The sequence below is a fragment of the Brevibacterium sp. R8603A2 genome (genome assembly GCF_023072605.1).
In the GTDB taxonomy this organism is placed as follows: Bacteria; Actinomycetota; Actinomycetes; order Actinomycetales; family Brevibacteriaceae; genus Brevibacterium; species Brevibacterium pityocampae.
In genome coordinates, this window is record NZ_JALLGN010000001.1 from 451,863 (window position 1) to 506,189 (window position 54,327).

Consider the following 54,327-nt stretch of genomic DNA (forward strand, 5'->3'; position numbering starts at 1 on the left):
CCTCCAGGCCTATGCGGAGCACCGCGGATTCCCGCTCGTCATGCGTCCGGACGGCACCCTGCGGGTCCTCGCCGCCGACGGCTGGGCCGACGTCACCGTCGACGAGCAGCGCCGCATCACCAACTGCCAGGTCCACTCCCCGCTCGAGGGCGAGGCCGCCGAGGAGTTCGCCGCCGCACGGTCCGCCGTCTCCGGGGAGCCCGGAGCGACCTCCGAAGGCACTGTCCCGGCACCCGCCCCGACCCCGGCCGAGGCGCCGGCCGAGACCTCCGCCCCGGTCGAGTCCCCTGTCGAGGAATCTGCCGAAGCACCGGCCGCACCCGAACCGGTCGAACCCGCTCCGGCACCCACCGCGCCCGAACCCGTCGAACCGGCACCGGACGTCGAGCAGCCGGCCGAGGACACCGCGCCCGCTCCGGAATCCCCGGCTGCGGAGACCGCCCCGGCGCCCGAGCCGTCCACCGCCGCCGAGGCGCCCGCCCCGGAGCCGCAGCCGGAACCGCGCCCGGCCCCGGTCGAGCCCTCCGCACCGGAACCCGCTCCGGAACCGGCCGACAGCGCACCCCGCCCCGCTCCCGAACCGACCGCGGATCGCCCCGCGGATGCCCCGGCCGAGGACGCGGAGCCGCGCAAGAAGGGCTTCTTCCGCAAGCTGTTCGGCCGCTGAGGCGAGCGTGTCCGCGCGGGTCGTCCAGCACTCCCGGTCGAGCGGCCCGGCCGCGCGTTGCCGCCCCGGACCGGGATCGGTATCCTGAGTCATGGAGCCCGGCACCAGGGCTCGCGGACGAGGGAGCAGTACCCGCACCACGACAAGACTGACTCATAGGAGAGTTCGTCATGGCGTGGTTCGTCCTCATCGTCTCCGGCATGCTCGAGGCCGTCTGGGCCTCCGCGCTGTCGGCCTCGCACGGCTTCAGACGCTGGAAGCCCACTCTCCTCTTCATCGTCTCCGTCATCGTGAGCCTCGCGGGCCTGTCCTGGGCGATGACCTCGCTGCCCACCGGGACCGCGTACGCGGTGTGGGTGGGGATCGGCGCCTCGCTCACGGTGCTCTGGGGATTCGTCACCGGGCAGGAGCGCGCGACCGTCGCACGCGTGCTGCTCCTCGTCCTCCTCATCGGTTCCGTCGCCGGCCTCAAGGCGGTGAGCTGAATGCCGTGGCTCGTCCTGCTCCTCAGCGCTGTCTTCGAAGCCGTCTGGGCCACCGCGCTCGGCATGTCCGACGGCTTCCGCGCACTTCTGCCCACCGTCGTGTTCGCCGTCGCCGCCGTCATCAGCATGCTCGGCCTCGGCTGGGCGGCCAAGCACATCCCGATCGGCACCGCCTACGCCGTGTGGACAGGAGTGGGCGCCGCACTCACCGTGGGCTGGGCGATGGCCACCGGCACCGAGGCGATCTCAACCGGGAAGATCGTCTTCATGTGCGGGATCATCGGCGCGGTGATCGGGCTCAAGCTCGTCCCGAGTCCCCGGGCCGCGCCCGCTCCGGGAGCGTCGGACGAGGCACCGACCGCCGACGGTCCGGCGCAGAGCGGCTGAGCCGCTGAACGCGCTGGCCGCTGCGTGACCGAGCCGCTCAGCGTGCGCCGCCCGCACCGATAGACTGTCAAGATGACTTGTCCCGAATCCTCCTGGGCCGAGGTGCAGGGACGCTGGTGGTCGACGGACGTCCTCCGCATCCTCGCGGTCCTCAGCGTGCCGCTGGCCTGGTGGTACGCCGGGGTCGCCTCGGGCGCGTGCCTGTTCCTCGTGCTCGGTGGGGTGACGCTGCTGCGCTTCCTCGTGCTGCCCCGGCTGGTCGATGCCCTGTGCCAGCTGACCTTCCTCGCCGCCGCCTGGGCCGCGGTGACCGGCCTCTACCAGAACTTCTCCTGGCTCGACATCCCGGCGCACGCCCTCGCCACCGCCGCCGCCGTGCTCATCGCGTGGCGGCTCGTCATGCTCCGCGACCCGGCCCACCGGGTGCGCCCCGATCGCTCCGGCGCGCCTGCAGAATCCGCCCCTCCGGCCGCGCATGGGCCGAGAGACGGCGCTGTCCGCCCTCCCCTGCCATGGTGGTCGCTCCTCTGGCACCTGCTCGCCCTGTCCGCGCTGCTGAGCGTGCTGTGGGAGTTCGGCGAGTGGGCTGGATTCGTCTTCATCTCCGAGGAGATCGGCGTCGGCTACCACGACACGATCGGCGACCTCGCCGCCGGGACGCTCGGCGGCGGGCTCCTCGCACTGCCCCTCGCCCTCGGGCTCGAGCGCGAGGCCGCCTCGCACGCGGGGGCCGACGAATGAGCCCGTCCGACCCGCCGCGCGGCACCGCCCCGCCGTCGCCCCGTGGCGGCGCCGCTCCGGCGCCGAGCACAGACGACTCCGGGGTCTCCGTCGTCATCCCGGTGCTCGACGACGCCGAGACGCTCGCCGGCTGCCTCGCCGCCCTCACCTCCCAGACGCGGCCGCCGCTCGAGATCATCGTCGTCGACAACTCCCCGCCCGGGCCCGCGGATCCCGCGATCTCGGCGGTGGCCCGGAGCGTCGGCGCGCGCGTGGTGCGGGAGGTCAGGCCGGGGGTCGCGGCCGCCTCGGCAGCCGGCTACGACGCTGCGCACGGGACGATCCTCGCCCGCCTCGACGCCGATTCCCGTCCTGCCCCGGACTGGGTGGCGACGGTCGTCGCGGAGATCGAGGGGCGCAACCTCCACGCGGTGACGGGCCCCGGCTGCTTCTACGACATCCCCGGGCTGCGCGGGCGGATCGCCTCGGCGGCGTACCACTCCTCGCTCCAGCTCGGGGTCGGCGCGGCGATGGGCAACGTCCCGCTGTGGGGTTCGACGATGGCGGTGCGCCGCGGGGTGTGGCTGCACGTCCGCCACCGGACCCATTCGACGGATCCCGCGGTGCACGACGACCTCGATCTCGCGTTCGCGCTCGGCCCGCTCGCGCGGATCGGCTGGAGCCGGGGCATGGCGGTCGGGGTCGAGGGCCGGACCTTCGGCTCGGCCCGGGCGCTCGCCTCGCGCGTGCGGCGGACCCTCTACACGTGCCGGCTGCACTGGGACCGGCAGAGCGCGGGCGAGCGCCTGCTCTGCGGTCTCACCCGCGGGCGCCTCTTCCGGAAGCCGGAGATCGCCCTCCTGTCATGAGTCTGCGCCCCGTGCGGTGAGTACGCCTGCCGGGGATCGAACACTGCCAGCACGCCGGACCACTCTGCCGAACCGCGGAGTATCCGATTCCGAGCGCGCAATTGCGCGCCGCCCCTCGGATACCCCGCAGTACGGCGAGGTGCGTCCGGCCGCTCAGCGCGAGGGCGCCTCGGCGCCGGTGATCGCCGATCCCGCGGCACCGGCGGGCACGCACTCTCCGCAGTGCGGGTGAAGTCCCGACTCCGTACACGCGCCGCAGCGAAGGAAGAGCTTGCGGCACTCCTCGTTCGCGCAGTTGACGAACAGCGGCGTGGGCTCCGCGCATTCGGCGCAGCGCCCCAGCGACTCCGCGCCCTCGCCGAACTCCATGTGCATGCGCTTGTCGAATACGTAGAGCGATCCGTCCCACAGGCCGGAGTTGCCGAACGATTCGCCGTAGCGGACGATCCCGCCCTCGAGCTGGTACACCTCGGAGAAGCCCCGGTTCTTCATGAGCACGCTGAGCACCTCGCACCGGATCCCGCCGGTGCAGTAGGTCACCACGGGCCGGTCCTTGAGCTCGTCGTACCGGCCGGACTCGATCTCCGCGATGAAATCGCGGGTGGTGTCCGTGTCGGGCACGATCGCACCCTTGAACCGTCCGATCTGCGCTTCCATCGCATTGCGTCCGTCGAAGAACACGACCTCGTCGCCGCGCTCCTCGATGAGACGGTGCAGCCGTCCGGGCGTCAGGTGCTCGCCGCCGCCCTGCACCCCGTCTGCGGTGACGGTGATCTCGTCCGGGGCGTGGAAGGTCACGAGCTCGGGGCGCACCTTGACGCTGAGCCGGGGGAAGTCGTCGCCGGTCCCGGTAGACCACTTGATGTCGGCGTCCCGGAAGGGTGCGTAGCTGCGGGTGGACCGCACATAGCGCTTGACGTCGTCGATCTCGCCGCCGAGCGTGGCGTTGATGCCCTGGTGGGAGACGATGACCCGCCCCTTGAGCCCGCAGCCCTCGGCGAGCGCGTGCTGCCACAGGCGGACCGCCTCCGGGTCGGACAGCGGGGTGAAGACGTAGAAGAGCACGATCTTGGTCAGCGACATAGGCACATTCTAGGGAGGGTGCGCGGATCGGATCCCCCGGCTCCCGCCTGCCCCTCAGCTCCGAGCGGCGGCCATGCGCTCCTCGGCGATCTCCTCGGCCACCTCGGTGGTGGTCCGGTCCTCCCGGTCGGCCTGCGCGAGCACCGCGCGCACCCGGTCGAAGAGCGTGAGGACGGTCTCCCGCGAGGACTCGAGCGTGGGATCGGAGTAGATCATCGTCGCCGCCGCCATCACCCCGCCGGCGTTGGCGAGGAAGTCCGGCACGACGGTGATGCCGTGCTCCCGCAGGATCCGGCCGTGCTCCGGGGCGGCGAGCTGGTTGTTCGCGATCCCGCTGACGAGCCGGGCGGAGATCTCCCCCACCGTCGCGTCGTTGATCACCGCGCCGAGCGCGCAGGGAGCGAACACGTCGACGTCCTGGGAGTGGATGACTTCCGGGTCGACCGCCATGGCGCCGTAGGCCTCGACCACGGCGGCGACGGCGTCCGGGGAGACGTCGGCGACGACGAGCTCCGCCCCGGCCTCGTAGAGCAGCCGGGAGAGCTCCCGGCCGGTGCCGCCGAGCCCCTGCACCGCGACCCGCAGCCCCACGAGGTCGGTCCGGTCCCACACGTGGGCGGCCCCGGCGCGCAGCGCGGTGAACGCCCCGAGCGCAGTGAACTGGGAGGCGGTGACGCCGGCGGGGAACTGGCTGGCCCGGGCGAAGATGTAGTCGCACTCCTCGGCGAGGACATCGGCGTCCTCCGGCCCGACACCGACGTCGATCGCGGTCCAGAAGCGCCCGCCGAGCGTCTGCACGTGCCGGGAGAAGGCGCGCAGCACCTCGGCCTTGTCGGGCCGGCGCGGGTCGGCGATGATCACGCACTTGCCGCCGCCGAGCGGGAGGCCGGCGATCGCGTTCTTGTAGCTCATCCCGCGCGACAGGCGCAGGACGTCGGTGAGCGCATCCTCCTCCGTGGCGTAGGGGTGCATCCGGCAGCCGCCGGCGGCCGGGCCGAGCGCGGTGTCGTGGATGGCGATGATCGCGCGGAGGTCGGTGGCCGGGTCGTGGCAGAACACGACCTGCTCGTGGTGGTCGAACTCGGGGTGGGTGAAGATGTTCACGGCGGCTCCTTCGCAGCGGGCGGGACGGCGGCCGGATCGACGTCCCGGGCCGCAGGCGGGCGATGCGTCCGACGTTACCGCCCACCGGCGCGTGCCACGATCCCGCGCACCGGGGTCGTCGGGCCCACGACGGCCGGGTACCGGGGCGCTCCGACGGGCGATGTCCGAGGCGCGGTCGACCGGCGCCCCCGCGCCCGGCGGCGGTACGATGGACACGGCGCTGTCTTCACGAAAGGACCACCCCAGGATCATGACGAACACGCACTCGGCACCGGCGGACAAGAAGGTCAAGGAGACGGTCGACTTCGCCGCCGCGAACCCCGATGTCGAGCAGCCGTTCGCGGAGCTCGGGCTCAAGGAGAACGAGTACGCGAGCATCAGGGAGATCCTCGGCCGGCGCCCCACCTCGGCGGAGCTCGCGATGTACTCCGTCATGTGGTCCGAGCACTGCTCCTACAAGTCCTCCAAGGTCCACCTGCGCAAGTTCGGCGACTACGTCACCGACGACATGAAGAAGAACCTGCTCGTGGGCATCGGCGAGAACGCCGGCGTCGTCGACATCGGCGACGACTGGGCGGTGACCTTCAAGGTCGAGAGCCACAACCACCCCTCCTACGTCGAGCCCTACCAGGGCGCGGCCACCGGCGTGGGCGGCATCGTGCGCGACATCATCTCCATGGGGGCGCGCCCCGTCGCGGTCATGGACCAGCTGCGCTTCGGCGCGATCGGCCACCCGGACACCGCCCGCGTGGTCCACGGCGTCGTCGCCGGGGTGGGCGGCTACGGCAACTGCCTGGGCCTGCCGAACATCGGCGGCGAGGTCGTCTTCGACTCCGTCTACCAGGGCAACCCGCTCGTCAACGCGCTCGCCGTGGGAGTGCTGCGCCACGACGACATCCGGCTGGCCAACGCCTCGGGCGTGGGCAACAAGGTCGTGCTGTTCGGGGCGCGCACCGGTGGCGACGGGATCGGCGGCGCCTCGATCCTCGCCTCGGAGTCCTTCGACGACACCAAGCCGTCCAAGCGCCCGGCAGTGCAGGTGGGCGACCCGTTCGCGGAGAAGGTCCTCATCGAGTGCTGCCTCGAGCTGTTCGCCGCCGAGGTCGTCGAGGGCATCCAGGATCTCGGCGCCGCCGGCATCTCCTGCGCCACCTCCGAGCTCGCCTCCAACGGCGAGGGCGGCATGCACATCGCGCTCGACGACGTGCTGCTGCGCGACCCCTCGCTCACGCCGGAGGAGATCCTCATGAGCGAATCCCAGGAGCGGATGATGGCGGTCGTCACCCCCGAGAAGCTCGAGGAGTTCCTCGCGATCACCGCCAAGTGGGATGTCGAGACGAGCGTGCTCGGCGAGGTCACCGACACCGGCCGGCTCGTCATCGAATGGCACGGCGACATCATCGTCGACGTGCCGCCGCGCTCCGTGGCCCACGACGGCCCGGTCTACGAGCGCCCCTACCACGAGCCCTCGTGGACGGAGGCCACCCGCGCGGACTCCGTCGCCGCCGCCGGCCTCACCCGCCCGGAGTCGGACGAGGAGCTGCGCGCCACGCTGCTGAGACTCCTCGGCTCCCCCAACCTCGCCTCGAAGTCCTGGGTGACGAACCAGTACGACCGCTATGTGCAGGGCAACACCGCACTCGCGTTCCCCGACGACGCCGGCGTCATCCGGGTCGACGAGGAGACCGGGCTCGGCGTGGCGATCGCGACCGACGCCAACGGCCGCTACTGCTACCTCGACCCCGCACGCGGGGCGCAGCTCGCGCTCGCCGAGGCACACCGCAACGTCGCCACCTCCGGCGCCCGGCCGCTCGCCGTCACCGACTGCCTCAACTTCGGCTCGCCGGAGGACCCGGAGATCATGTGGCAGTTCGCGCAGGCCGTCGAGGGTCTGGCCGCCGGCTGCCAGGAGCTCGGCATCCCCGTCACCGGCGGCAACGTGTCGCTGTACAACCAGACCGGCGGCGTCGCCATCCACCCGACCCCGGTGGTCGGCGTGCTCGGCGTGTTCGACGACGTCACCCGCGCCACCCCGGCGGGCTGGAAGGACGCCGGCCAGACGATCTACCTGCTCGGCACCACCGCCGAGGAGCTCGACGGCTCGGCGTGGGCCGATGTCGTCCACGGCCACCTCGGCGGCGTGCCCCCGGAGTTCCGGCCGGACACGGAGAAGGAGCTCGCCGACATCCTCATCAACGCCTCGCGCGACGGCATGATCGACGCCGCGCACGACCTCTCCGAGGGCGGGCTCGCACAGGCCCTGGCCGAGGCGTGCCTGCGCCGCGGCACGGGTGCGCGGGTATGGCTCGACGAGGTCGCCCAGCGCGACGGCGTCGACCTCTTCACGCTCCTGTTCTCGGAGTCGACGGCACGTGCGATCGTCGCCGTCCCCCGCTCCGAGGAAGTGCGCTTCAAGGACATGTGCACCGCACGCGCCTTCCCGTTCGCGCGGATCGGCATGACCGACGCCGGTGAGGGCAACACCGGTGCGGTGCTCGAGCTCGTCGACCGCTTCGCCATCCCGGTCACCGAGCTCCGCACCGCCCACGAGGCCACGCTGCCGCAGCACTTCGGCTGAGAGGCCGGCGCGGCTGAAGCTGCTGCTCTCGAGCTCGAAACGCCCATCGACCTGCCGCTTTTGCTCGGAACGCCCATCGACCTGTCACCTGTGCTCGAATCCGGACGTGGATATCGAGCACGAGTGACAGGTCGATGCAGGTGCAGCGTTCCTGAGCTGTGCTGCGGCTCGGCCGGGGTGGTCAGTCCTCGGCGCGGCCGTAGGTGATCTTGGCGCTGCCGGTCCGGGACGAGATCGTGCCCTCGGGCAGCCGGCGCCTCCGCCCCATGTCTTGGGCACCGCTCGCGTCCACCTCGTCGACGTAGGGGTCGGCCATGACCGGCACTTCGTCTGCGGCCTCGGGATCGACCACCGTGTCCGAGGTGTCGTGCTCGTCCTCGTCCTGCCGGCGCGCGTACTCCTCGGGCGGGAGGACCTTCTTCCAGCGCCGGGTGCGCATGGGCGGCAGCTCGCCGGCGTCCTCACGCAGCGCGCGGTACAGGGCGTACATCTGGAAGTAGCCCATGATGAAGAACGGGAGCCCGACGAGGATGATCGTCTTCTCGAGCGCCTCGAGCCCGCCGGTGCCGGAGAACACGAGCAGGGTGGCGGTGATGATGCCGATCGACAGGGCCCAGAAGATGCGCTGACCGAGCGGGTTGAAGTCCTCGTGGCCGTTGGCCATGGTGTCGGTGATGAGCGCTGCGGAGTCGACCGAGGTGACGAAGAAGACGACGACGAGCACGATCGCGACGATGGATACGAAGAACGGCAGCGGGTAGTGCTCGAGGAACGCGAACAGGGCTCCCGGGATGTCGCCGTCGGTGACCACGCGGTCGACGAGGCCGCCCTCGCCGTTGAGCTCGATGTCGAACGACGCGAAGCCGAAGATCCCGAACCAGATCACCGAGAAGCCGGCGGGCACCGCGAGCACACCGGACACGAACTGGCGGATGGTGCGGCCCTTGGAGATCCGGGCGATGAAGATCCCGACGAACGGCGACCAGGTGATGGTCCACGCCCAGTAGAAGACGGTCCAGCCGCTCTGCCAGCCGGTGTCGGCGAAGGTGTCGTTCCACAGGGCGAGCTCGGGCAGGTTGACGAGGTAGCTGCCGAACGCCTCGATCGTGCCCTTGAGGAGGAACAGGGTGGGGCCGGCGATGACGATGAAGATCAGCAGGCAGATGGCGACGATGATGTTCGCGTTCGACAGCACCTTGATGCCCTTGTCGAGACCGAGCGACACGGAGATCAGCGCGACGCCCGTGACGACGCCGATGATGATGAGCTGCCAGCCGGCGTTCTCCGGGATGCCGAACAGCTGCGACAGACCGCCGTTGATCTGCAGGGTGCCCAGGCCGATCGACACGGCGATGCCGAACACCGTGCCGACGATCGCGACGATGTCGATGGTCTTGCCGATCGGGCCGTGGATGCGCTCGCCGAGGATGGGCTGGAAGATCGAGCTCACGCGCGGCGGCAGGTTGCGCTTGTGGATGAAGTAGGCGAAGCACAGGGCCGGCAGCGTGAAGATCGTCCAGGTGTGGAGCGTGAAGTGGTAGAGCGTGAAGTTCATCGCGTCGACGGCCGCGGCCGGGGTGCCGGCCTCGATCCCGAGCGAGGCTCCGCGCGGCGGCTCCCCGAAGTGGCTGATCGGCTCGGCGACACCCCAGAACATGAGGATCGTGCCGATGCCGGCGGCGAACAGCATCGAGAACCAGGCGAGGCCGCTGTGCTCGGGCGGCTCGTCGTCGGGCCCGAGCTTGACCCGTCCGAACCGGCCGACGGCGATGAAGATCAGGAAGGCGAGGAAGATCGTGACCCCGAGGATGTAGAACCACCCGAACTGCGCGAGCAGCCAGTCGGAGGCGGAGGTGACCGCGGCGTCGAGCGGTTCGGTGAAGGCGATCGTCGCGATGACGAAGAGGACGATAACCCCCGCGGCGCCGAAGAAGATCGCCGGCGAGGTGCGCAGGCGCAGGGTGTCGTGCAGTCGGGTCAGCATCGGGCTCGTCTCCTTGAGTCTGGTGCGGGGACTGCCGAGGCGTGCTGCGACGCCCACCCCGGGGACGGCCCGGGCCCCGGACCGCGCATTCAAGGCTACTGAATGGTCACGGCGATGCAAGCGCACAAGGGCACCTGCCGAACCCAGCGGGCGGAACCCGCGCCGCGCTGCCGACCCGGTGCAGCACGGCAGTTCTCCGATGCAGCTCTTTCTGCCCAGACCCATGGATTCTCACCTGGTTCCCCTTCGTTGCGAGTGAATTCAGCTGTTGATCCGCGAAACTGCTGCATCCCGCCAGGAGGCCATCCGCAGGGCAGGGGGTGCGCCGGAGAGCCCCGGTCGATACGGAGTGCGGTTGTCATCTGCGCCGATGTCCGGGATGCACGCCCGGTCACAGGAGAGCGCACCTCGGGTCACAGGGCGCACGCACCGGGCGGCCTCGTCCACAGGACGCCGCGCGGGATTCCCGGGCAGGGGATCCGACGTCACCCTCGACCCATGACTCTCATCGCCTCCACCCGCTGGCTCCGCTCGATCGGGATCCGTGACGCCGCGCTCGGATCCGCGCGGAAGTGCTGCTTCTCGGTCGTCCTCACCGGTGTCGGAATCATCACCCGTGACTGCCCCGCTCACCCCTCGATCTCCCGGCTCCTCACCGCCGCGGACCACGAGGTGCACCGCGTCCTGCGCACCGTTCCCGCCTACGAGGTCGAAGCGCTCAAGCGCCGGATCCTCCTCGAGGCCTTCGACCTCACCGCCCACGGGCTCGCGGCCTCGGCCGCCGGAGTGCCGGTGCTGTCGCACACCTCGGCGGCGCAGGTGCTCGGCCTCGCGTTCGCGGTGCCCGCCGAGCCGGTCGTCGAAGCACAGCGGGAGGGCCGACGATTCACCAATCGGCGCCTCCGGCTCCATCCGCTCGCCGCACCGGAGCTCCATCGGGTCCGCGCACCCGCCCGTGGGCTGCTCCGCCCCGGCGCGCTCTCCGGAGCGGAGTCGGACGAACCGGATGTCCATCTGCCCGAGGGGTTCATCCCGCTTCCCGGTTCGGCTCCCGGCACCGTGCGGCCGGCGCGGTCCCGAGCGGTAACGAGCGTCCCGTGGACAGTGCTCGACGTCGCGCTCGAGCACGGACTCGACCTCGGATTCCCGATGGCCGAGGACGCGCTCCACCGTGGCCTGCTCACCCCGGCCGAGCTGCGGGAGGCGCAGGTACTGCATCCCCACGGTCACCGACGACGCGCGCTGCGCCTCCTCGTCGAGCTCGCCTCTGCAGTCTCGGAGAGCGCCGGCGAATCGCTGACGAAGCTGCGGCTCCACCAGATCGGGCACCTGGCCCGCTTCGAGCAGCAGGTCGAGGTGTACGACGAGGAGGGGTTCATCGACCGTCTCGACTTCGCCGACTCCGCGTCACGGACGGCCGTCGAGTTCGACGGACACGAGAAGTACCACCTCGCCGGGGACCCGCACGCGGCGCTGAGGCGTCAGTGGCGCAAGGAGCAGCGGCTGCGGAAGCTCCGGTGGTCGGTGCACCGCGTCGAATGGGCCGAGCTGTTCGACCTCGACCGCTTCATCGCCGCAGTCCTCTGAGCGCCGGCACCCCGCCCCGCACATTCCGCCTCGATGCAGCTCATCCTGCAAGCGACAATCGAATATCCGCCCGCAGAGGCCGGCCGGGCGGATATTCGGTCGGCTCCCGCAGAAACAATCGCATCCACCCGGAGGTCCCCGGGTGGGCCGGCGTTCGTCAGCGGGCGGCGATGTGGGCGAAGATGCGCGCCATCGCGATGATGAAGACCTCGATGGCGAGGCCGACGAGGCCCACCGCGAAGCCCACCATCGCACCGCCCCAGAGCGTGCCGGCGATCCCGCCGAGCACGACGAGCACCATGATCACCGGCATCGCGCGGACGTAGATCATCGCCGCCTGGTGTCCGAGCTGCCAGGCCTCCGGAGAGCGCAGGGTCGCCGAGGTGCGGATCCCGCCGCCGTCCTCGGGCCCGAGGCGACCGTCGGCGGCGGCCTTGATGGGCCGGTGGACCACGACGCCCAGGGCCACCACGGCAACGAACAGCACGAGGAGCCCGGCCAGCGCCCCGAGCCCGAGCCCCGGGGCCTCGGGGACACCGAGGGCGAGCGGTGCGGCTGCGGCGCTCACTGCGGACGCACTCGCGTCGGGTGGCCCGGTCACCGCTCGCCCTCTGCGCCGGTGGCGCTGTCAGTGGACGACTCGACGTGCGCGCCGTCCGTCGAGGTGCTGCCCGCACCATCACCCTCCGCGTCGCGAGCCGGGGATGCACCACCCTCCGCATTTCCGGCGGGAGCCGAACCCCCCTCGGCGAGTCCGAGCACGTCGAGTGTCCAGGCGAAGTCGAAGGCGGTCTCGCGCCACGCGTCGTAGCGGCCCGAGGCGCCGCCGTGCCCGGCGGCCATCTCCGTCTTGAGGAGGGCGTCCGCCCCGACCTCGCGCAGCCGGGCCACCCACTTGGCCGGCTCGACGTAGAGGACGCGGGTGTCGTTGAGCGAGGTGATCGCGAGGATCCGCGGGTACTTCTGCTCGGTGACGTTCTCGTACGGCGAGTAGTCCCGCATGTACGCGTAGACCTCCGGATCGTGGAGCGGGTCGCCCCATTCGTCCCACTCGATGACGGTGAGCGGCAGCTCCGGCATGAGGATCGAGGTCAGCGCGTCGACGAAGGGGACGTGCGCGCTGATCCCGGCGAACCGCTCCGGGGCCATGTTCGCGACCGCACCCATGAGCAGCCCGCCGGCGGAGCCGCCCATCGCGACCATCCGCTCCGGCACCGCACGGCCGGCGGCGATGAGGTGGTCGGCGGCGGCGATGAAGTCGGTGAAGGTGTTCGTCTTCGTCAGCGTCCGCCCCTCCTCGTACCAGTGGCGACCCATCTCGCCACCGCCGCGCACGTGGGCGATCGCGTAGACGACGCCCCGGTCGAGCAGCGAGAGCCGGGCGACGGAGAAGTACGGGTCCATGCTCGCCTCGTAGGAGCCGTAGCCGTAGAGCAGGGTCGGTGCGGGCCCTTCGGCCGGAACTGCATCGGTGCGCCACACCAGCGACACCGGGATCTCCGTGCCGTCGGCGGCGCGCGCCCACACGAGGTCCTGCTCGTAGTCGGCGACATCGACGCCGCCGAGCACCGGCTGCCGCTTGAGGACTGTGCGCTCCCCGCTCGCGACGTCGTACTCGAACACCACCGAGGGCGTCACCATCGAGGTGTAGCCCAGGCGCAGGCGCGGCTGCGTCCATTCCGGGTTCGCGCCGACACCCATGGTGCCGATCGGTTCGTCCGCGGCCACCTCGACCATCTCCGAGTACGGGGAGTGCGGCAGGCCCTCGAGCGAGCGCCCGGTGTGAGCGTCCGGCACGGGCTCGGATTCCGGGCGCGGCGGGACCGGGCTCCCTGCGGCGAGCGCGACGCCCGCGGCAGAGCCGTCCCGCGCCGGCCCGGCATCCGTCGCCGAGGCACCCCGCGCCTCGGCTCCGGCCGCGTCGGCACGCCGCCCGGCATCCGCCTCGGCCCCGGTCTGCTCGTCCCCGCGCTGGGACTCGGTACCGAGCCCCGAGTCCCCGCGGTCGGCGACGAGCTCCTCCGGGCTCTCGTCGCGCACAGCGATGACCCCGACGCGGGCGAACCCGCCCTCCCGGTAGGACACGGCGAGGAACGAGCGGAACGCGTCGATCTCCTCGATCCTCCTGCCCTCGATCTCCGTGAGCACGGCGCGGCCCTCGGACTCGGGGTCGCTGACGGGGACGTCGGTGATCTCGAAGTCCGCCCGGTCGCGGTTGTGGACGATGAGGAACCGGTCCTCGCCGCTGATGATCGCGTGCTCGACGGAGTACTCGACACCTTCCCGGCGCGGCCACACCGGGCGCGGGGTGCCGGCGGGGTCGAGTGCGTCGAGGTACCAGTACCCGGTGGTGATCTTCGAGGCGGTGACGAAGAAGAGGTAGCGCTCCGAACGGCTCACGCCCATCCCGACGAAGTACTTCTCGTCCTCCTCGGCGAACACGCAGACGTCGTCAGCGGCAGGCGAGCCCACGCGGTGGCGCCACACCCGGTCCGGGCGCCAGGCGTCGTCGACGGTGGTGTAGAAGACGTACTCGCCGCTGACGTCGAAGCATGCCCCGGCGAAGGTGTTCGGGATCTCGTCGGGCAGGTCCTCCCCGGTGGTGAGGTCGCGGATGCGCAGGGTGTAGCGCTCGTCGCCGGCGGTGTCCGCCGCCCAGGCCAGGCGGGTGCCGTCCGGGGACACCGAGTAGGAGCCGAGGGAGAAGAAGTCGCAGCCGTCGGCTTCGACATTCGAGTCGAGCACGACCTGCTCACCGGGCAGCTCCCCGCCCCCGCTGATGTCCGGCGGGGTCCAGTCGTCGGGACCGGACACCGGGACCCGGCAGCGCGCCGCGTAGTCCTTGCCCGCGGTGGTCCGGGAGAAGTACCACCAGTCGCCGCGGCGCACGGGCACGGAGAGGTCGCTCTCCTTCACCCGGGCGCGGATCTCTTCGAAGATGTCCTCGCGCAGACCGGCGAGGTGGTCGGTGCGGGCCGCGGTGTAGGCGTTCTCCGCCTCGAGGTGGGCGATGACCTGCGCGGACTCCTTCTCCCGCAGCCATTCGTAGTGGTCGACGAAGGTGTCGCCGTGGTGCGTGCGCTCGTGCGGCACGCGCGCGGCGACCGGCGGTGCGGGGACGGAGGCGGCAGGGGACGGGGAGTGCTGCGGTGCTGTCATACCCTCACCCTATCGAGCACCGCGGACAGCACCCGAGTTCAGACAACTCACATTGTGGCGTGGAAGAGTCGTTGGCCCGACGACGAAAGGTGAGTGCCATGGGAATCCTCAGCCGCATCCTCAACGGAGCCACGAACACCCGCGGAGGCCGCCGAGGCGGTCGCCCGATGGGCCGCAGCGGAGGGACCAGCGGCGGTCTGCTCGGCATGCTGCGCCGTGGCGCCTCCGACCCGAACACCCGCCGCAAGGCGAAGCAGGCCGTGCGCGGGCTCCGCAACCGCCGCCGCTGAGTCGCAGCGCTCCAGCGCACGCCCAGCGCCCCCCGCGCCGGGGCCGGACACCGACCGGTCCCGGCGCGTTCGCGTTCGCGTTCGCGTTCGCATCAGCAGGATCGTGCTTCCGGGCGAGCGGCCACGGCTCGTTCCCCGCTGACGGCACGCCGGCACCGGCTCAGAGACTCTCCCGCACCCGCTGCTCGAAGCTGCGGACGTGCTCGGCGGCGATCCGCGCGGCGGCCTCCTCGTCGCCGGCCGCGATCGCCCGAAGCAGGTCCTCGTGCTCGTGGACGTGGCCGGCGAGGTGCGGCAGCCGGTCGAGCACGAGGCTCCAGATCCGGGTCGCCAGGTTGTCGAGCCGCACGAGGACGTCGGCGAGGTGGGCGCTGCCGGAGGCCCGGTACACGAAGCGGTGGATGTCGAGGTCGGCGGCGAGGAGCTCGCGCCGTGTGCTGTCTGCGCCGAGCGAATCCAGCCGCTCGAGCAGGTGCTCGGCGCCTGCGCGCACCTCGGCGGTGGTGTTCCGCGCAGCCCGCCGGGCGGCGACCGGTTCGAGGTGGATGCGCACCTCGGCGATCTCTGCGAGGTCGGTGATGTCGACACCGGTGGCGAAGGTGCCGCGACGCGGATAGCTCACGACGAGGTGCTCGGCCTCGAGCCGCTTGAGCGCCTCGCGCACGGGGGTCCGGCCGATGCCGAGCTCCTCGGCGAGCGCCGCCTCGTTCACCGGGTCGCCGGGCCGGATGTCGAGCATGATGAGCCGATCGCGCAGCACCGCGTAGCTGTGCTCGGCGAGCGAGCGATGGCCGTGCGCCTCCGCTGCCGTCATCCCACTTCACTTCCTTTCCTCCCGGGCCCTCCACCAGGAACCTTCCCGGGAACCGTTGACACCCACCTGATCCCGATCCTATGCTGATCGCACTCTGATATATCAGTAGTCGACGCTACCTCAGCCGATCGGAGCCTGCAATGGCCGACGCTCTCCCCCAGCATCCCGATTTCCTGTGGCGCAATCCCGAACCGCGCGCCTCCTACGACGCGGTGATCGTCGGCGGCGGCGGACACGGTCTCGCCACCGCCTACTACCTCGCGGTGAATCACGGCATCACGAACACCGCGGTGCTCGAGAAGGGGTGGCTGGCCGGGGGCAACATGGCCCGCAACACCGCGATCATCCGCTCGAACTACCTGTGGGACGAATCCGCCGCGATCTACGAGCACTCGCTCAAGCTCTGGGAGGAGCTGCCGGCCGCCCTCGACTACGACTTCCTCTTCTCCCAGCGCGGCGTGATGAACCTCGCGCACACCCTGGGCGACGTCCGCGAGGGCACCCGCCGGGTGGGCGCCAACGTCCTCAACGGCGTCGACGCCGAATGGCTCGACCCGCAGCAGGTCAAAGAGCTGTGCCCGATCATCAACATCGCCGACGACCTCCGCTACCCCGTCATGGGGGCGACCTACCAGCCGCGCGGCGGCATCGCCAAGCACGACCACGTCGCCTGGGCGCTCGCCCGGCAGTGCGATGCGATGGGCGTCGACATCATCCAGAACTGCGAGGTCGAGGGGTTCCTCACCGCAGGAGACCGCGTCACCGGGGTGGAGACGAACCGCGGGCGGATCGCCACCGGCACCGTCGGCATGGCCGTCGCCGGGGACAGCTGGGACCTCGCACAGAGCGCGGGCATCCGCCTGCCGATCCAGTCCCACCCGCTCCAGGCGCTCGTGTCCGAGCTCTTCGAACCCGTCCACCCCACGGTCGTCATGTCCAACCACGTGCACGTCTACGTCTCGCAGGCGCACAAGGGGGAGCTCGTCATGGGCGCCGGGGTGGACGGCTACACCGGGTTCGGGCGTCGCGGGAGCTTCCACATCATCGAGGAGCAGCTCGCCGCGGCCGTCGAGCTGTTCCCGATCTTCGCCCGCGCGCACGTGCTCCGCACCTGGGGTGGGATTGTCGACGTCACCCTCGACGCCTCGCCGATCATCAGCCCCACCCCGCTCGAGGGGTTCTACGTCAACGCCGGCTGGGGCACCGGCGGGTTCAAGGGCACCCCGGCCTCCGGGTACACCTTCGCCCACACCATCGCCACCGGCAGCCCGCACCCGCTCAACGCGCCCTTCACGCTCGACCGCTTCGAGACCGGGCACCTCATCGACGAGCACGGCGCCGCCGGCGTCGCGCACTGACCCCACCGCCGCCCCGACCACCGGAGATCCCATGCTGCTCATCGAATGCCCGTACTGCGGGCCGCGCGACGAGACCGAGTACCGCCACGGCGGGCAGGCCCACGTCCCCTACCCCGCCGACCCGGAGGCGCTGAGCGACCGGGAGTGGGCGGAGTACCTCTTCTACCGCGACAACCCGCGCGGCATGCTCGCCGAGCGCTGGCTCCACACCGCCGGCTGCCGCCGTTGGTTCAACACCATCCGCGACACCGAGACCTACGAGATCTCCGCCGTCTACCCGATCGGCGCCCCGCGCCCGGACACCGCGGCCGAGGCGCCACCCGGGTCCGCGGCCGCACTCTCCCCGGCGCACCACGCCAAGGGCGACCCCGCGGCCCGCGCGATCGCCTCCTCCGGCTCCCACGCCCGGACCGCCACCGCCCACACGGCTCCCGCCTCAGCGGGCTCGCCGGCCGGCGGGTCCGCCGCGGGAGACCCGGCCGCGCCCGGGGGATCCCCCGCATCCCACCCGACCTCCGAGGGAGACGAGCGATGACCCCCGCACCCGCGAACAGCCCCGCCCGCGGCCCGCACCGGCTCCCGGCCGCCGCCGTCCCGCACGCCCGGATCGACCGGGACACCGCGTTGACCTTCGAGCTCGCCGGCCGCACGCTCACCGGCCACCCCGGGGACACGCTCGCCTCCGCAGCACTCGGCGCCGGCCTCATCCGCTGCGGCGACTCCCTCTACCGGAACCGCCCGCGCGGCATCATGGCCGCCGGGGTCGAGGAACCCAACGCCCTCTTCACCGTGGCCGCCCGCCGCCCCGGCGAGGTCGACGAGTCGATGCTCACCGCCACCACGGTCGAGCTCATCGAGGGCCTACGGGCCGACTGGGTCTCCGGACAGGGCGTGCTCGACCCACGGACGGACGAGGCGGAGTACGACCACGTGCACATCCATACCGACGTCCTCGTCGTCGGCGCCGGGCCCGCCGGGCTGGCCGCGGCCCTGGCGGCCGCCCGCACCGGGGCGCGCGTCGTCCTCGCAGACGACCAGCCCGAGCCCGGTGGCGCACTGCTGTCCACCCGGGAGGAGCGGGTCGCGGGACGGCCGGCGGCGGACTGGATCTCCGCGACCGTCGACGAGTTCGACGCCGCCCCGGAATCGACCCGCCTGCAGCGCACCTCCGCCGTCGGCAGCTACGACTCGAACCATGTCGTCGCCGTGGAGAGGCGCACCGACCACCTCGCGGGCCCGGTGCCCGCCGGCGTCTCCCGCGAGCGCGTGCATCACATCCGCGCCCGGCAGGTGGTGCTCGCCACCGGTGCGCACGAGCGGCCGATCGTGTTCCGCGGCAACGACCGGCCGGGCATCGTGCTCGCCGGTGCCGCCCGCGCCTATCTCAACCGCTGGGGCGTTGCCGTCGGGCACCGCGTCGTCGTCGCGACGACGAACGACTCCGCCTACGCGGCCGCCGCGGACCTCCACGCCGCCGGGGTCGAGGTCGTCGCGCTCGTCGACTCCCGGCCCACCGCGGGCCCCGCCGCCGCCCGGGTGAGCGCCGCGCTCGGCCTCCCGGTGCACCTCGGCTCCGCGGTGACGGAGACGGCAGGCGACGCCGACGGCCACCTGTCCGGCGTCATCGTCCATGCGCTCGACGACGCGGGCGACCTGGTGGGTGAGCCGCTCGGGTTCGACGCCGATGCGCTCGCGGTGTCCGGCGGGTGGAGCCCGGCCGTGCACCTCCACAGCCAGCGCGGCCCGGTCGTGTGGGACCCGAGGCTCGCGGCGTTCGTCCCGAGCACGCCGGTCCGCGACCAGCACCTCGCCGGGGCGCTCCGCGGCACCCTCGACACCGAAGCGGCGGTGGCCGAGGGGGCGAAGGCGGGTGCTCGCGCGGCCGCAGCTGCCGGATTCGCCGCCGAGGCGACGGTGGGCAGCGACGTCGGTGCGCCGGAGTACGTTGCCACCGGCAAGCCGGACCCGGACACCGCAGCCGCAGCAGACGCGCCGGAGTCCGATGCAACCGGCACACCGGACCAGGACACCGCCCCCGTCCGCCCGCTGTGGCTCGTCCCCGCCGGGCCGGCGAACCCCGCCGGGCCGTTCAATCCCACCGCCGGCGGTGACTTCGACCCGGCGGACCTCGACGAGCACTTCGTCGATCTCCAGCGCGACCAGACCGTCGCGGACATCCTGCGCGCCACCGGGGCCGGCATGCGCAGCGTCGAGCACATCAAGCGCTACACCTCGATCGGCACCGCGCACGACCAGGGCCGTACGAGCGGCCTCGCCGCGATCGGCGTCATCGCGCAGATCATCGGGGTGGACGGCCCGGGAGAGATCGGCACCACCCGGTTCCGGGCCCCGGCCACCCCGGTGTCCTTCGCCGCGCTCGCCGGCCGGCGCCGCGGCGAGCTGTTCGAACCCGCCCGGGTCACCTCGATCCACCCCTGGCACGTGGCCCACGGCGCGGAGTTCGAGGACGTCGGCCAGTGGAAGCGCCCCCGGTACTTCCCGCGCCCCGGGGAGGACATGGATGCCGCGGTGCTGCGCGAGTGCGCCGCCGTCCGGGAGTCCGTGGGCTTCATGGACGCCTCGACGCTCGGCACGATCGACGTGCGCGGGACCGACGCCGCGGAGTTCCTCAACCGGATCTACACGAACGGCTACACGAAGCTCGGCATCGGCAGGGCCCGCTACGGGGTGATGTGCACCCCGGACGGGATGATCTTCGACGACGGCACGGTGTTCCGGATCGCCGCTGACCACTTCGTCCTCACCACGACCACCGGCGGGGCCGCTGCCGTCCTCGACTGGCTCGAGGAATGGCTGCAGACCGAATGGCCGGACCTCGACGTCGTGTGCACCTCGGTGACCGAACAGCTCGCCACCGTCGCGGTCGTCGGCCCGCAGTCGCGAGCGGTCGTCGGCGCACTGGCTCCGGATCTCGACGTGTCCCGGGAGGCGTTCCGCTTCATGGACATCCGCGACACGGTGCTCGCCGGCGGCATTCCGGCGCGGGTGTGTCGGATCTCGTTCTCCGGCGAGCTGGCCTTCGAGCTCAATGTCGAGGCGTGGCACGGCCTGGCCCTGTGGGATGCCGTCGCCCAGGCGGGCGCCGAGTTCGACATCACCCCCTACGGCACGGAGACCATGCACGTGCTCCGCGCGGAGAAGGGCTTCATCATCGTCGGGCAGGACACCGACGGCACGGTCACTCCGCAGGACGCCGGGATGGAGTGGATCGTGTCCACGAAGAAGGACTTCATCGGCAAGCGCTCGTACTCCCGCGCCGACAATCTGCGCGAGGACCGCAAGCAGCTGGTCGCCGTGCTTCCGGTGGACCGGTCCCTGGAACTGACCGAGGGCGCGCAGCTGATCACAGCGGGCAGGGAGATTCCACCAGGGGTGCGCTCAGGGGCTGGGACGGTGTCCCCGGAAGCCCACCCGGTGCCGATGGAGGGTCACGTCACCTCCGCCTACCGCAGCGCAGCACTCGAGCGCACCTTCGGTCTGGCGCTGGTGAAGAACGGCCGGGCGCGAATCGGCGAGACGCTGCAGGCCTACCACGACGGTCGGCTCGCCGAGGTGGTCGTCGCCGAACCCGTGCTCTACGACCCTGCGGGCAGCCGGCGCGATGGGGAGGAGCAGCCGGGGAGCGGCCGGAGTGACCGGCGCGACAGTGTCCTCGACCTGGACCGGCGTCCCCGCAACGTGCGCCGGAGTCCGCTCGCCCACCTCGCCGACGTGCTCGCGCAGACCGAAGCGGCGGCCGGAGGCGCGGCCGGCGTGCGGCTCCGCGAGGTGCCGTTCCTGACGATGGTCGGGATCCGAGTGCGCCCGGGATCAGCCGGGGCACGCGCCATCGAAACGGCCGCGGGCCTCCCCCTTCCCGCGACGGTCGGTCGGGTGACCGGCACCGCTCCCGAGGCGGCGGGCGTCTCACTCACGTCCGGCACGTCAGGGGCCGGTTCCGCTCCCGAGGCGGCGGGCGTCTCACTCACCTCCGGCACGTCAGAGGCCGGTTCCATTCCCGAGGCGGCGGGCGCCGTGGCGGGTTCCGGTCCGGCCGGAACGGCGCGGGGCGCAGAGCACTGGGCTCGCGCCTCGGGAATGGCGATGATCTGGCTGGCGCCCGACGAGTTCCTCGCGGTCGCCGGCCCGGACCAGCCGGTGGCCGAGGTGCTGCGCACCGCGCTCGGCGAAGCGCCTGGCTCGGTGGTCGAGCTGTCGGCCAATCGCACGGTCATCGAGCTGGTGGGGCCGCAGGCGCTGCAGGTGCTGCAGAAGGGCTGTCACGTCGACCTGCATCCGCGGGCCTTCCCCGTGGGCGCGGCGGTGTCGACGCTGCTGGGACCGGTCCAGCTCATCGTGTGGCGGACGGGCGAGGACAGGTACTGGCTGATGCCGCGGTCGTCCTTCGCGGACTATCTGGCGGGCTGGCTCCTCGACGCCGTGCGAGAATTCAATCCGACGCCGGAAGGAGCTTGACCATGTCGGACCACACTGAGCACATTCTGACCTTCGCCTGCCCGGAGAAGCTGGGCGTCGTCCACTCGATCACCGAGGTGCTCGTCCAGCAGCGCCAGGAGATCATCGACCTCAAGCAGTTCGGCGACCGGAATTCCCAGCGCTTCTTCCTGCGCGTGCACTTCGCCTGCGAGGGTGGTTCGGCGGTGTCGACACAGGCGCTGCGGGAGGCATTCGCGCCCCTGGCGGAGCAGTACCGGGCGGAGCTCACGGTGGAGCCGAAGGGCCGGAAGCGGCGCGTGCTGCTCATGGTGTCGAAGTCCGAGCACTGCCTCAATGACCTGATGTTCCGCGCCCGCGTGGGCGAGCTGCCGATCGAGGTCGTGGCCGTGGTGTCCAATCACGACGATCACCGCGACCTCGTCGAATGGCATGGGATCCCCTACCACCACATCCCCGTCACTCCGGCCACCAAGCCGCAGGCCGAGGCGGAGCTGCTGAAGCTGCGGGAGCGGTACGACGTGGAGCTCGTGGTGCTGGCCCGGTACATGCAGGTGCTCAGCAGCCGGCTCGTCGAGGACATGGCGGGCGAGGTCATCAACATCCATCACTCGTTCCTGCCGAGCTTCAAGGGCGCCCGTCCCTACCACCAGGCGTACGAGAAGGGTGTGAAGACCGTCGGCGCCACCGCCCACTACGTCAACGCCGAGCTCGACGAGGGCCCGATCATCGCTCAGCAGGTGGTGGAGGTCGACCACACCTTCGACGCCGCCGACCTCGCCGCCGCCGGCCGCGACACCGAGCGCAAGGCGCTGGCGAACGCGGTCAAATGGCACTGCGAGGGGCGTGTCTTCCTCAACGGCAACCGGACTGTGGTGCTGAAGCAGGCCCGGCGCTCAGCACCCGGTCGTGCTGAGCGCCCGAATCAGGCGTCGATGACGACGGCAGTGATCAGCGGCGCCCTACGGTAGGCGCGCTCCAGGTGGCGGCTCACGGTGTCGACGATGAGCTTCTCGAGCTCGTCGATGTCGTCGATCTTCGACGCGTCAGGCGAGGCGAGGGCCTTCTTGACCTTCTCCGCGGCGCCCTTGAAGATCTGCGGGTCCTGGATGAAGCCCTTGGTCATGAACTCGAGCGGTTCGGTGAGCGTGTTCGTGTCGGGATCGACGATCGCCACGATCGTCACCGCGCCGCCCTCCTGGAGCAGCCTGCGCTCGACGAGCGTCTCCTCGGTGACCTTGCCGACCATGTGGCCGTCCACGTAGACCAGCCCGGCCTCGACCTTGCCCGAGACCTTGGCCTGGCCCTTGACGAGATCGACGGTGGTGCCGTCGCCGACGACGAGCACGCGCTCACGCGGCGCCCCGGTCCTCGCGGCGAGCTCGGCGTTGGCGTGGAGGTGCTTCGACTCCCCGTGCACCGGCATCACATGCGTGGGTCGCACGATGTTGTAGCAGTAGACGAGCTCTCCGGCCGAGGCATGACCGGACACGTGGACCTGGGCGTTGCCCTTGTGCACGACCTTGACTCCGAGGTCGGTGAACTTGTTGATGATTCCGTAGATGGCGTTCTCATTGCCGGGGACCATCGAGCTGGCCATCAGGACGGTGTCGTCCCGATCGAGCTTGATCTGGTGGGTCCCGGACGCCATGCGCGACAGCGCCGCCATCGGCTCACCCTGCGAGCCGGTGCACACCAGCGCGATCTTGTTGTCGGGCATCGACTGCAGCTTCTTGAAGTTCACGATCAGGCCGCGCGGGATCTTCAGATATCCCAGCTCACGGGCGATGCCCATGTTCCTGACCATCGAGCGGCCCACGAACGCGACCTTCCGACCACTGGCATGGGCGGCGTCGAGGACCTGCTGGATCCGGTGGACGTGGCTGGCGAAGCTGGAGACGATGATCCGCTTGGGAGCGGTGGCGAACACCTTCTCGATCGCGGGGTTGAGCTCGCGCTCGGAGACGGTGAAGCCGGGCACCTCGGCGTTGGTGGAGTCGGTGAGGAAGAGGTCGACACCCTCCTCGCCCAACCGAGCGAAATGCCGCAGGTCGGTGATCCGGTTGTCCAGCGGGAACTGGTCCATCTTGAAGTCGCCGGTGTGCAGCACGAGCCCGGCACGAGTGCGGATGGCCACAGCAAGGCTGTCCGGAATCGAGTGGTTGACCGCGACGAATTCCAGCTCGAAGGGTCCGACCTTGTGGGTGTCCTCGGCCTCGACGTGGACGGTGGAGGGAGTGATCCGGTGCTCGGTGAGCTTGGCCGTGATGAAGGCCAGGGTCAGCTGCGAGCCGATCAGCGGGATGTCCGGCCGCTCCTTGAGCAGGTACGGCACTCCGCCGATGTGGTCCTCATGGCCGTGCGTGAGCACGATGCCCACCACATCCTGGAGCCGGTGGCGGATGGAGGTGAAGTCGGGCAGGATCACGTCGATGCCGGGCTGGTGCTCTTCGGGGAACAGCACCCCGCAGTCGACGATGAGGAGCTTGCCCTCGTGTTCGAAGACGGTCATGTTGCGCCCGATCTCACCCAGGCCACCCAGCGGGGTGATCCTCAGGCCCCCTGGTGTGAGGGCGGGCGGGGACGTCTGATTGCGGGAGGAACGAGCCAAAGAATCACGCTTTCATCATCGGTGGGGAAACAGTGGGGTGGTGCAATGTCTTGGGACCCGCGGCCGGCCGAAGAGTGAGCGCCGAGCGGGAAGTCTGCATCGATCGTACCTGCGACCGCCGGTCGAGAGTTCAGGAGTGGTGATTCTGCAGACCTCGCTCCCGCATGCCTGTTCCGAGTCGCTCCATTGCGGGGTGTGTCGTCGTGTGAAATCGGGCGTCAGCATGTGACGGCCTTCGCGTCGGAGCACCGCGTTTCGTGCTGATCTGGTCCTACCCACGAAAAACCTAGCCGGGTAACCGGGTTGAAGGAGACAGACATGTCCGCAGAAATTCGCACTTCGCACGCCGGGTCGCTGCCGCGCACCCCCAAGCTCATCGATGCCAACGCCGCCAAGGCTGACGCAGCGGTGTCGGACGCAGAGTTCGGCGACCTCCTCGAAGCCAGCGTCGTCGACATCGTGCAGAAGCAGAAGGATCTCGGCATCACCGAGCCGAACGACGGCGAGTTCGGCCACGACATGGCCGCGCAGTTCGACTACGGCGCGTGGTGGCACTACTCCTTCAACCGCACCGGCGGCCTGAAGATCTCAGGCCAGGGCCTGTGGGAGTCGCCCGCCCCGCGGAGCGAGCCGGGCAACGTGCGCCTGACCAGCTTCCAGGACCGTCGCGACCGGAACCTCTTCCCCGCCGCCTACAGCGATCCGACCGCCGGCACCGACACCGGCACACTACCGGGGTTCCCGCAGGCCGTCGGTCCGATCTCCTACATCGGCCACGAACAGGTCAAGCGCGACATCGCCAACGTCAAGAAGGGCCTGGAAGCCGCCGGGTACGACCCTGCCCGCGGGTTCCTCAACTCGCTGTCGCCCGCCTCGGCGGCGCGGATCGAGAACAAGCACTATGAGAGCTATGAGGACTTCGTGTGGGCCTGGGCCGACGTTCTCCGCGAGGAGTACCTGGCGATCACCGAGGCGGGCCTCATCGTGCAGATCGACGACCCCTCACTGGCGGAGAACTTCGACCAGATCAACCCCGAGCCTTCGATCGCGGACTACCGCACGTTCACGCAGCTGAGCATCGACGCCCTCAACCACGCCCTGCGCGGCATCGACCCGCAGCAGGTCCGAATTCACACCTGCTGGGGATCCTGGCATGGACCGCACGTCACCGATCTGCCGTTCTCGGCGATCGTCGATCAGGTCCTGACCATCAACGCTGCCGGGATCACCTTCGAGGCGGCGAACGTACGTCACGAGCACGAGTGGAAGATCTGGCAGGAGACGACTCTTCCGGATGGCAAGTACATCATCCCCGGCATCGTGTCCCATTCGACGAACGTCGTCGAACACCCCGAGCTCGTCGCCGATCGGATCACCCGATTCGCAGAGCTCGTCGGGCCCGAGAATGTCGTCGCCTCCACCGACTGCGGTCTGGGTGGACGCGTCCACCCGGAGATCGCACTGGCCAAGCTCGAGTCGCTGACGCAGGGCGCGGAGATCGCCACGCAGCGTCTGCGCCAGCGGGCTGTGGTCTGACGGGCAGCCGCTGTCGCGGGTCTGAATCCCACGGCAGCGGCGCAGCGCCTGAGGCGGCGGCCGGAGTTCTTCTCCGGCCGCCGCCTCAGGCGTTGCGGGTGGTGTCAGCTCTTCCGGGGTTCGGTCGCGACCCCGGCACGCTGGGTCGAGACTGAAGTCCCGAAATCCAAGAATCGATCTCGGGACTTCAGTCTCGACTGAGGACAGGGCCGGTAGCCTCAGGAACGCAGCCCAGCGGATGCGGTCCTGGCACTGCTGTCGACACTGGCGCGGCTGCCGGCACCAGCACTGCTGCCGACGATGGCACTGCCCGGGTTGCTGCTGTCAGCAGCGACGCCGTTGCCGGCACCGCAGCCCACGCTGAGCCGCGCCACGATTCCCGCCCGCAGATGTGGAATCAGGTGCTCGCCCCAATCCTGGACGTCCCCGAGCTGATCGAATCCGCGGATCAGGAAGTTCTGCACTCCCAGATGCCAGTACTCGAGCAGCGAGTCGGCCACCTGCTGGCCCGTTCCCACATGACCACTCGAGTTGCCCTGCGGCCCCATGAGCTTCGTGATGCCGAACCACAGTCGCTCGTCGTGGACGTCGCGCTGGTGGGCCAGACGCTGCAGTCGATCGGCCGACTCCGCTGTTCGCTCGTCGGAGGCCTTGTGCCGCAGCCGCAGCGGATTGTCCTCGGCGCCGGCGGCCTTGTTGTGCGCCGCCTGCTCAAGGTAGGCCTCGGCTTTGGCCCATGCCTCATCCTCCGTCACCCCGACGACCGGACGGGTCGACAACGAGAACGACAGCCCGTGGTTGCCGGTGCGCTCCGCGACGGCGCGGATCGCAGCAATGCGATCAGCGACCTGTGCTTTCGGCTCACCGAACAGGGCATAGACATCGGCGTGCTCGCCGCCGACTCGCACCGCATCCTCCGACAGCCCGCCGAACCACAGCGGGATGCCGCCAGGGTGGACGGGGTGCACCGCGCTGTTGGCGTCGGCGACTCGGTAGAAGTCTCCGGCGTAGTCGAAGGGCTCGGACGAGTTGAGGGCCTTCCGCAGCACCTGCATGAATTCGGCTGTTCGGGAATAGCGCTCGGGCTTGGTCGAATAGTCGCCGTCGCGGGCCTGCTCGGCATCGGAGCCGCCGGAGATGTGGTGGACCGCGACCCTGCCGCCACCACTGAGGTGGTCGAGCGTGGCGAGCTTCCGTCCGAGGACGGTGGGTGCCACGAAACCGGGCCGGTGGGCGATGAGCACGCCGAGGCGTTCGGTCGCCTGCAGCACCGCCGAGGCGATCGCGAACCCGTCGGGGGACGCTGAGGAGTATCCGATGAGGACCCGGTCGAAGCCGGCTTCCTCGTGGGCACGTGCGAAGTCCCGAATCCATCCGGGATCGACGGCCGGACCGGTGACCGGGTCGGTCTCCGAGCCTCGCTGGGACGAGATCATTCCGAGGATTTCTGCCATTGTCGTCTCCTTCAGAGTGGGGTTGCGGTTGCGCCGCTGATCGTCGGGATCGCGGCGATGAGCTTGCGCGTGTATGGATGCTGAGGCGCGCCGAGAACCTCCGCCGCGGGGCCGGACTCCACGATCGTGCCGTCATTGAGCACGAGCACCCGGTCGGCGATCGACCCCAGCGAGGACAGGTCGTGGGAGATCAGGAGCATTCCAGTGCCCGCGTCGGCGGTGGCGCGCAGCGTGTCGACGACTACGCTCCGGCTCGAGGCGTCGAGGGCCGACACCGGCTCATCGCACACGAGGAGTCGCGGCTGGACGGCGAGCGCCCGCGCTATCGCGACTCTTTGCCGCTGGCCGCCCGACAGCGCGCCGGGCCGTCTCCCCCACAGCTGCGCGGGAAGGCCGACGGCGTGAAGCGCCCGGTGGGCGGGCGCCTCGGCGGAGTTCTTGCCGAAGGTCTCGGTCGCACCTTCGAGCACGGAGCGCAGGACCGTGAAGCGGGCATCGAGGCTGCGCAGCGGATCCTGGAACACGTACTGCGCGTGGCCCTCGCGGCGGAACCGACGCCACTGCCGGTGCGTGAGGCCCTCGACCCGCTGGCCGTCCACCTCGAGCGTGCCCCCGGAGATCGACACCGCGCCGAGCACGGCTCGGCCCAGCGTCGTCTTGCCCGAGCCGGACTCGCCGATCAGTCCGACGATCTCGCCGGGGGCGACCTCGAAGGAGATCCCGTGCAGCACCTCAAGGGGGCCGAATCGGACGCTCAGGTCTTCGACGGCCAGGACGGGGGTGCAATGCGAGGGAGTCGCGTCGAGTCTGGCTCTCGTTCCTTCTCGGTTCGGGCTGGGGCTCGCGGTCTGGATCGGGCTCGGGGTCCCCGCCGAGTTCTGGTCCGGCAGCGGAGTCTGCGTGGTGGTCGGGTTCTGCGAAATGGTCGGAGTCTGCGTCATGGTCGGATTGTCCCCTGGTCGTTGCGGTGCGGGTCGGAGTCTGGAAACTGGTCCGTCGCGACTGCCTCGATGCCGAACCGGCTGTGGTCGGCGAGCAGCGTCTGCGTGTACGGGTGGCGAGGGGTGGTGAGGAGCTGTCCGGTCGGCCCGTGCTCGACGACCTCACCGTCACGGAAGACGTAGAGGTATTCGCAGCTGTGCGCGAGCACCGCGAGGTCGTGGGAGATCATCAGCACCGTGAGGTCGTGGGATTCGCGCAGTCGCCGGATCAGGGCGAGCACCTCGGCCTGCACGGTGACGTCGAGGGCCGTGGTGGCCTCGTCAGCAACGAGCAGGTCGGGTTCGCCGCTCACGGCGATCGCCAGCAGGATCCGCTGCAGCATTCCGCCGGACAGTTCGTGCACGTACTGGCCCGCCACCCGTTCGGGGTCCTGCAGCCCGACGTGGGAGAAGAGCTCGGCACGGCGGGCAGCTGCGGCCTTCCGACTGAGCCCGAGAGCACTGCGCAGCGCCTCGTCGACCTGCGAGCCGACAGTCAAGTGCGGGCTGAACCAGGTGGCCGGGTCCTGGAACACCGCGCCGATCCGCTTGCCGTGAAGGTCCTGCCACTGGTTCTTCGCCGAGGCGCCGGCCCGGTTGACAAGGTCCGTGCCGTCGAAGGAGATCCTGCCCTCCGTCATAGCCACTCCATCGGGCAGCACGCCGAGCAGCGCCTTGCAGGTCATCGACTTGCCGGAACCTGACTCGCCGAGGATGCCCACGCTCGTGCACTTCGGCACCCGCAGGCTGATCCCGCGGACCAGCTCGGCACCGGACGGAGCCTGCACGTGGAGATTCTCGATGTTGACCAGGTCCTGGCCGGAGCGCGATGGGCCCGGCCCTGCATGAGAGAGCTCCTGGCCGGAGAGCGAGGCGCGGACGGGTGCATCGTCCGGTGCACCGCCTGCCACTCGCCGGTCGATCACCTCGGCGTCGGCCCCCCGCCCGTCCACGGGCGCATCATCGGTACTGCCCTCGCCGGCCGGCTCGTCTTCGGCACCCCGCGCAGGAAGGTCCCGGATGTGATCGGCGAGGATCCCGAGCGCGGCGACGGAGAGCATGATCGCCAGCGCGGGCGCGACCGGATTGAACGGGCGGATCGCGAGATAGGAAAGGTCGGCCGAGAGCATTCCGCCCCAGGTCGGAGTCGGCGGCTGCACTCCGACGCCGAGGAACGTCAGGCTGGCCACCACGAGCAGGCTCCCGGCCAGCACGCTCGCCGAGGTCACCAGCAGCACCGGCACGATCCGCGGCACCACGTGGGCCAGTACGAGCTTGGGAATCGGAACGCTGAACAGTCGCGCGGCATCCACGTACTGGGTATGCGCGATCTCGATGACGACAGCCCGGACCACCCGGAAGAAGGTCGGGGAGGCGAGGATGCCCACGGCGACCATCGCCGCGTGGATGCTGTTGCCCAGCAGCGCGCCGATCGCGACGGCGAAGGTGATGAAGGGCAGCGCCATGAACGAGTCGAACACCCGCTCGAGCACCCAGCGGATCCCGCGTGGGGCGAACACCGATGCCACGGCGGAAACCGTGCCGAGCAGCAGCGCGATGACGACCGCCTCGAGCGCGGCGAGCACCGACAGCCGTGTGCCGGCCAGCAGTCGGGAGAGGATGTCGCGGCCGAGGTAGTCGGTGCCCAGCCAGTGCGCCGCTGAGGGCGCCGCCAGGACCTGCGAGGTGTCCTGGGCGAGCGGATCGGAGGGAGCGAGCACGGAGCCCAACGCGGTGACCACGGCCACGAGGATCAGCACCGCGAGCGCGACGGCCGCGGTGGGGCGGCTCAGCAGAGTTCGGACGGCGATCACAGGGAGCTCCTCTCGGTGGCGGGGGTGGTCCGGGCCGGGGTTGCCTGAGCCGGGGTGGTCCGGGCCGGGGTGGTCCGGGCCGCGGGATTCAGCGCGAGGATGAGCAGGTCGACGATGAGCGTGCTGATGAGCACCACGACGACGGTCACCATGACCGCGCCGAGCACCACGGGCTGGTCCCCCTGCATCGCGCCGTCGTACGCCATCAGGCCGAGTCCCGGCAGGGAGAAGATCTGCTCGGCGATGATCGCTCCGCCGATCAGCCGCGGCACCTGGATCCCCAGTGCTGCCAGCGCAGGTCCGGAGGCGTGGGGCAGCGCGTGCCGGAACAGGATCCGAGCCGGGGACAGCCCGCGCAGGCGGGCGCCGATCACGAGGTTCTCCTCGTACGTCCGCACGAGCGCGGTGCGCAGCTGACGTGCGATGTCGGCGGCCGCCTCGAGCGACAGGGCGATCGCCGGCAGGATGATCGACGCCAGCCAGCCGCCCGGGCTCCGCTCGAAGGGCACATAGCCGCCGGTGGGAAGGAAGGGCAGCGCCACCCCGAACAACAGGATCAGGCCGATCGACACCACGAACGGCGGCAGCGTGGCCAGCGTGGATGCTGCCAGCGTCACCAGGCGGTCGACCCAGCTGTCGCGCAGCAGGGCTGCCGCGATCCCCGCCGAGGCGCCCAGCACCACGGCGATCACCAGGGCCAGTCCCGCGATGGACAGGCTCACCGGCATCCGGTCCGTGATCGTCGTCAGCACCGGGATGCCGGTGAACCAACTGGTGCCGAGGTCGCCCTGCACCGCCTGGGCGATCCAGGATCCGAACTGGACGAGGAGGGGGCGGTCGCGACCGAGCTCGTGGTTGAGCTCCGCGACGGCTTCGGGGGTGGCGGCCTCGCCGAGGAGGATATCGGCCGGCTCCTGCTTGGCGAACGCGCTCAGCAGGAAGGTGATCCCCGCAGTGGCGAACAGCACCGGCACGGCGCGGCCCAGGCCGTGCAGCACCCAGATTGCAGCGCTCATGAGCGGACCCCCACTCCTTCGAATCGCTGGGTGTGGATGCAGTGCGTGAAGCCCGTGACGCGGTCGTTCAGCGCGTGCGCGCGGTTCCAGTTGACGAGCCACGCGTGCGGTGAGGCCCCGCTGACGGCAGCGCGGGTGGCTGCCTGCAGATGCGGCAGGTAGTCGGGTGACTCTAGCGGGGTGCGGCGCACCCGCTCGAGTGCAGTTGTGAACTCCTCGGGGGCCTGCTGGGAGATGTTCATCCAGCCGCCCTCGCTGTAGAGCACCTCGAGCGCCTGCACCGGAGACTCCCGGCCGGAGAACGAGTACATGTAGAGCGTGTACGAGTGGGCGGCCTTCTGGCCGGCGCCCGGCGGAGCGATCTCCAGGCGTAGGTCGAAGCCGGCTTCGGTCACCTGGGCCTGGACCGCCTCGGCGATCTTCCGGCTGGTGTCGTTGCCGGCATCCCCGATGACGTGGAACGTGACGGAGATGCCGTCGGGGTGGCCCGCCTCGGCGAGCAGGCGGTGGGCCTCCTCCGGGTTGTGGTCCCAGCGCCGGTGGAGTTCGGGGTCGTAGCCCTGCACGCCGCGGGAGAAGGGCTGCCAGTCCGGCTCCCCGTGGCCGAACAGCGGACCTTCGATGATCCCCTCCCGGTCGATGGCGCGGTTGAAGGCCTCGACGACGCGGGGATCGTCGAAGGGAGCGTGCCGATTGTTGACCTCGATGGTGTGGACGTTGAAGCAGGTGCCGCCAATCACGGAGAACCCGGACTGCTCGAGGGGAAGGATCTGGGAGTCGTCGACGTGGGCGAGGTCGTATTGGCCGGAGCGGAGCCCGGCGTAGGCAACCGCTTCAGCGGGGCGGGGCACCACCTGCAGCTCGTCGAGGAGGATCTCCGCGGCGTTCCAGTGATTCGGGTTGCGGCGCAGTGTGGCGTGCGAGCCCGGCACGTACTCGGCGAGCACGAATGGGCCGGCACCCACCGGCGCGATGTTGAGCTCAGCCCCTGATTCGATCGCGGCCGGGGACACGAGATGGCCGATGAGTCCTGCGAGCAGCAGGGGCAGCTGATAGCTGACCTCGGCCAGGTGGAGCGTGACATCGGTGGCGGAGTCCGCGGTGATGTCCTGGATGATCGCCAGGGATTGCCCGCTCGTCGCACCGGGCAGGTCCCGGCTGCGTTCGAGGCCGGCCTTGACGGCTGCGGCGTCGACCGGGGTGCCGTCGCTGTAGGTCAGGTTCGGGCGCAGATGGAAGGTGACAGCGTCGCCGGTGCCGTTGTAGGTCCAGGACTCGGCGAGGTCCGGCTGCAGCGCACCGTCCGGACCCAACCGGGTCAGCCCGGAGTAGACCAGCGACAGGACATGCACGTCGTAGCCGATCCCCTTCGCGGAATCCCACGTGGTCGGCAGCCGCCAGCCCCAGGTGAGCCGGCCCAGCTGCCCGTCCCCCGCCTCGCCGGCCGCGCTCACCTGCTGCCGGGGCGGAGCACACCCGGCACCGAGCAGGGCGGTGCCGATCACCGCCGCGGACAGGCGGGCGAAGGCGCTGCGGGATATCAGCTGCTGGGACATGGACCCTCCTCGTGGTGATCGTGATCGCGGAAGCACGGCGGGTTCTGCTCGGCCCTGGAATCCAATGTGCTGAATCCGGGAGTGCGGGCGTCGTGCTGAATCCGGGCGTCGTTCGGAGCTGGATTTGATGGTCACGGTGGCACGTCCGCCCGCCGGAGACCGTGCCGCCGGTCACACTGCATCGCGCACGTTCACGGGCTGACGCGGAAGTTCACAATCCGCAACGACGATTCGACCCCGCGGCTGAGCGTGCCCGACTATGACTGCAGACACACGAGAGGACGCACCATGTCAGCCATCGCCCGAGCAGGGTCAGAAAACACGCCGGCCGGCGCCGGGCTCGCTCCGGCGACCCGGCAGATCCACGTCGGCTATACCCCGGGGACACCCCAGAACACGGTCGCCGTGCCGATCTACCAGTCAGCCGCATATGAGTTCGAGAGCTTTGCCGCCGCCCGCGACACCTTCGCGCTGCGCCGCCCCGGCAACATCTACAGCCGCAACGGCAACCCCACCAACGCCGTCCTCGAGCGGCGGGTGGCGGATCTCGAAGGGGGCGCGGGAGCAGTCGCCCTGGGCTCCGGGCAGGCGGCCGTGGCCGTCGCGCTCCTCACCCTGGTCGCCGCCGCCGGGCCGGGCTCGGCGCGCGGGCCGGGCATGCCTCACCACATCGTGGCGTCGAACAAGCTGTACGGCGGTACCAGCGACCTGCTGGGTGACACCTTCGCGGACCTCGGCATCGAGGTGACGTTCGTCGACCCGCTCGACCTCGCGGCGTGGGAGGCCGCGCTGCGCGAAACCACCCGCGCAGTCTTCCTCGAGTCGATCGGCAACCCGATCCTCACGGTGCCCGACATCGCCGCGATCGCGGATCTCGCCCACTCCCGAGGCGTGCCAGTGGTCATCGACAACACGATGGCCACCCCCGTCCTGCTCCGGCCCATCGAGCTGGGCGCCGACATCGTGGTCCATTCGGCGACCAAATATCTCGGCGGGCACGGCACCTCGATCGCAGGCGTGATCGTCGACGCGGGCACCTTCGACTTCACCGCCGAGGCGCCCCGCTGGCCCCGGCTCACCCGGCCCTACCACCGGTTCGGCGACATCGTGTTCACCGAGGAGTTCGACGGCAGCGGCGGCCGCACGCCGTTCCTCGTGCTGGCACGCGCCAAGGCCGTCCATGACCTCGGTCCGACGCTGTCACCGTTCAACGCCGCACAGATCATCCAGGGCATCGAGACCCTGGAGCTGCGGATCCGGCGTCAGACGCAGACGGCATTCGAGCTTGCGGAGTTCCTCGTCGAGCAGCCGCAGGTCGCACGAGTCCATCATCCGGGGCTGCCCGGCCACCCCGAGCACGCGCTGGCCGGCCGGCTGCTGCCCGAAGGCCTCGGCAGCGTCTTCGCCTTCGACCTCGCCGTCGACCCGGTTCAGGTGGAGACCTTCGTCGATGCGCTCGAGCTGTTCGCGCTCGTGGCCAACATCGGCGACACCCACTCGCTAGTCGTCCACCCCGCGACCATGACGCACTCGCGCCTCGACGAGGCGGGCCGGGCTGGGGCCGGAATCGATCTCACCACTGTCCGCCTGTCGATCGGGCTCGAGGATCCGGCGGATCTGCGCCGTGACCTCGCCGCCGCATTGGCGGCCCTCACTCCGGCTGCGGCCGCCTCGGCCACCGACCACTCCCCCGCCCTGGCTCACTGAAGCCCCACTGAAGGAGAACTATGCGATTCGGCTACTGGACCCCCGTCTACGGCGGCTTTCTGCGCAACGTCGGCGACGAGGGGATGCCCGCGACCTGGGACTACATCCGCACCATCAGCACCCAGGCCGACCGGCTGGGCTTCGAGCTCACCCTCGTCCCGGAGCTCTACCTCAATGACCGCAAGGGCGTGAATGAGCCCAGCCTGGAGGCATGGTCGCTGGCGACCGCGATCGCCGCGGTCACGGAGAAGCTGGAGATCCTCACCGCGATCCGCCCCGGCTACCACAACCCGCAGGTGACGGCGAAGCGACTGTCCACCCTGGCCGACGTCTCGAACGACCGGTTCTCGCTCAACGTCGTCGCGGCGTGGTGGGAGGAAGAGGCCAAGCAGTTCGGCGGAGTCTTCCCCTCCCACGACGACCGGTACGTCCACTGCACCGAGTTCGTCGACGCCCTCCGCGGGCTGTGGACCCAGAACCCGTACAGCCAGCACGGGCGGTACTTCAGCTTCGAGGACACCGTGGTCGAGCCGAAGCCGGCGAAGACCCCGAAGATCTACGCCGGCGGAGAATCGGAGGGCGGCCGCGAGGCGATCGCCGGCTTCGCCGACTCCTACGTCACCCATGGCGGCACCGTCGAGGAGCTGCGGGAGAAGGCCGCCGACGTGAATGCGCGCCGCTTCCGCCTGCAGGGCGCGCCGTTCGAGACCATCGGGATGAGCGCCTACGTCATCGTCCGCGACACGGAGGCCGAGGCGCGGGCTGAGCTCGAGCGCATCACCACCGTCGACCCGAACTCGCCCGGCTACGCCTCGTTCGAGGAGTTCGTGGCCCACTCGAAGCTCGATGTCGAAGTCTCCAAGCGGGAGTATTCGGTGGGTACCCGCGCGCTGCGCCCGGAGCTGGTCGGCACGCCCGAACAGGTCGCGGAGGAGATCGCCGCGTACCGCGCCGCCGGAGTCAATCTGCTGCTGATCCAGGCGTCGCCGCTCCATGAGGAGCTCGAGCGGATCGCCTCGGACCTCATCCCGCTCGTGCGCGAGATCGAGGCGGGTGCGGAGTCCCAGACGTCGGTCGGGGCAGGAGCGAAGCCGGCCGGCGCGGAAGCCGATCGCGCTGCCACACGAGTCTGATCCGCACGTCCTCCGCAACCGTCCGCACATTCTGAAAGGAACCCCCATGACAGTCACCTCATCGACGAGCACCGTCACCACCACCGCCATCGAGATCAAGCCCGGAGCCAACCCTCGCGGCACGGTCACCATGATCGCCGGCCGTGGCGAGGCCGCCTCCGTCTACGACAGGTTCGCCGGCCGCATCGCCTATGACGCCTACCCGGTCCGCGTCGTGACCGGGGCGGCTGCGGACCCCCAGGCAGCGGCCGAGGCGGTCCACGCCGTTCTCAACGATCCCGAGCTGCCCACTCCGCACTTCCTTGTCGGCTCGGATGCCGGCGGGGTCCTCGCCCTCGACCTCGCAGCCGATGAAGCGCCAGTCGCCGGCGTGGTCATCGCGGGCCTTCCGGTGGCGCCGTCACCGGCCGCGACTGACGGGACTACCGCCTCGGACGCGGGTTCCACGCCGGCTGCTGATGCCAGTGGGACTGTGCTGGATCCCGAGGCGCAGATCGGCCGGCGCTCCACCTGCCCGGTGCACCAGTCAGTGCTCAGGCAGCCGGAGAACCTGGACCCTGCGGCACTGTCGACGCCGCTGCCGGCCAGCCTGTCCCTGCCGGCGCCGGAGTCGGTGAAGGTTCCGGTCCTCGGCGTCTACGGTGAGTCCGATGACGTGGTCGACGTGAACGCAGGCACCGCATGGCTGACTCGCGTGCCGGGTGCGGCTGTCGTCCGGACTGCCGACGGCGCCCATGACGCGCTCAACGACCGCTCGCATCGCAGCGTCGCTGCTCGGATCGTCCAGTTCCTCGAGGACATCAAGAACGACGGCAGTCCGATTCTGCGGTGAACGCGTCGAATCATTCACCGTCGAACGGGGCGCCGATCGCTGGCTGAGCGGCCGGCGCCCTTCTGCTGAACGGCGAGCAGGCGAGAAAGTCCCAGGGTCTGAGATCAGAACCCTGGGACTTCTGGTTCCAGCGAGCAGCACTCGTGCCGCCGCAGCCGGCAGCCGACACTCAGTCCAGCAGGTCGTGGCGGACGATCGACTGCTCGCGGTCCGGGCCGACGCCGATCACCGAGATCCGGCAGCCGGACATCGCTTCGAGCGCGAGGACGTACTTCTGCGCGTTCTCCGGCAGGTCCTCGAAGGTGCGGGCGCCGGTGATGTCCTCGGTCCAGCCATCGAAGTGCTCGAAGATCGGGGTGGCGTGGTGGAAGTCTGACTGGCTCATGGGCATCTGGTCGTGGCGGACGCCGTCGACGTCGTAGGCCACGCATACCGGGATCTGCTCGATGCCGGTGAGGACGTCGAGCTTGGTGAGCACGTAGTCGGTGAAGCCGTTGACGCGGCTGGCGTAGCGCGCGATGACGGCGTCGTACCAGCCGCAGCGCCGGGCCCGGCCGGTGTTGACGCCGAACTCCCCGCCGGTCTTCTGCAGGTGGACGCCCATGTCGTCGAACAGCTCGGTGGGGAACGGGCCGGAGCCCACGCGGGTGGTGTAGGCCTTGATGATGCCCACGACCCGCGAAACCCGGGTGGGACCGATGCCGGAGCCCACGACCGCACCGCCGGCGGTCGGGTTCGAGGAGGTGACGAAGGGGTAGGTGCCGTGGTCGACGTCGAGCATGGTCGCCTGGCCGCCCTCCATGACGACGACCTCGCCGGCGTCGAGCGCCTCGTTGAGCAGGAGCGAGGTGTCGGCGACCATCGGCCGCAGGCGGTCGACGTACTGGAGGAAGTGCTCGACGATCTCCTCGGTCTCGACAGCGCGGCGGTTGTAGACCTTGAGGAGGAGCTCATTCTTCTGCCGCAGTGCTCCCTCGACCTTCTGCCGCAGGATCGACTCGTCGAAGATGTCCTGGACCCGGATGCCCAGGCGCCCCACCTTGTCCTGGTAGGTCGGCCCGATGCCGCGGCCGGTGGTGCCGATCGCGCGCTTGCCGAGGAAGCGCTCGGTGACCTTGTCGAGCACCTGGTGGTACGGGGCGACGAGGTGGGCGTCGGCGGAGATCCGCAGCTTCGAGGTGTCCGCGCCGCGGGACTCGAGCATCTCGATCTCCTCGAACAGCGCCTCAAGGTTGACGACGACGCCGTTGCCGATCACCGGGGTCACCGAGGGCGAGAGGATGCCGGCCGGCAGGAGCTTGAGCTCGTACTTCTCCCCGCCGACGACGACAGTGTGCCCGGCGTTGTTGCCGCCGTTGGGTTTGACCACGTAGTCGACACGGGTGCCGAGGATATCGGTGGTCTTGCCCTTGCCTTCATCGCCCCATTGGGCGCCGACGACCACGAGTGCTGGCATGTGTTCTCATCACCTTGATTTGTCCGGACAGCCTGCTCCCAGGCCTGACCCGGCCAGTCTACCGGCGGTCCGGGGCGCCTCCGCCACCGGCGGGCTGCGCACTGTCGGCCGGCGCCGCGCCCCTGCGGTCGTGCGGGAGCAGGGCGCGCAGGCCGCGGGCGCAGAGGTACACCCAGAGCGGGCAGCCGAGGACGAGGATCCAGATGAGGGGGGAGACCGAAGCGTCGCCCCGGCCGAACACGAGCACCTGCCCGAACGCCGCCCAGCTCTGCAGGGCGTGGGCGATCATGGCGGCGGTCATCGACCCGGTGAGCACGTACACGATGCCGAACGCGGCGCCGGTGATGAGGTAGGAGATCGCCTCGACCCCGGTGAGGGACCCGCCGAGGTGCGGGAAGGCGAACATCAGCGCGCTGACGAGGATGCCGAGCACCGCGCCCAGCCCGGCCCGGCCGCCGCGGGCGAGGTGGTCGTGGATCGGCCGCAGCACGGCACCGCGGTAGAGGATCTCCTCGCAGACGGGGGCGCCGATCACGCTCGCGATGACGACCATCGCGGCCGGCAGGAGAGGGCCGTCGAGCTTCATCTCCGCGAAGATCTCCGTGGGACTGTCGGTGTCCTGCCCGGGCACCAGGGAGAAGAGCCAGAACAGCAGGTGGGTGACGGCGAAGACGACGAAGACGATGATCGCGTCGCGGCCGCTCAGCCCGCGCCGCAGCCCGAGGTCCTCGACCGTGGGCAGCTTGAGCGCGACGAGGGCGATGGCCCCCAGGGCGAGCGCGGCGATGGCGATGAACTGCACCGGCATGAGCAGCGCGCCCAGCGTCTCCCGGGCCCCCTGGCTCTCGGCCAGCCCGCTGAGGACCGCGACGGTCGAGCCGATGATGAGCGCAGGCATGACGACGACCGCACACCAGGCCTTCCAGGTCGTCAGGTGCGCACGAAGTCCGTTCTGCAGGGGGACAGAGTACGTTACCGAGGAGTAACTCGCCGAGTCCGCAGCCGGCGTAACGCTCCGCTCAGCGGAGGTCGGCGGCGATGCGGTCGATCGCCTCGGGGTCGGACTCGCGGAGGAACTTCTCCACCCGCGCGGCCTCCTCGGCCTCGCCGATCGATGCGGCCGCCCGGCCGAGTGCGTAGAGCGCGCGGAGGAATCCGCGGTTGACCTCGTGGGCGTAGGGGATCGGGCCGGCGCCGCGCCAGCCCGCCTGCCGGAGCGCATCGAGGCCGCGGTGGTAGCCCACCCGGGCGTAGGCGTAGGAATCGACCTTGCGACCCTCGTCGAACGCCTCGTCTGCGAGCAGCGCCCAGGCGAGTGAGCTCGCGGGCAGGTCGTGGGCGACGTCGAGGGGCTCCTCGCCGGCGTCGATCCGGCTCTTCGCCTCGACGTCGGGGTGGTCCTCGGGCAGGTGCGTGGGCTGCGGGCCGAGCTGCGAGGCGTCGAGGTTGCCGATGCTCACGGGGCTGCCGATGGGTTGTGACATGGTGTCGTTCTCCTCCGATGGGTGGTTCCCGCAGGTCGCGGGTGTCAGCGGGCGTGCGGTCCGCGCACGCGGCTCGTCTCAGTCAGTCTCCACGTTCGAGGGCTGGATGGCGAACGGATTCGCGCTCAGCGCACCGAAGGCCCCGCGCTCGGCGAGGTCGGCGAGCGCGCCCTCCGATTCCACTCCGGTCGCCCACATCTTCACCTCGGAGCCGAGCCAGGTGTCGAGCTCGTCAGAATCGGCGGGCACCGCGGCCATGCCGACACCGGCTTCGAGCAGCGCGTCCGGCGTCACCGCGGTGACGTCCCCGGAGTAGAGAGCAGCGATGTCGCGGTCGACAGCGGTCCGCAGCACCTCGAGGTCGGACGAGCGGATGATCACACCCTCCGGCCGGCCGCCGGCCTCGATCGCCTCGAGCACGGGGCCCATGACCTGGGCGGAGGCGACCTCGGGCATGAACACCGTCGCGTCGCCGTACTCCATGAGCGCCTGCTCCCAGGTGATCGGGGTGCCGTCGCGGGTGGTCTCCGCCTCCTCGGCCTCCCCCTCGGGGTCGGCCGACAGCGGGGCCGGAGCGATGCGCGCGGCGGTGAAGGCCGCCGCGTCCGTCTGCTCGAGCGGCTTCTCCAGCCCCAGGTCCTCCTGGCCGGTCTCCGGGTCGGCGAGCGCCACGGTGCCGTCGGACAGCAGGGCGGTGGCGACTGCCGGCAGGTACCCGAACTTGACGTTCTCCTCGATCGCCTCGGCGGAGTTCGCCGGGTAGATGTCCTCACCTGCACCGAGCGCACCCACCGCAGGGCTCTGCAGGGCGTCGACGGTGAGCGCCTCGGGCTGGCGCACGGCATTGGCGATGACGAGGGCGATGACCGCGGCCAGCACGATCGCCCCGGCGATGAGCGGGGCGTAGAACCGGCGCGGCTGCTGCGCGGCGTCGCTCTGCTCGGCATCGCTCATGGGCGCAGCTCGGCGGGCACGGCCGATTCCACGATGGCGGACAGGCCGCGGGAGGCCCGCCAGCCGAGCTCGCGTTCGATCGCGGAGACGTCGGCGACGAGCTGGGGCGGGTCGCCGGGCCGTCGCGGCGCGATCTCCGGGGTGAGCTCGCGGCCGAGCGCGGACGACATCGCATCGATGACCTCGAGGACCGAGGCGCCCCGCCCGGTGCCGACGTTGAACACGGACTCCGCGATGCCCCCGGCTGCGATGTGGTCGAGGGCGGCGATGTGGGCGTCGGCGAGGTCGGCGACGTGGACGTAGTCGCGGATGCACGTGCCGTCCGGAGTGGGGTAGTCGTCGCCGAACACCACCGGTGCGCGGCCCATGGCGACGCGGTCGAGGATGATCGGGATGAGGTTCATCACCGCGGTGTCGGCGAGCTCCGGCCACCCGGTGCCGGCGACGTTGAAGTAGCGCAGCTTGATCGCACGCAGGCCGTGGCGGGCGGCGTTGTCGATCATCCACTCCCCCACGAGCTTCGTCTGCCCGTACGGGTTGATCGGGCGGCAGTCGATCTTCTCCGGCACGATCCCGATGTCGGGTATGCCGTAGACCGCGGCCGAGGAGGAGAACACCATCGTGGTGACGTCCGCGGACTCCATCGCGGCGAGCAGGTTCGCCAGCCCCTCGACGTTGTTGCGGTAGTACCAGAGCGGGCGCTCCACCGACTCCCCCACCTGCTTCTTCGCCGCGAAGTGGATGACCGCGGTGACCGCGTGCTCCTCCATTACCGCCCGCAGCCGGGATTCGGCGTCGGCGGCCGACAGGTCGAGCTCGACCAACGTGGCGTTCGGCACGCGGGCGGGGATGCCGTTGGAGAGGTCGTCGACGACGACGACCTGCTCGCCGCGCTGCTCGAGGAGGCGGACGACGTGGGAGCCGATGTACCCGGCCCCGCCGGTGACCAATGTGCTCATGAGCGCCTGACGCCTTTCGTCGGGTGTGATTCGGGGACGTGCCGGTGCCGGGAGCATCGACGATTCCCTCTCGAGGATAGCCGGGGTGCCGGCGCGGAACTCAGCGGGAGCGGTCAGCCGCCGTGCCGGCGCCGGTGAGCAGGCCGCGGAGGAAACCGGCGCCCCAGCTCAGGTGCATGGTGGGGAGCACGAGAGCGAACCACGCTCGCTCCCGCCTGCCGCAGTCCCGCGCCTGCCCGGCTGCGGCGACGATACCGGCGACGTAGGCGAGGCTCGGCACGTGGACGAGTGCGGTGAAGTGGCGGAGGAACCGCGGCCAGGTGTGGGTGGCCCCGGAGAGCTGGAGGAGCGTTTCGATGAGGGAGGCCGCCACGCCGAGCACCAAGAGCGGCGGAGCGAAGTAGCGCCAGGAGTTCTTGGTGCCGTGGCGGCGGATGAGTTCGGCGCGCCAGATCCCGGTGGCGTGGAACTGCTGGACGATCTTCCTCCACGTGGTGCGCGGCCAGTAGGTGACCTCGAGACGGGGGTCGAACCATATCCGTCCGCCGGCCTCGCGGATGCGGAGGTTGAGCTCCCAGTCCTGACCGCGGCGCAAGGTGGAATCGAAGCCGCCGAGCACGTCGAACACCTCGCGGCGGTAGATGCCCAGGTAGGCCGACTCGGATTCCTGCGGCTCGTCCCCGGTGTGATAGGCGGGACCGCCCAGACCCACGCGGGACATGTAGGCCCGGGCGACGGCCTTCTGGAACGGGGTCCGACCGCGGGCGAGCATGAGCCCGCCGCAGTTGGCGGCCCCGGTGTCGCGCAGCACTGCGATCGCAGTGTCGGTGTAGTCGCCGGTGAGCTCGGAGTGAGCGTCGACGCGGACGATCACCGGGTGCGAGGTGGCGGCGATGGCGAGGTTGAGGCTCGTCGGGGTGTCACCGGCCGGGTTGTGGACTATGTGGATGCGCGGTTCGCCCGCGGCGAGCGTGGTGACGATCGACGTCGTCTCATCGGTCGACGGGCCGAGTGCGAGCACGATCTCCTTCTCGCCGGCGTATTCCTGGTCGAGGATCGTGGTGATCGCGGCAGAAATGTGCTCGGCCTCGTTGAGGACCGGCATGATGTAGGAGACTCCGGGCCGGGCGGGCAGCGGCGGCAGGGCATCCGCGGTGAGCCGCTGGGATCGTTTCAACACGGATCAATACTCCCACAGCGCAGATGAGCGGCATCTGAGACGAATCTCAGATGCCGCTCATGCGGTCACCGGCCGATCAGCTCTCGCGGCGCTTGGCGAACATCACTGCCCCCGCTCCGGCGAGGACGAGCAGCGCGCCGATCCCGGCGATGCCGAGTCCCTGTGCGCCGGTGCGCGGGAGGCTTCCGGCGGAGCCGTCGGAGCCCGAACCTCCACCCGGGCGGTCGCTCGGTGCAGGGCCCGCGCCGTCAGCGCCCGATCCGCCCGGCTGCGGCGCCTCGGTGGACGGGCCGGCTGTCGGGGTCGCAGTCGCCGTGTCCGTCGGGGTCGCAGTCACCGTGTCCGTCGGGGTCGGGGTCGGGGTCGCCGTATCCGTCGGGGTCGGGGTCGCAGTCTCACCGCAGTCCATGGCCTTGAGCGCCTCGGGCGTGTACTCACCCTTGTAGGTGGCGTCAATGCGGTAGCTCGTGTTCTTTACATCGGTTTCCTCGCCGGGGGTGCCGGTGAGCACGAACATCGCATGGCTGTCGGCGGGCATCGCCGGCAGCGTGATCGTCAGCGTGCCCTCGTCCCACTTGAAGTCCGGCTCGCCGTCGGGAACGTTCTGATAGCCCTCTTCCCCGGTGAAGGTGTTGAAGAAGAACGGCCCCAGCCCTGCGCGGGTGTCGTCGCGCCCGGTCAGGTCCTCGATCTGCTGGGTCTCGTCCCAGGTCCAGTTGTCGCCGCGGCTCACAGTGATCTGACTGCCTGCCTCGATCGCATGGCGGGTGGCCACCGGGATGCGCCAGTAGAGTCGGTCACCCCCGCCCATCCAATGGTGGGTCTTGAAGTAGCCGTATTCGTCGCCGACAGCGGAGACGTATCCTTGGTTCGGGTAGTCGTCGAGGCGGCGGTCGATGACTGCCGCGGCCTTCCAGTCGACGGCGCACTCGCCGAGGTTACCGTCAGCGATCCCGTCTTCGCACATCTTGTGCGTGGTGTGCTTGGCGGTGAAGGTCAAAGTCACCGTAATTTCTTTGACTTTTTTCTCATCCATCTCCGCGGGATTGCCGAGCTTGCCGGCAACGGTGAACTGCGCGGACGAGCCCTCTGCCCGCTTCGGGTCCGCGTTGGGGACCGCCGTCATCTTGCCGTTCTCGGTGATCCCCCACTCGATGAGTGACCCGGATTTCTTGACCGGCTCCTTGAGATTCTCGAGGGGGATCTTCCGGTATTGCTCCGGAGTGGCAGCGCGCGCAGGGCTGACCAACTCACCGGGCTCGGCGAACGTGACGTCGTCAGAATCGAGCGTCACCTCGGCCTCGACGTCGTACAGCGGCTCGACAGTGCCGACGATGACGCGGAAGTTTGGCGTGCCCGCCTCCTCCCAGGTGTCGACGCCCGCCTCGCCCTTGCCGGCGATGGGAGAGTGGTTCTGCCACCAGCCGTCGATGGCGACGTCTCCGTTGAGCGTGGCGACCTTCGGTTCGTGCACGGCGTTGCTACCGGGGGCGATCTTCGACTTGGCCGTCCACTTAACCTCCTCGACGACCTCGCAGACGTCGCTGGGGTTGCTGGTCTCGGCGTTCGACGGGATGGCGGTGCCGAGCGCCAGCAGGGTAGCACCTGCCGATGCCGCCACGAATGCCTTCAACCGTGTTCTGATACGTTTCACAGGGTGCTCCTTCGGTCTCACCGCGCCCCCCGGTATCCGTGGTCTTCCACTGAGGCGTCGGCCCGATACGCTGGTATCGCGCATCCCAGTTGTTCTCTTCCGAGAACGGTGACAACTGAATGGTATCTGCCGATATAGCATTCAAGTATTTGTGATCATTGTGTTCATACAGCAATACGACCGCGCACTTGAAACGCGGTCACCGTCATCACCACGGGGCGCGGGGCTGGTCGCGGAATGGGGCACCCCGGCGCGGTTGCCAGCACGGATCGTGCCGGGGCCGGCGGGCCCGATCCGCAGCATTGACCGGCCCGGCCGGCGGACTGCTCACACCTCGGCCGGCGCGCCGCCTCACCGGTGCTGCTCGTACTCCTTGACCACCGCATCGGTGTCGCCGTCGGCGCGGAGCTCACCCTTCTCGATCCAGATGGTGCGGTTGCACGTGTCGCGGATCGAGCGCATCGAGTGGGAGACGAGGAACACGGTGCCGGCACGCTCGCGGATGTCGCGGATGCGCTTCTCGCTCTTCTTCTGGAAGTCGCGGTCGCCCACGCTCAGCGCCTCGTCGACGATGAGGATCTCGTGCTCCTTGGCTGTGGCGATCGCGAACTTGAGTCGGGCGGACATGCCGGAGGAATACGTGCGCATGGGCATGTCGATGAAGTCCTCGAGCCCGGTGAACTCGACGATCTCGTCGTACTGCGCCTCGATCTCGGACCGCTCCATGCCCATCGCGAGGCCGCCGAGGATGATGTTGTTGCCGCCGGACAGATCCGGGATGAGGGCAGCACCCACGCCCAGCAGGTTGGGCCGTGACTTCGCGTAGACCGCACCGCGGGTGGCCGGGGTGAGCCCGGTGATCGTGCGCATGAGGGTGGACTTGCCCGAGCCGTTCGTACCGATGATGCCGATCGACTCGTTGGCGCGCGCCACGAAGGTCACTCCCTTGAGCGCGTGCACCGTGCGCAGGGACCGGCCGCGCTGGAGCAGGCCGCTGCTCATGCTGGGCTTGATCGGCTTCCCGGTGGCCAGGGTGCGGAACTCGACGTGGACGTCGTCGCAGATGACGACGGGCTGGCCCTCGGCGGGCTTCTCAGTTCTCTCGGCCATAGCGCTCCTCCGCCTTCCAGAAGAACACAGCGCCGACCACCGGGACGACGACCGCCCAGATCGCGAGCTTCCACCAGTAGTCCCACGGGATCGAGTACTCGTCGAGCAGGATGCCGCGCGCGATCGAGAGCACCTCGTTGAGCGGGTGCCAGGCGTAGACCGCCTGCAGGGTGGGGTAGGGCTCGAGCACGGTCCGCGGGTCGAAGAACACTCCCGAGGTGTAGAAGATCAGGCGGGAGATGAACGGCACGAACTGGCTGAGGTCGCGCACGTGCACGGTGAGCCGCGCGAAGATCAGCGCCACACCCTGGTTGAACAGGTAGAACAACGCGATGAGTGGGATGAAGAGGAACCAGTACAGGCTCGGCCGGGCGCCCCAGAGCATGGTGAGGACGAACATCAGCAGCAGCGTCGGCATGAAGTTGAGGAGGTTCTGGAGCACCGTGGCGATCGGCAGCACCATCCGGGGGAACGGCAGCGACTGCACGAGCGCGGTGTTGCTGATGATCGACTTCGCTCCGCCGTTCATCGAGGTGTTGAAGAACTCGAGGAAGAACACGCCGATGATGAGGAAGGGGACGAAGTTCTCCGGCCTCTGCCCGGCGAGGATGAGGCCGAACACGAGCCCGTAGACCATCGCGGAGAGGATCGGCCGCAGCACGACCCAGAGCATGCCCAGCCGGTTCCGCTCGTTCTCGCTCTGGATGCGGTACTTCGCCAGGGAGTATGTGAAGTCCCGGCGCCGCCACACCTCGGTGACGTAATCGGTGAACGACGGCCGGGCGCCGACGCGCTCGAGCGAGTTCGCGGCGGCCAGTTCGGACATGCTCATAGACAGCGGGACACTCTCCGATCGGGACTCTGACCCGCCAAGTCTACGCCCTCACGTGTCCGGAGCCTGCCAGGCGCGAGGCGACGACGAGGTCGAAATCCGGGGCGCTCACCTGCGCTCGGGTGGGCACCGTGCCCGAGGCGAGCAGCCGACGGGCTGCGAGGTGCGGCTTGGGCGGGCCCAGGGTCTCGACGCCGACGAGCGGGGCGTCGTCCGCCGCCGAGGCGAACAGCGCCACCTGCCCGCTCCCCGTCGCCAGGTCACCGAGGACCACGGGCTCGCCCTGAGATGCGGCGGCGGACATGCCGGCGGTGAAGACGCGCACGGGGCCCTGGAAGCTCCAGTGCCACGGGAGGTCGCTCCAGGCGGCGGTCGGCGCGGAGTGGCCCGGCTCCACGTGTTCGGAGGGGTCGGGCTCGGCGGGACCCGGTGATTCGGCGTGGTTCGATGCGGCACCCAGGCACCGACCGAGCCACTCCCCCTGCGAGGCGGCCACCGGTTCGGATTCCTGGGGGCCGTAGGCCGCCATCGGGCCGTGCGCCACCTGCCCGCAGTCGCCGATCGCGTAGACCGCCTCCAGCGGGGCGCCGCCCGCAGCGAGGACCCGGAGGTGGGCGTCGGTGAGGAGCGCGCCCGCGCTCGTGCGCTGGACGTCCTGGCCGGCGAAATCCGTGGCGGCCTGCGCTCCGACGGCCGTGATCCAGAAGTCGCGGGCGACGTAGTCGACCGGTGTGGAGTGCGGGACGAAGCGGACGCCGGCGGATTCATGGAGCGCCATGACGGCGTCACTCAGCGGTGCGCTGAGCCGGGGCAGCGGGTGCGGCCCGTTGAGGTGCACGGTCGCCGTATGGCCGGCGTCCACCGCACCGCGGGCGAGCTCGAGCGCGAGGAAGCCGGAGCCGATGATGCCGATATCGACCGGGGTGTCCTGGGCGGAACCGGAGCGGAGCGCCGCGAGGTGCTCGCGGATCGCCTGTGCGTCGGCGGCGGAGTGCAGAGTGAAGGCCGGGCCGCCGGGCAGCTCGATGTCGAGGATCCGGGCGGCGGATCCGGTGGCGATGACGATGGCGGAGCCGTGGACCCACTCCCCGGTGTCGAGCCGGACAGAGCGGGTGTCGAGGTCGAGCTCGACGGCTGCGCCCTGAAGAAGTGCGACGCTCGAGCCGCTGGACACGGCATGTCCCGGACCGGAGTCTGCGGCGGCCGGGTCCACACTGTGCGCGGTGAGCGTCAACGATTCCGCGAAGAGCTTCTTCGACAGCGGCGGCAGTTCGACGCCGGGCGAACCGTCGGGGGAGAGAACGACGACCGGTGCGCCCCTGCTGGCAAGTGCACCGGCCACACGCGAACCGGCCTCGCCTGCGCCGACGACGAGCACCGCACCGCCGACGGAGTCAGGGTGCAGGCCCGGAGCGGCGGCGGAGCGGGATTCATCGCACATGGCACACCGACACTACCTGAGATCGCCTCGCCGGCCATGACCGCGGCGCCTCTGCCTGTTCGTCGCGACCCGACGCCGACCTCGTTGCGACGACTGCTCAGATCACGCGCTCGTCGCGGGCGCGTTCGATCGCCTGGGTCCGATTGTCCGCTCCGAGCTTGTCGAAGATGTGCACGAGGTGGGTCTTGACTGTCGCCTCGGAGATGAACAGCCGGCGCGCCAGCTGGCGGTTGGTGGCACCGCCGGAGAGGAGTTCGAGGATCTCGATCTCGCGCGGGGTCAGGGCTGTCGCCGGGGAGGCGATCCGCTTCATCATCTGTGCGATGACGGACGGAGAGAGCACCGATCTCCCGGCCGCCGCGTCCTCCACGGCACGCGCGATCTCATCGGCCGGGCAGCCCTTGAGCAGGTAACCGATGGCGCCGACCTCCAGCGCCGCCACGACGTCGGCCTGGGTGTCGAACGCCGTCATGATCAGCACCGGTATATCGCAACGCTCCCGGATCAGTCGAGTCGCCTCGATCCCCGACACTCCCGCGCCCATCCGCAGATCCATCATGATGACATCGATCTGCGCGCCGAATTCCTCGAGGCGCAGCAGCGCCTCCTCGCCCGTGCCGGCCTCGACCGCCACCGTCATGGTCTCGCGCCCGTCCACCAGGGCGCACAGACCTGCGCGCACGACGGGATGGTCATCGACGATCATCACCTGTACCCGCGGCACTGTGCCTCCCACCGGTGGATCGTGCGACGACGACGCACGACGACCGATCTCCGCAGGGCCTGTCGCCCGTCTCTTCCGCGCGTCCGCACCCACCGGACCCGACGCGCCGAGCCGCCGATCCGCCGGCTCACCGCGGATGATACCTGCTGCCGCTCCGGATGAAGTCAACCGATCGGATGATCTCCGCGTCGTCCGGATGATCCCTGCGGTTCAACCGGTGGGGCGATCCGCGCCCGCGCCCCCTCCACCATGATGGATGGACACCCGACATTCCTACCGACCTCGGAGAGCAGACATGTACCTGGCCTTCCGCGATATCGTCTTCGCGAAGGGGCGCTTCGCCCTGATCGGCGGCGTGGTCGCACTCATCACCCTGCTGCTCGTGCTGCTCACCGGTCTGACCGACGGACTGGGCCGGCAGAACACCTCGGCCCTGGAGAACCTCGGCGCGTCGCATATCGTCTTCGCCGCCCCGGACGACGACGGCGACGAGCCGTCGTTCACTGAGTCGGTCATCACAGCCGATGAGCTGCGGGCATGGAATAACGCAGTGAGCGGTCCGCGGGCTGAGCGCCTCGGTGTCACCCAGACCCGGGCCGAGGCCGCCGGCACCGGGGGCGGCTCGAACGGGCCGGCCGCTTCCGTCGCGGTGATGGGCCTGGAGACCGGCACCGCTCTGGCTCCCTCCCTGGAATCCATCGATGGCCGGACCCACCCGCTTGCAGGACAGGCCGTACTCAGCGAGGAAGCCGCGGCGGATCTCGCTGTTTCGCTCGGTGACACCATTCACCTGTCCTCGACAGAGCTCGATGTGGTCGGGATCGTCGGGGACGAGTACTACAGTCACCTTCCGGTGGCGTGGACATCGATCGACGACTTCGCCGGCATCGCACATCTGGGCGATGGGCTCGAGGCGACAGCCCTCGCGATCCCGGCCGACCGCATCGCCGACTCGGCGGGTCCGCCCACCGAGGACACTCTCGCGTCGGCCGACGCGGCCGCCGGGACAGTGTCGAAGGACACCCGCACGGCCTTCTCCGCGCTGCCCGCCTACCAGTCCGAGCGCGGTTCGCTCCTCATGATGCAGGCATTCCTCTACGGCATCTCCGCCCTCGTCGTGGTGTCCTTCCTCACCGTGTGGACCATCCAGCGCACCCGGGATCTCGCCGTCCTTCGCGCATTGGGGTCCTCCCGCGGTTACCTCGTACGGGACTCCATGACCCAGGCCGCCTTCGTCGTGCTCCTCGGAGCTGCGGCCGGAGGCGCAGCCGGCGCCGCCGGAGGAGCGGCGGTCGGCTCCGCAGTGCCGTTCGCGCTGACGCCGATGACCATCCTCACGCCGGTGCTCGGCGTATTCGTCCTCGGTCTGATCGGGGCTGCACTGGCCACCCGGCGCGTGACCCGGATCGATCCCCTGCTCGCTCTCGGAGGGAACTGACCATGCACTCATCGACGCCTCAGCCCCTGCCCTCCCCCGCACCCCACCGATCCGCTCCCGCGCTCCGGCTCGAGAACGTCAGCCTCGTCTACCCCGATGGCGTGGACGAGAACGGCGCACCCCGCACCATCCGCGCCCTGGCCGCCGTCGATCTCTCCGCCGAGTCGGGAACCGTCACTGCTCTCGTGGGACCGTCGGGATCCGGCAAGTCCTCGCTCCTGGCCGTCGCGTCGACCCTCATCGGTCCGAGTTCGGGATCGGTGCGCCTGGCAGGTCGCGAGCTCACCGGACTGCCGGAGAAGGACCGCGCGATGCTGCGGAGAACGCAGCTCGGCACGATCTTCCAGCAGCCCAACCTGCTCCCGTTGCTCACCGCGCACGACCAGCTCGTGCTCACTGAGCATCTGCGCGGGGCCCGGGGCCGGCAGCTGGCCCGTGCCGGCCAGCGGGCGCACGAGCTGCTCGAGGTCGTCGGTCTGGCCGCCGCCGCCGACCGGCGACCGCATCAGCTGTCCGGTGGTCAACGGCAACGGGTGAACGTCGCGCGAGCTCTCATGGGACGACCGAAGGTCATGCTGGTCGACGAACCCACGTCCGCGCTCGATCACGACCGCTCGAGAGCCATCATCGACCTCATCGTGGCGACGACCCGGCAGTTCGACACCGCAACGGTCGTCGTCACCCACGATACCGAGTTCGTGCCCCTGGCCGACACAGCCTTGACGATCCGCGGCGGCCGCCTGGACTGACCTGCTCCCGGACCCGTGATCCGAGAGCTGCCGGTCGGGTCGAATCCCGCCCGGTGCGCAGAACCGATCACCGCGCGGAACAAATCTCACGAAGTCCCGCATCCGGTCGAGGTTCGGCGAATTGGCACGATAGTTGGGGCGGCAGTGATGAGTGGAAGCGGAATCCCGCGCAGGCAACCGCACCTCCGCCGGGAATACGCGCGACGGGGTTGGGCCGCCTCGATGACCGGCGGCAGGACGCGCGCCGACAGCGTTCGACCGGGTGCCCGTCTGATCGACGTTCACGATCACCGTCGAGCCCGAGGGCGGGTCGGCGGCGCCGACCACGGATCCGATCGTGGCCATCCCGACCGGCTGATCCGCCGAATCGCCGCAGTGCACCGGCGGCATCGTCCGGCCGGCGCTCATTGCCGAACCGGCGTCCGCGTAATAGGTTGCTTCTACCCGAGGTGCAGGGCGGCCGCTCGGCGAGGGCCGCTGCGACTCGCATCGGCGCCTCGGCCCTTCGACGACGAGGCGGTCGGCCATGACGACATTCGGAATCGAGGAGGAGTACCTCCTCATCGATCGGGACACCGGACTGCCGGCCTCCCCCTCCCCCGAGCAGACGCGCACGCTCCACGCGCTCGAGGTCGCCGGCGGGAGCGCGACCGCCGAATGGTTCACCTGCCAGCTCGAGTACAACTCCCCCGTGCACACCGAGACCGGCACGGCACTGTCCAAACTGCTCGGTTTCCGCCGCGCACTCGCCGCGACCGCGGACCGCATTGGGTTCGCGGTCGCGGCCCTGGGGACCGCACCGGACCACCCGCGCTCACCCTCCGAGGTGAGTCCCGGGGCTCATTACTCGACCCTCGCCGAGCTCGCCCCGCGCTTCACCGTCGACCATCATGTCAACGGCCTGCACGTCCACGTGGGTCTGGCCGACCTCGCCACCGGCGTCCGGGCCCTCAACGGGCTGCGCCCCTGGCTGCCGGTGCTGGTCGCGCTCGGAGCGAACTCGCCCGTGTGGCAGGGCGCGGACACCGGGTTCGCGAGCTGGCGGACCATCTACTACTGGCGCTGGCTGGTCAACGGCATACCGCCGCGCTTCCACGACCTCGCCGACTACGAATCCCGCGTCGCCACCCTCCCGGAGGCATGCGCGATCAGCGGTGGGCGGTCCAGAGGAGTCGGATGCGGCATGCTCACTGGAAGGCAGACCTGTGCGGTGTGCGGCCAGTGAGAGAGGCTCCGCGAAGACCGTCTTCGACAACGGCGGCAACTCGGCACTCGGTCGCCTTCCTGGGGCGACGATGGTGACTGCCGCGCCGGCGGTTGCGAGAACTGCGGCACACCGGATGCCCGCCGCACCCCCTCCGATGACGGGCACCGGAGCAGTCCCTGAGCGTGGGTGACGGCCCGCACTGGGGTTAGCGGTGTGATCGTTCATGACGCTCCGACCATAGCGCAGGGATCTCCCCGCGCGGGCTTCGATTCTGGGCGCCCTGCTTGCGCTCCACGCCGCTGTCGGGAGAACCGGAACTGAGACGAATCACTCCCTTCCGAGCCACCTCGGACTTTCGGTTACACAAAGTACAGAAATGGCGGATGCGCACAGCTGCGCTACACTGTGGCTCTGGAGATACCTTATCTAGGCAGTGAATAGCAGGCGCAGTCCGACTGCGCCTGCGCTCATCCCCAGCGGATGCGGGCCTCATTGCACGACAATGTCCGGGGCCCCCGGCAATCGCCACTTCACCGCCATCCGCTCAGTATGGAGAACCGTCTTGACCACTTCAGTCAGAAGAGCGTGGGGTTTCGCACTCGCGCTGTTTGTCGCCCTGGCGTCGATCGCCATGACGACACCCGCTTCAGCAGCGTCCCCGGACGTCACTTACCCCGATGCAATCACCAACATCACCCTGAAGAAATCAGATGGGTCCGATGGTCCGACCAGGCAGTGGGACAAGCTGCGGATCGATGCTCAGTGGACTGTGCCCAACGACGCACAGGGCGGAGACACCTTCGGCATGACTCTGCCGCCCGAGTTCCAGCGGGAGAGCCCCAGCTTCGATCTCAAGAACCCAGACGGCGAAACCGTCGCGAAATGCACGGTCAGTGAAGAGAGGCCGTCTCAGGTCATCTGCACGCTGACCGATTTCGTCAACGACAAGGAGTCGATCGGCGGAAACCTCTGGCTCGAGGTCCAGGCCACACGGGCCACGCAGGAAACCGCGGTCGAGTTCGAGGTCGGCAACGCGATCGTGCCGGTGACGGTGCCGGGCGGACAGGGCATCCTGCCGAACAATCCGGCTCCGACGCAGCCGCGAAAGCAGTCCTCCGGCCTCAACGAGCGCGGTCAGATCCAGTGGACCATCCAGATCCCGTCGAGTGTCACGGACAACGGCACCATCACGGTCAACGACTCCCTGCAGCGCGGTACCACGGAGGTGGAGAACCACACGCTCGTCGGAACTGACGAGGGAGGTTTCATCAGGGTGCAGGTTCAGGCGATCGACGAGGCCGGCCAGTACACGGGCGGATGGAAGCCCGTTTCTGCGGACGATCTTGTCATCGACTTTCCGGCAGCGAACGGCGAGCGTGAGTTCTCGGTCGATATCAAGAACGTGCCTTCCGATCGGAAGGTCGTCTACATGATTCAGTACTTGACCGTAGCCGACGGTGAGGTGTTCGTCGGGGACAAGTTCGGCAATGACTACACCGTGCAGGGCACCCAGAGGGATTACGTCTACGAGTACAGGCAGTCCGGCGGCGGCGACGGAGACGGTTCGGCCTTCACCCGCTTCTCGATCGCGAAGTCGGTGACCGGTGTTGATCCGTCGGAGATTCCCGAGGGCACCGAATTCACCGTCGAGTACACGGTCGGCGAGGAAACGCGGACAATGGAGGTTCTCCTCGGCGAGGGGAACCGCGCTCAGTCAGTCCGGTTCCCACTCGGTTCGACGTTTGTCATCTCCGAGATCGCTCTGCCTGCGGTCGACGGTCTCGAATGGGACGGTTACACGATCACCGGTGACGGTGTCACCGACAATGGAGACGGCACCTTCTCCGTGACGCCCGAGTCGAACGCTGCGGTTGCGCTGACCCTGGAGAACTCCGCCAAGACGATCGTCCCGACTCCGGAGCCGACCACGGAGCCCACCACGGAACCGACCACGGAACCCACCACGGAACCGACCACGGAGCCCACCACGGAGCCCACCACGGAACCGACCACGGAGCCCACCACGGAACCGACCACGGAGCCCACCACGGAACCGACCACGGAGCCCACCACGGAACCGACCACGGAGCCCACCACGGAACCGACTCAGGGCCCTGGCCCCAATCCGGGCTCGGAGGATGACCAGCCGGGTGACGATTCCGATAACAGCGGCCCGGACACCGATGACAACGGTTCGCTTCCGCGCACGGGAACCTCTGCAATGATGACGCTGGCAACCGCTGGTGTCCTCATCGCCCTGGGCCTGACCGCGCTGACCTACGTCCGCCGGACCTCGCGCAAGTAACTGAGCGCGACTGAGCTCGCCTCGTCACAATAGTGGTGTGCACTCCCGTGACGGGAGTGCACACCACTGTCGTCTCTGCCTCCCTGACCACTCACCGCAGCACCACCCGAATCTCACGCGTCACGCCGGAGCGAGACTGACCACACCTCGTGCTCACTACACCGCTCCCACCCCGTCCGATCAGACACGGTGAACCCGGCGTCACGGAGCTCGTCGACGATCAGCCGGCGCCCGAACTCCGGGTCGTCGGCGTGCGCGTCGATGATCGCGTTGACCAGGTGCGCCTGGTCCCACTCGGCCTGCGTGACCGGTTCGGCCAGCCACCGGTAGAACGGCTGGCGAGCGATCTTCAGCACCCGGCACGTCACCGCGACGGGGACCCCGTCAGCGGCCAGCTCGCGAACGAGCAGGTACATCATTTTCCCGGCAGATTCGCCTGCGACAGATACGCCGCCGCGCACCGCAGCACCTCGTTCTCCTGCTCCAACAGCCGGTTCCGCTTGCGCAGCTCCCGCAGCTCGGCCGACTTGAACCGCCCCGGGTTCTCTGCCGCTACTTTGCGGGTTCGGGCTCTCGGTTGAGGGCCTCGTAGTGGAGCGTCTCGAACTCTATCGGGGTGAGCATCCCGAGGGAGCCGTGGAGGCGCCGATTGTTG

At 69.9% G+C, this 54,327-nt stretch carries 42 protein-coding genes, 3 pseudogenes and 1 riboswitch (1 of these 46 cut by a window edge); of the genes and pseudogenes, 21 read left to right on the plus strand and 24 right to left on the minus strand.

Features of this window, described 5'->3' with window-relative positions; all coding sequences use genetic code 11:
- The 5 genes from MTQ12_RS02115 to MTQ12_RS02135 all read left to right on the plus strand — a co-directional run.
- Positions 1 to 667 carry the 3' portion of a DUF6882 domain-containing protein gene (locus MTQ12_RS02115; RefSeq protein ID WP_247423554.1) on the plus strand. Its footprint begins 530 nt before the window's first position, so the window shows 667 of its 1,197 coding nt (coding positions 531-1,197); its start codon lies beyond the left edge, outside the window; it ends in the stop codon at positions 665 to 667.
- A 91-nt stretch (positions 668 to 758) separates the two neighbouring features.
- Positions 759 to 825, plus strand: a riboswitch (guanidine-III (ykkC-III) riboswitch).
- Between the two features lie 12 nt (positions 826 to 837).
- The gene (locus MTQ12_RS02120; protein ID WP_247423555.1) at positions 838 to 1,152 is read left to right on the plus strand and encodes a multidrug efflux SMR transporter; all 315 of its coding nucleotides are present in this window, start codon (positions 838 to 840) and stop codon (positions 1,150 to 1,152) included.
- Entirely contained in the window at positions 1,153 to 1,539 is a 387-nt protein-coding gene (locus MTQ12_RS02125) for a multidrug efflux SMR transporter (protein ID WP_137318787.1), read from the plus strand. It abuts the gene before it with no gap.
- A 72-nt stretch (positions 1,540 to 1,611) separates the two neighbouring features.
- On the plus strand, positions 1,612 to 2,280 hold the full coding sequence (locus MTQ12_RS02130) for a hypothetical protein (RefSeq protein ID WP_247423557.1): 669 nt from the start codon (positions 1,612 to 1,614) through the stop codon (positions 2,278 to 2,280).
- Positions 2,277 to 3,128 (plus strand): glycosyltransferase family A protein, encoded by an 852-nt coding sequence (locus MTQ12_RS02135; RefSeq protein ID WP_247423558.1) that lies wholly within the window; start codon positions 2,277 to 2,279, stop codon positions 3,126 to 3,128. Before MTQ12_RS02130 ends, MTQ12_RS02135 begins: the two co-directional genes overlap by 4 nt.
- Positions 3,129 to 3,281: 153 nt before the next feature.
- Here the strand turns inward: MTQ12_RS02135 and MTQ12_RS02140 are convergent, their stop codons facing one another.
- Positions 3,282 to 4,211 carry a rhodanese-related sulfurtransferase gene (locus MTQ12_RS02140; protein WP_247423559.1) on the minus strand — a complete coding sequence of 310 codons (930 nt, stop codon included), beginning with the start codon at positions 4,209 to 4,211 and terminating at the stop codon, positions 3,282 to 3,284.
- 54 nt (positions 4,212 to 4,265) lie between these two features.
- Entirely contained in the window at positions 4,266 to 5,315 is a 1,050-nt protein-coding gene (locus tag MTQ12_RS02145; protein WP_247423560.1) for a Glu/Leu/Phe/Val dehydrogenase dimerization domain-containing protein, read from the minus strand.
- Positions 5,316 to 5,565: 250 nt separating this feature from the next.
- On the opposite strand from MTQ12_RS02145, the gene purL reads away from it, so the two are divergent.
- Positions 5,566 to 7,893 (plus strand): phosphoribosylformylglycinamidine synthase subunit PurL, encoded by a 2,328-nt coding sequence (gene purL / locus MTQ12_RS02150; protein WP_247423561.1) that lies wholly within the window; start codon positions 5,566 to 5,568, stop codon positions 7,891 to 7,893.
- Between the two features lie 181 nt (positions 7,894 to 8,074).
- Here the strand turns inward: purL and MTQ12_RS02155 are convergent, their stop codons facing one another.
- Positions 8,075 to 9,877 carry a BCCT family transporter gene (locus tag MTQ12_RS02155; RefSeq protein WP_247423562.1) on the minus strand — a complete coding sequence of 601 codons (1,803 nt, stop codon included), beginning with the start codon at positions 9,875 to 9,877 and terminating at the stop codon, positions 8,075 to 8,077.
- Positions 9,878 to 10,375: 498 nt separating this feature from the next.
- On the opposite strand from MTQ12_RS02155, the gene MTQ12_RS02160 reads away from it, so the two are divergent.
- Positions 10,376 to 11,464, plus strand: a complete 1,089-nt coding sequence (locus MTQ12_RS02160; protein ID WP_247423563.1) for a hypothetical protein — start codon at positions 10,376 to 10,378, stop codon at positions 11,462 to 11,464.
- A 157-nt stretch (positions 11,465 to 11,621) separates the two neighbouring features.
- On the opposite strand, the gene MTQ12_RS02165 is transcribed toward MTQ12_RS02160, so the two are convergent.
- On the minus strand, positions 11,622 to 12,032 hold the full coding sequence (locus tag MTQ12_RS02165; protein WP_247423565.1) for an SdpI family protein: 411 nt from the start codon (positions 12,030 to 12,032) through the stop codon (positions 11,622 to 11,624).
- 29 nt (positions 12,033 to 12,061) lie between these two features.
- Entirely contained in the window at positions 12,062 to 14,623 is a 2,562-nt protein-coding gene (locus tag MTQ12_RS02170; protein ID WP_247423567.1) for a S9 family peptidase, read from the minus strand.
- A 98-nt stretch (positions 14,624 to 14,721) separates the two neighbouring features.
- Here MTQ12_RS02170 and MTQ12_RS02175 point away from each other — a divergent pair, with 98 nt between their 5' ends.
- Positions 14,722 to 14,913 (plus strand): hypothetical protein, encoded by a 192-nt coding sequence (locus tag MTQ12_RS02175; RefSeq protein WP_137318780.1) that lies wholly within the window; start codon positions 14,722 to 14,724, stop codon positions 14,911 to 14,913.
- 160 nt (positions 14,914 to 15,073) lie between these two features.
- Here the strand turns inward: MTQ12_RS02175 and MTQ12_RS02180 are convergent, their stop codons facing one another.
- Positions 15,074 to 15,727 (minus strand): GntR family transcriptional regulator, encoded by a 654-nt coding sequence (locus MTQ12_RS02180; protein WP_247423570.1) that lies wholly within the window; start codon positions 15,725 to 15,727, stop codon positions 15,074 to 15,076.
- Positions 15,728 to 15,867: 140 nt separating this feature from the next.
- Between MTQ12_RS02180 and MTQ12_RS02185 the strand changes: the two genes are divergently transcribed.
- From MTQ12_RS02185 to purU, 5 genes and pseudogenes are all read left to right on the plus strand, one after another.
- Positions 15,868 to 17,085 (plus strand): sarcosine oxidase subunit beta family protein, encoded by a 1,218-nt coding sequence (locus tag MTQ12_RS02185; RefSeq protein WP_247423571.1) that lies wholly within the window; start codon positions 15,868 to 15,870, stop codon positions 17,083 to 17,085.
- Positions 17,086 to 17,116: 31 nt separating this feature from the next.
- Entirely contained in the window at positions 17,117 to 17,620 is a 504-nt protein-coding gene (locus tag MTQ12_RS15120; protein WP_345029449.1) for a sarcosine oxidase subunit delta family protein, read from the plus strand.
- Positions 17,617 to 20,712: pseudogene (locus MTQ12_RS02195) on the plus strand (FAD-dependent oxidoreductase); the annotation flags it as partial. The gene MTQ12_RS15120 and the pseudogene MTQ12_RS02195, both read left to right, overlap by 4 nt.
- Positions 20,713 to 21,195: 483 nt before the next feature.
- Positions 21,196 to 21,561 (plus strand): annotated as a pseudogene (locus tag MTQ12_RS02200) (sarcosine oxidase subunit gamma family protein); the annotation flags it as partial.
- 2 nt (positions 21,562 to 21,563) lie between these two features.
- Entirely contained in the window at positions 21,564 to 22,511 is a 948-nt protein-coding gene (gene purU, locus MTQ12_RS02205; protein WP_247423573.1) for a formyltetrahydrofolate deformylase, read from the plus strand.
- Here the strand turns inward: purU and MTQ12_RS02210 are convergent.
- On the minus strand, positions 22,466 to 24,052 hold the full coding sequence (locus MTQ12_RS02210; RefSeq protein ID WP_247423575.1) for a ribonuclease J: 1,587 nt from the start codon (positions 24,050 to 24,052) through the stop codon (positions 22,466 to 22,468). The genes purU and MTQ12_RS02210 overlap by 46 nt on opposite strands.
- A 417-nt stretch (positions 24,053 to 24,469) precedes the next feature.
- Between MTQ12_RS02210 and MTQ12_RS02215 the strand changes: the two genes are divergently transcribed.
- On the plus strand, positions 24,470 to 25,687 hold the full coding sequence (locus tag MTQ12_RS02215) for a cobalamin-independent methionine synthase II family protein (protein ID WP_247423577.1): 1,218 nt from the start codon (positions 24,470 to 24,472) through the stop codon (positions 25,685 to 25,687).
- A 218-nt stretch (positions 25,688 to 25,905) separates the two neighbouring features.
- On the opposite strand, the gene MTQ12_RS02220 is transcribed toward MTQ12_RS02215, so the two are convergent.
- From MTQ12_RS02220 to MTQ12_RS02240, 5 genes are read right to left on the minus strand one after another with little or no spacing between them, the layout of a single operon-like run.
- A complete protein-coding gene (locus tag MTQ12_RS02220; RefSeq protein ID WP_247423579.1) occupies positions 25,906 to 27,141 on the minus strand; it encodes an LLM class flavin-dependent oxidoreductase in 1,236 nt (411 codons plus the stop codon).
- 11 nt (positions 27,142 to 27,152) lie between these two features.
- Positions 27,153 to 28,082 carry an ATP-binding cassette domain-containing protein gene (locus MTQ12_RS02225; RefSeq protein WP_247423582.1) on the minus strand — a complete coding sequence of 310 codons (930 nt, stop codon included), beginning with the start codon at positions 28,080 to 28,082 and terminating at the stop codon, positions 27,153 to 27,155.
- Positions 28,079 to 29,935 (minus strand): dipeptide/oligopeptide/nickel ABC transporter permease/ATP-binding protein, encoded by a 1,857-nt coding sequence (locus MTQ12_RS02230; RefSeq protein WP_247423584.1) that lies wholly within the window; start codon positions 29,933 to 29,935, stop codon positions 28,079 to 28,081. The genes MTQ12_RS02225 and MTQ12_RS02230 overlap by 4 nt, the downstream gene beginning before the upstream one ends.
- Complete coding sequence (locus MTQ12_RS02235; RefSeq protein WP_247423586.1) at positions 29,932 to 30,951, minus strand: ABC transporter permease; 1,020 nt, start codon at positions 30,949 to 30,951, stop codon at positions 29,932 to 29,934. Before MTQ12_RS02235 ends, MTQ12_RS02230 begins: the two co-directional genes overlap by 4 nt.
- The gene (locus tag MTQ12_RS02240; protein WP_247423588.1) at positions 30,948 to 32,507 is read right to left on the minus strand and encodes an ABC transporter substrate-binding protein; all 1,560 of its coding nucleotides are present in this window, start codon (positions 32,505 to 32,507) and stop codon (positions 30,948 to 30,950) included. The genes MTQ12_RS02235 and MTQ12_RS02240 overlap by 4 nt, the downstream gene beginning before the upstream one ends.
- Before the next feature lie 288 nt (positions 32,508 to 32,795).
- Here MTQ12_RS02240 and MTQ12_RS02245 point away from each other — a divergent pair, with 288 nt between their 5' ends.
- The 3 genes from MTQ12_RS02245 (at position 32,796) to MTQ12_RS02255 (ending at position 36,179) form a co-directional block, all read left to right on the plus strand.
- Positions 32,796 to 34,214, plus strand: a complete 1,419-nt coding sequence (locus tag MTQ12_RS02245; RefSeq protein ID WP_247423590.1) for an aminotransferase class V-fold PLP-dependent enzyme — start codon at positions 32,796 to 32,798, stop codon at positions 34,212 to 34,214.
- A 20-nt stretch (positions 34,215 to 34,234) separates the two neighbouring features.
- Entirely contained in the window at positions 34,235 to 35,347 is a 1,113-nt protein-coding gene (locus MTQ12_RS02250; protein ID WP_247423592.1) for an LLM class flavin-dependent oxidoreductase, read from the plus strand.
- Between the two features lie 130 nt (positions 35,348 to 35,477).
- The gene (locus MTQ12_RS02255) at positions 35,478 to 36,179 is read left to right on the plus strand and encodes a hypothetical protein (RefSeq protein ID WP_247423594.1); all 702 of its coding nucleotides are present in this window, start codon (positions 35,478 to 35,480) and stop codon (positions 36,177 to 36,179) included.
- Between the two features lie 169 nt (positions 36,180 to 36,348).
- Here MTQ12_RS02255 and MTQ12_RS02260 read toward each other — a convergent pair whose 3' ends face one another.
- From MTQ12_RS02260 to MTQ12_RS02310, 11 genes are all read right to left on the minus strand, one after another.
- Positions 36,349 to 37,635, minus strand: coding sequence for an adenylosuccinate synthase (locus tag MTQ12_RS02260; RefSeq protein WP_247423596.1), 1,287 nt, complete (start codon positions 37,633 to 37,635; stop codon positions 36,349 to 36,351).
- 58 nt (positions 37,636 to 37,693) lie between these two features.
- Positions 37,694 to 38,533, minus strand: coding sequence for a CPBP family intramembrane glutamic endopeptidase (locus tag MTQ12_RS02265; protein ID WP_247423599.1), 840 nt, complete (start codon positions 38,531 to 38,533; stop codon positions 37,694 to 37,696).
- Between the two features lie 121 nt (positions 38,534 to 38,654).
- Complete coding sequence (locus MTQ12_RS02270; RefSeq protein WP_247423601.1) at positions 38,655 to 39,119, minus strand: DUF3151 domain-containing protein; 465 nt, start codon at positions 39,117 to 39,119, stop codon at positions 38,655 to 38,657.
- A gap of 78 nt (positions 39,120 to 39,197) precedes the next feature.
- The gene (locus tag MTQ12_RS02275; protein WP_247423603.1) at positions 39,198 to 40,073 is read right to left on the minus strand and encodes a hypothetical protein; all 876 of its coding nucleotides are present in this window, start codon (positions 40,071 to 40,073) and stop codon (positions 39,198 to 39,200) included.
- Entirely contained in the window at positions 40,070 to 41,032 is a 963-nt protein-coding gene (gene galE / locus MTQ12_RS02280; RefSeq protein ID WP_247423605.1) for a UDP-glucose 4-epimerase GalE, read from the minus strand. Before galE ends, MTQ12_RS02275 begins: the two co-directional genes overlap by 4 nt.
- Positions 41,033 to 41,132: 100 nt before the next feature.
- Entirely contained in the window at positions 41,133 to 42,212 is a 1,080-nt protein-coding gene (locus MTQ12_RS02285; RefSeq protein WP_247423607.1) for a glycosyltransferase family 2 protein, read from the minus strand.
- 76 nt (positions 42,213 to 42,288) lie between these two features.
- Positions 42,289 to 43,866: an LPXTG cell wall anchor domain-containing protein gene (locus MTQ12_RS15125; RefSeq protein WP_247423609.1), complete on the minus strand. Its 1,578-nt coding sequence runs from the start codon at positions 43,864 to 43,866 to the stop codon at positions 42,289 to 42,291.
- Positions 43,867 to 44,217: 351 nt separating this feature from the next.
- Positions 44,218 to 44,976, minus strand: coding sequence for an ABC transporter ATP-binding protein (locus MTQ12_RS02295; protein ID WP_247423611.1), 759 nt, complete (start codon positions 44,974 to 44,976; stop codon positions 44,218 to 44,220).
- Positions 44,960 to 45,802, minus strand: coding sequence for an ABC transporter permease (locus MTQ12_RS02300; protein ID WP_348983831.1), 843 nt, complete (start codon positions 45,800 to 45,802; stop codon positions 44,960 to 44,962). The genes MTQ12_RS02295 and MTQ12_RS02300 overlap by 17 nt, the downstream gene beginning before the upstream one ends.
- Positions 45,803 to 45,851: 49 nt before the next feature.
- Complete coding sequence (locus MTQ12_RS02305; protein ID WP_247423615.1) at positions 45,852 to 47,249, minus strand: FAD-dependent oxidoreductase; 1,398 nt, start codon at positions 47,247 to 47,249, stop codon at positions 45,852 to 45,854.
- 97 nt (positions 47,250 to 47,346) lie between these two features.
- Positions 47,347 to 47,955: a response regulator transcription factor gene (locus tag MTQ12_RS02310; protein ID WP_247423618.1), complete on the minus strand. Its 609-nt coding sequence runs from the start codon at positions 47,953 to 47,955 to the stop codon at positions 47,347 to 47,349.
- A 274-nt stretch (positions 47,956 to 48,229) separates the two neighbouring features.
- Between MTQ12_RS02310 and MTQ12_RS02315 the strand changes: the two genes are divergently transcribed.
- From MTQ12_RS02315 to MTQ12_RS02330, 4 genes are all read left to right on the plus strand, one after another.
- Positions 48,230 to 49,411 carry an ABC transporter permease gene (locus MTQ12_RS02315; protein WP_348983832.1) on the plus strand — a complete coding sequence of 394 codons (1,182 nt, stop codon included), beginning with the start codon at positions 48,230 to 48,232 and terminating at the stop codon, positions 49,409 to 49,411.
- Between the two features lie 2 nt (positions 49,412 to 49,413).
- Entirely contained in the window at positions 49,414 to 50,160 is a 747-nt protein-coding gene (locus tag MTQ12_RS02320; RefSeq protein ID WP_137318756.1) for an ABC transporter ATP-binding protein, read from the plus strand.
- A 526-nt stretch (positions 50,161 to 50,686) separates the two neighbouring features.
- Entirely contained in the window at positions 50,687 to 51,385 is a 699-nt protein-coding gene (locus MTQ12_RS02325; RefSeq protein ID WP_247423620.1) for a glutamate-cysteine ligase family protein, read from the plus strand.
- A 544-nt stretch (positions 51,386 to 51,929) separates the two neighbouring features.
- Positions 51,930 to 53,672 carry an Ig-like domain-containing protein gene (locus MTQ12_RS02330; protein ID WP_247423622.1) on the plus strand — a complete coding sequence of 581 codons (1,743 nt, stop codon included), beginning with the start codon at positions 51,930 to 51,932 and terminating at the stop codon, positions 53,670 to 53,672.
- 188 nt (positions 53,673 to 53,860) lie between these two features.
- On the opposite strand, the pseudogene MTQ12_RS02335 reads toward MTQ12_RS02330, so the two are convergent.
- Positions 53,861 to 54,201 (minus strand): annotated as a pseudogene (locus tag MTQ12_RS02335) (IS3 family transposase); the annotation flags it as partial.
- Between the last annotated feature and the right edge of the window lie 126 nt (positions 54,202 to 54,327).

Bases quoted from the DNA above. Each gene is read 5' to 3' on its own strand.
- MTQ12_RS02120 (WP_247423555.1), top strand. From the start codon at position 838: ATGGCGTGGTTCGTCCTCATCGTCTCCGGCATGCTCGAGGCCGTCTGG.
- MTQ12_RS02125 (WP_137318787.1), top strand. From the start codon at position 1,153: ATGCCGTGGCTCGTCCTGCTCCTCAGCGCTGTCTTCGAAGCCGTCTGG.
- MTQ12_RS02130 (WP_247423557.1), top strand. From the start codon at position 1,612: ATGACTTGTCCCGAATCCTCCTGGGCCGAGGTGCAGGGACGCTGGTGG.
- MTQ12_RS02135 (WP_247423558.1), top strand. From the start codon at position 2,277: ATGAGCCCGTCCGACCCGCCGCGCGGCACCGCCCCGCCGTCGCCCCGT.
- MTQ12_RS02140 (WP_247423559.1), bottom strand. From the start codon at position 4,211: ATGTCGCTGACCAAGATCGTGCTCTTCTACGTCTTCACCCCGCTGTCC.
- purL (WP_247423561.1), top strand. From the start codon at position 5,566: ATGACGAACACGCACTCGGCACCGGCGGACAAGAAGGTCAAGGAGACG.
- MTQ12_RS02155 (WP_247423562.1), bottom strand. From the start codon at position 9,877: ATGCTGACCCGACTGCACGACACCCTGCGCCTGCGCACCTCGCCGGCG.
- MTQ12_RS02160 (WP_247423563.1), top strand. From the start codon at position 10,376: ATGACTCTCATCGCCTCCACCCGCTGGCTCCGCTCGATCGGGATCCGT.
- MTQ12_RS02170 (WP_247423567.1), bottom strand. From the start codon at position 14,623: ATGACAGCACCGCAGCACTCCCCGTCCCCTGCCGCCTCCGTCCCCGCA.
- MTQ12_RS02175 (WP_137318780.1), top strand. From the start codon at position 14,722: ATGGGAATCCTCAGCCGCATCCTCAACGGAGCCACGAACACCCGCGGA.
- MTQ12_RS02180 (WP_247423570.1), bottom strand. From the start codon at position 15,727: ATGACGGCAGCGGAGGCGCACGGCCATCGCTCGCTCGCCGAGCACAGC.
- MTQ12_RS02185 (WP_247423571.1), top strand. From the start codon at position 15,868: ATGGCCGACGCTCTCCCCCAGCATCCCGATTTCCTGTGGCGCAATCCC.
- MTQ12_RS15120 (WP_345029449.1), top strand. From the start codon at position 17,117: ATGCTGCTCATCGAATGCCCGTACTGCGGGCCGCGCGACGAGACCGAG.
- purU (WP_247423573.1), top strand. From the start codon at position 21,564: ATGTCGGACCACACTGAGCACATTCTGACCTTCGCCTGCCCGGAGAAG.
- MTQ12_RS02210 (WP_247423575.1), bottom strand. From the start codon at position 24,052: ATGACCGTCTTCGAACACGAGGGCAAGCTCCTCATCGTCGACTGCGGG.
- MTQ12_RS02215 (WP_247423577.1), top strand. From the start codon at position 24,470: ATGTCCGCAGAAATTCGCACTTCGCACGCCGGGTCGCTGCCGCGCACC.
- MTQ12_RS02220 (WP_247423579.1), bottom strand. From the start codon at position 27,141: ATGGCAGAAATCCTCGGAATGATCTCGTCCCAGCGAGGCTCGGAGACC.
- MTQ12_RS02225 (WP_247423582.1), bottom strand. From the start codon at position 28,082: ATGACGCAGACTCCGACCATTTCGCAGAACCCGACCACCACGCAGACT.
- MTQ12_RS02235 (WP_247423586.1), bottom strand. From the start codon at position 30,951: ATGAGCGCTGCAATCTGGGTGCTGCACGGCCTGGGCCGCGCCGTGCCG.
- MTQ12_RS02240 (WP_247423588.1), bottom strand. From the start codon at position 32,507: ATGTCCCAGCAGCTGATATCCCGCAGCGCCTTCGCCCGCCTGTCCGCG.
- MTQ12_RS02245 (WP_247423590.1), top strand. From the start codon at position 32,796: ATGTCAGCCATCGCCCGAGCAGGGTCAGAAAACACGCCGGCCGGCGCC.
- MTQ12_RS02250 (WP_247423592.1), top strand. From the start codon at position 34,235: ATGCGATTCGGCTACTGGACCCCCGTCTACGGCGGCTTTCTGCGCAAC.
- MTQ12_RS02255 (WP_247423594.1), top strand. From the start codon at position 35,478: ATGATCGCCGGCCGTGGCGAGGCCGCCTCCGTCTACGACAGGTTCGCC.
- MTQ12_RS02260 (WP_247423596.1), bottom strand. From the start codon at position 37,635: ATGCCAGCACTCGTGGTCGTCGGCGCCCAATGGGGCGATGAAGGCAAG.
- MTQ12_RS02265 (WP_247423599.1), bottom strand. From the start codon at position 38,533: ATGCCTGCGCTCATCATCGGCTCGACCGTCGCGGTCCTCAGCGGGCTG.
- MTQ12_RS02270 (WP_247423601.1), bottom strand. From the start codon at position 39,119: ATGTCACAACCCATCGGCAGCCCCGTGAGCATCGGCAACCTCGACGCC.
- MTQ12_RS02275 (WP_247423603.1), bottom strand. From the start codon at position 40,073: ATGAGCGATGCCGAGCAGAGCGACGCCGCGCAGCAGCCGCGCCGGTTC.
- galE (WP_247423605.1), bottom strand. From the start codon at position 41,032: ATGAGCACATTGGTCACCGGCGGGGCCGGGTACATCGGCTCCCACGTC.
- MTQ12_RS02295 (WP_247423611.1), bottom strand. From the start codon at position 44,976: ATGGCCGAGAGAACTGAGAAGCCCGCCGAGGGCCAGCCCGTCGTCATC.
- MTQ12_RS02300 (WP_348983831.1), bottom strand. From the start codon at position 45,802: ATGTCCGAACTGGCCGCCGCGAACTCGCTCGAGCGCGTCGGCGCCCGG.
- MTQ12_RS02305 (WP_247423615.1), bottom strand. From the start codon at position 47,249: ATGTGCGATGAATCCCGCTCCGCCGCCGCTCCGGGCCTGCACCCTGAC.
- MTQ12_RS02310 (WP_247423618.1), bottom strand. From the start codon at position 47,955: ATGATCGTCGATGACCATCCCGTCGTGCGCGCAGGTCTGTGCGCCCTG.
- MTQ12_RS02315 (WP_348983832.1), top strand. From the start codon at position 48,230: ATGGACACCCGACATTCCTACCGACCTCGGAGAGCAGACATGTACCTG.
- MTQ12_RS02320 (WP_137318756.1), top strand. From the start codon at position 49,414: ATGCACTCATCGACGCCTCAGCCCCTGCCCTCCCCCGCACCCCACCGA.
- MTQ12_RS02325 (WP_247423620.1), top strand. From the start codon at position 50,687: ATGACGACATTCGGAATCGAGGAGGAGTACCTCCTCATCGATCGGGAC.